Source organism: Shinella zoogloeoides, from assembly GCF_020883495.1.
Lineage (GTDB): Bacteria > Pseudomonadota > Alphaproteobacteria > Rhizobiales > Rhizobiaceae > Shinella > Shinella zoogloeoides.
In genome coordinates this window covers 285,102-340,407 of sequence record NZ_CP086612.1, presented here as the reverse complement: position 1 = coordinate 340,407, position 55,306 = coordinate 285,102, and the positions used below count along the sequence as shown (strand labels likewise).

The following is a 55,306-nucleotide window of genomic DNA, read 5'->3' as shown; positions in this document are numbered from 1 at the left end:
GGTGGAATCTCTTGTCACGGTTAATCGGCATGTAATGCCATTTTTCCGTGACGATTACTGAATGCGTGTTTGGTTGCAAGGCGTTTTTGGTTAACGAAAGGTTAACGCGCTTTTGCCCCATTTAAGCCGAAAGCGGATTCATCAATCATTATCTTGTAGTTAGCCTGCCTCCCATTGTTCGCAGGGGGGGGTAGGAAATGCAGATCTGCACCTCTTATCAACATTTTAGAACCCGGCTTTCGGCCGGCTTTCGACAGCTATAGCGCCGATTCGGTAGAATCACCGGGTGCAAATCTGCACATAGCCACACGCATCGCGAGATGATTTCCCTCCGCCTGACCAGTTCATGCGGAGATCACTATGCAGATTCTGAGCGTCTCGGCCGACCACTACGCGAGTAACCACCACTATCTGAACCAGATGCACCAGTTAAGGGCCGCGGTGTTTGGCGACCGCCTGGAATGGGAGATCACCGTCACCGAACAGGGAGAGCGGGATCAGTACGATGATCTCCGCCCAACCTACATCCTTGCGATCTCGGCCGAGCAGAAGGTGGTCGGCTGTGCACGCCTGCTGCCCGCATTCGGCCCGACGATGCTGGAGCAGACATTCCCGCAACTGCTGGAGCGCGGCGCGCTCGATGCCCGTACAGCGAAGGTCGAGAGCTCACGCTTTTGCGTCGACACGTCGCTGGCTGCGGGGAGGGGAGGGACCCTCCATCAGGTCACGCTCACCATGTTCGCCGGTATCATCGAATGGTCGATGGCCAACGGATACAAGGAGATCGTCACCGCGACCGATCTTCGTTTTGAACGTATCCTGAAGCGTGCAGGCTGGCCAATGCACCGCCTCGGCAATCCGGTTGCGATTGGGAACACCGTCGCCGTCGCGGGCAGCCTGCCAGCCGATCGCGCCAGCTTCGAACAGGTGTGTCCGCCAAGTTACCGCTCGATCATCGAGCGCGATGGCGCTGGTCCTTTGAGGAGCGCGGCGTGACCCAGCTCCGTTCCCATCCCCGTCTCGTCCGCAAACTCCAGGACGCGCTCGGCGACCAGCTCTGCGTCGCACTCGACGACGCGACAGTCGTCGAGATCATGCTCAATCCCGACGGAAGGTTGTTCATCGAACGGCTGGGGCATGGCGTTGCCCCGGCCGGCGCGATGAGTCCTGCCACCGCCGAAGTCGTCATCGGCAGCGTCGCCCATGCGCTGCAGTCGGAAGCTGACGACGAGCAACCGATCATTTCCGGCGAACTGCCGATCGGCGGGCATCGGTTCGAAGGCTTGCTGCCGCCGGTGGTATCGGCGCCTGCCTTCACAATCCGTCGTCGCGCGTCACGCCTCATCCCGCTCAATGACTACGTCAAGTCGAAAGTCATGACGGAGGCACAGGCCTCTGTGCTGCGAAGCGCGATCGCGTCGCGCATGAACATCGTCATTTCCGGCGGAACCGGATCCGGCAAGCCGACTCTATCCTCCTAATAGAGCGACCGCCGAATCTTGCGTAGCTTGAATACCGCAGTTTTGATGCGCCACCCTCGACAACTGACTGCCGGTCGGCATCGACGAAATCCTCGTTGTCGCCAAGAGGCTCATTCCGTTACCTGATTTTGCCGTTTCGGTAGATCAGGTCAGTTTCGAAAGGGGTTTCGCGGGCAAGGATATCATCGATGACGGGACGACCGGGCGCATGGCGGCAAACCGGATCGGCCGCCGTGGCATCGGCGGCAAGGGCCAGGGCCTGACAGCGGCACCCGCCATGATCCTTGTCACGGCGGGCGCAACTGCGGCAAGGTTCCTTCATCCAGGCGTGGCCGCGAAACGCGTTGAAGGCGGATCCGTCATACCAGATGGCCGAAAGCGGTTTCTCCGTCACCCGGTCGAAGGCGAGGCCGGGGATCGTCGCGGCGGCATGACAGGGCAGAACCGTTCCGTCCGGGGCGATATTGATGCCGGTCGTGCCCCAGCCGCCCATGCATGCCTTGGGATAGTCCGCATAATAGTCGGGCGGTACGAAGTCGATCGTCATCCGGCCGGCATAGGCACGCCGCGCCGCGAGCACTGCTTCCTTCGCGCGGAGAACCTGGTCGCGGGAGGGCAGCAGCCCCGACCGGTTTGCCAGCGCCCAGCCGTAGAACTGCACGCAGGCGACCTCGATGCGCCGGGCACCGAGGCTTGCGGCGAATTCAATCGCCGCGTCGATATCGTCGATCGTGTGCCGATGCATGACCGCATTGATGGTGAGCGGAAGACCGCGCCGGTGAACCTCATCGGCAAAGGCGAGTTTGCGGGCGAAGCCACCCTTGTAGCCACCGATCCAGTCGGCCTTTTCGGCACGCGTCGCCTGCAGCGAAAGTTGCACATGGTCTAGACCTGCCGCTTCCAGGGCATCGAGACGAGAGGGGGATAGCCCAATGCCCGACGTGATGAGATTGACGTAAAGACCCGCATCGCGCGCTATCGCCACAAGCGTCTCGAGGTCCCGTCGCGACGCCGGTTCTCCGCCGGAAAGGTGCAATTGCAGGACGCCAAGGTCCGCCGCCTGCTGGAAGACATCCACCCAGATTTCGGTCGGCAATTCCTTCTCGCGTGCGGTCAGCTCAAGCGGGTTGGAGCAGTACGAGCAGGACAGCGGACAACGGTGCGTCAGTTCCGCAAGCAGGGCAATGGGTGGGGCAGGTCGCTCCGTCATCGATAATCCACCAGTCTTTGCGCCACGAGGCCGCCCAGGAAATCGCGGACGTCCGACATAACCGCCGCCTCGGGTGCGCCGTAGCGTTCGGCGAGCCGGGCGGCAATCGTGTTCACCGTGGACCGACCATCGACCTCGCGAAGGATAGCGTTGCCGGTCTCGTCGAGCAGCAGTGCCCGTTCCGGAACGAGAAGCACCATCGTGTCGCGGACGCGGTCATGATGCAGGCGCGTTCCTCGCGGAAGGCAGGGGACGGAATCGTCGATCATGGCCGTGCCGCCAGTTGTGCCTCGCCGGGCTTCCAGGCGCCAGGCGGCACGTTTCCGTCGACATAGGCGCTCCACAGCGCATCGAGCTGTGCCCAAAGCACATCCGTCTTGAATGTCAGCGCTGCGATCGCCGCTTCCTGGTCGGGACGGGTGACGGCGTGGTTGAGAACCCAGTCGAGCGTGAACCGCACATCCTTCGGCGCCTCTGTCAGCCTATGGCGGAAATAGGCGATCGTCTCACGATCCGCGAAATCATAATGCTCCAGAAGACCATCGATCCGGCGGGTGTGAATGGCGGGGGCAAACATTTCCGTCAGGGAACTCGCCATGGCGGCGACGGGCGGCTCGTCGCGCACGAAGCGGATATAGGCGTCCACGATGAAGCGAGTCGCCGGCATGACGCCGCGGCCCGAGGCGACATAGGCCGGGTCGAGGCCGACACCTTCGGCGAGCCGTAACCATCGCCGGATGCCGCCGCCGTCTTCGACGCCGCCGTCGTGGTCTTCGATACGCGAGCGCCAGACGCGCCGCAGATCCGGGTCATGGCAGCGCGACAGGAAAGCGGCGTCCTTCATCGGGATGGAGCACTGATACTGCCATCGATTGATGACCCAGGCCTGCACCTCATCCATCGTGCAGCCGCCGCTGTGCAGCCGATCATGGAAGCGATGTTTGTCGTGATAGCGTTCGACTCCGACCTGGCGTAGCCGCGCCTCGAATTCAGCGCGGCTCAACGGCAGTTCGTTGTGGTTCACGATCGAATTCATAGCGCGATCTCCATGCCGTCCCGAGCAATCTCCCACCCCGCCGCGGTGACGGCCGCGCGGGCGGCGCTATCCGGCATCAAGGCCGAATTCGTATTGTTGACATGGGTGTAGATGCGACGCCCACGCAGCGACCGCAGTCTCGCGAGCGAGCCGTCGGGACCGCCCATGGCCAGATGCCCCATGCGGGCTCCTGTCTTCGTGCCGGTGCCGGAACGCGGCATTTCGTCATCGCGCCAGATCGTCCCGTCAAACAGCACTGCATCGGCCGGTTCCAGGAGGCTCACAAGCCAGTCGGGGAGGGCTGCGCAACCGGGCACATAATGCACCTCGCGATCGCCGGACCACAGCCGCAGTCCGATTGTCTGCTCACCCATCATCGTCACGTCGGGCGCCTCGCCTTCGAGATAGAGTGGTATTTTGCCCGGAACGGCATAAGCGGCGACGGTCAGGCCCGGAAGCGGACAGAAATCAGTGTCCAGAGCGATCGTTTCGCGTCGCACGAAAGTGGGGTCCAGGACACTGAAGACCGTGTTCTGCGACAGGATCTGGTGGGTCGCTTCCGTCGCGAAAAGGGTAAAACCCGTCTTCTCGCGCAAGGTCAGGAGCCCCGCGATATGGTCGACATCGCCGTTGGTCAGCACAACCGCCTTGACCGGACTGTCGCGAAGACCGGTCGGATGGAGGGCGGGCGATGCGGCAAGCTGGTGGCGTAAATCAGGCGATGCATTGAGCAAGGCCCAGTTTCGACCGTCCACGCTGACCGCGAGCGTACTTTGCGTCATGGGCGCGATCACGCCCGTGCGTGCGGCCGCGCACTGGACACAGCCGCAATTCCACTGGGGCAGGCCACCACCGGCGCCTGCCCCGAGCACGATGATACGCACAGTTGCCTCAGAACGGGTGGTCCGGACGCGGGTCATCTTCCGACGGGCCGTACATGTTGATTTCCATGCCGCAGGCGATGTCCTTGATGACGGGTTTCTTCCAAGCCATGAAATTCTCCTCCAGGTTTGTGGAACAGCCACCGCAGCAGGTTGCGCTTCCTCACGCCCGCTCCACAATGCGACCAAGGTCTCTATATGGGGCGGACCTATTGCGCGGCGGCGAGTGTTTCGAAGGCCGCCTTCATGCGTTCGCCGGCCTTTGCCGGCAGCTTGACGGCCTTTGCCGCCTCCAGGTTGGCCGGGCTGTCGCCGACCTTGATGAGCGCGACCATGCCCATGCTGAAATGCGGCGAGCACTTCACGCCATAGAGGCCGGGGGAAGACACGGTCAGGACATATTCCTCGTTGACCTTGCTCTTGAAGGGTTTGACGCCTTCAGGAAGCATGCCCTTGATGCTCTCGACATTGTGGCTCTTGTCGGTCGGCGTGAAACGGATCGTGTCGCCCGGCGCGGCGACGACCGCGGCCGGTTCGAAAACCATGTTTCCGCTCTCGCCCTTGTTCATCATCTTGACCACATGCTCGGCGGCCTCTGCCATGCTGCTTGCGAGGGCCATCAGGGTTGCTGCTGCGATAAGTGTCTTCATGGGCATCTCCTCCAGATCGGTTGAAGGGATGTCCCATGGGGTGGGCGGCGTCGCAATGCGACCTTGGTGCCAGCCTCGCGCTTAGAGCATTTCCTGTGAAATCCGGTTCATCGGAACGCTCTATCCTTTTGCTTTCACTGTATTACGACAAAGCGATCCCGCTTCGGCTGGAAATGCTTCTAGCCGGCATGCAACACGAAGGCCTCCAGCGCGTCGGCGGCAATGGGCTTGTACATGATCTCGATGCCCGCCGCTTCGGCCGCCATCCGCGTCTGCGGTTTGCGATCGGCGGTCAGAATGCGGGTGGGACGTTCGCCATGTTGCGCATGCAGGGCCTCGACGGTCTCGATGCCGGTCATGGCGCCGTCAAGCTGCTGATCGACCAGATAGAGATCCGGTACGATGCCGATTTCCTCCAGCAGCGAGAGCGCCTCCTCGCCGCTCGCGGCTTCGAGCACGCTGACGCCGCGTCGTTCCAGCAAGAGGGCGATCGCGCGGCGAAGGTCCATATCGTTTTCGACGAGAAGGGCGATCCGGTCGCTGTTGTCGCCGGGTTCATCCGGTATGACCGGCGTCGCCTCGCGGTAGCTGGGACTGGCACGCGGCGCCACGGGTGTGAGTTCCACGGAAAAGCAGGTGCCGCGCCCTATTTGCGAATGCAGGGCCAGCCGGTGGCCGAGAAGCGCACAGGCGCGTTCGACGATGGCCAGGCCGAGCCCCATGCCCTCCGACGCCGAGGCGGAGCCCTGCACACGATGGAATTCGCGGAAGATCGCCTGCTGCTGGTCGGCTGCAATACCTGGCCCGGTATCGTGGATTTCAATGCGCACCTGCCCGCCGGAACGGCGCGGGCCGACGAGCACGCGGCCGCTTGCGGTATAGCGGATGGCATTGCTGATCAGGTTCTGCAGGATACGGCGCAGATAGGTCGGGTCGCTGGAGACGGTGAGCGCACAGGGGAGGATGTTGAGTCGCAGGCCCTTGCGTGCGGCTATGGGGGCGAATTCGTCGGTGAGTTGCCTGAGCAGCAGGGAGAGCGACACGGGGCCGATATCCATCGCCGCACCGCCCGCCTCCAGCCGCGAAATGTCGAGCAGCGCACCCAGAATGCCCTCGACGCTGACCAGCGCATTGTGTGCCTTTTCCAGCGTTCCGCGTATAGATATATCGCCCGCATCGTCGCGGGCTGCGTCCACGAAGAGTTTGGCGGCCGATAACGGCTGCAGAAGGTCATGGCTGGCAGCCGCGACGAAGCGTACGCGGGCGGAATTGGCGCGCTCGGCCTCGGCAAGCGCGGCCGCAAGGTCTCCAGTGCGCGACGCAACGCGCGCTTCGAGCGAGCTGTTGGCACGAATCATCGCATGGATGGCGAGCCGTTCGCGCGTTACGTCGGCAAAGGACATGACGAAGCCGCGGCCGGGCATTTCCTGCGCGAAGACGTCGAGGATGATGCCCGATATGTGCTGGAGTTCGAAGGACAGCGGCTTGCGCGGCAACCCGCCGTCGATCCACTCGCGCACCATGCCGGCGGAAAGGCCGTCGCCAACGGTGACGGCCTGCATGACGTGGTTTGCCAGCAATTGGAAAGGAATACCGCGCCGTAAGAGGCGGGGAGGAATATCGAGTAATTGGGCGATACGGCTGTTCCAGCCGACGAGCCGCCGATTGGCATCGAAGATGCCGACGCCCTGGTTGATGTGCTCCAGCGTGGCACGAATCATGCGGGCCTGATCGTCCAGCAGCTTGCCCCGCTCTGATCGCTCCATGCGAATGATATCCGTAATATCGGTCTGGAGGATGACGGTACCGCCGTCGGCAGTGCGCTGCTCGCTGACCTGGAGCCAGCGGTCGCCCCTAAGGCCGACATTGAATACCTGACGTGTATGGCGCAGCCGAATACGCTCAGCCGCCCAGGCTTTCGCTGTCATACCCTTCGGAAGAGCAAGAATGGCCGAGCGGCTGGCGGCCTCTACATAATCGGTGAAGGTGATGCCGGGAAGGAGCTTCTCCCGCACATCCGTAAGATCTCGGCAAAAGCGCGAATTGCACATGACAAGGACTTCCGCCGGATCGAAGAGTGCGAACCCTTCCTCGATAGCCTCTATAGCCTGCGACAGGTCACGGCGCGCGCGCTCGGCGGCGCTGTTCGCCTCGTTTAGGAGCTTCAGCGTTGCTTCCAGATCGTGCGTGCGTTGCCGTACGCGCTTCTCCAGCACCGCGGCGCGGCGGAACTGCTCGAAGGCGGCGCCTCGTTCGCCTGTGCTTTGCTCGACCTGCCGCATGAGGGCGTCAGCAATCACGAGCATCTTTTCGAGATTGCGTGCCTCGCCGTCCCCTCTGTCGAGCAGATCTTCGGAGATCCGTTTGCTCATGAGGCGCTTTCCGGGACGACGGTCCCCGGTGGATAGAAAGCCAGACCAGTCATCGTGTGGTTGATGTGCATCGGGCCGAACTGCTCACCATAGGTGGAAAAGCCGATCACACCATGCTGGCGAAGGAGTTCGGAGACCCGGCTGGTCATCTGCCGTTCCTGAGCCTCAATTCGCCGGAGAATGCAATCGAAAGCGAGCACGGCGATCGGGTCCGCCGGCTCCTTGAGCGCCTGCAATTCGGCAGAGAGATGTCCGACCAGATCGTGCGGCTCGGCTATGGTCAGGACCATGCCTTCGTCGATTGCGGAGAAGAACAGAAGCTCTCCGGAGGGCAGGACCCGCTGGATCGCACGTACGTGGTGGCGCTCGCCCATGCGAACGGTCAACGGATGGATGGCGAAGGTCAGTGTGTTGACACTTTCCGGCTCCATGCCGATGAGGCGGGCATATTCGCGTACGGCCGGCTCGGCATTGATGCACCGCACGATGCGGGCGGCGGGGTCGGCCTCCGTCACGACCATGCGCCGCTCCGTCGGTTTGATGTGGTCCATCTTGAACGGGCGCAACGGACAGGCGCCGCGGATGACGGAAATCACGGCGGCATTGGCGAGAAGCCGTTCTCCGTCGAAGACCAGCGTTTCGCGAAAATGCGTGCCGTCACCCGCCGAGCCGCCGATCAGCGGCATCGCACCGGTGGCGGCGGCCAGTGCCGAGGCGAGTTCGTCCTCGCGGGCCGAGAGGCCATCGACGAAAAGCAGGGCAAACTCTTCCGGCAGGTGGCCATGGTCACGGGCGAGCGCCTGGCGGATATGCAGCAGGGTATCGGCAAGCTCGCCGGCGACGAGTTTCGAAAGGTCCGGAACAAGCAGCGTTTCGGCGGCGAAGTGGCGTGCATGAAAGCCGATGGCGACGATGCTTTCCTCATCGTAGCCATCCCCGGAAATCTCGCCCGCGGTGGTGCAGCCGGCGATCTTTGCGCCCGGCCAGGCATTCTCGGCCTCGGCAACGACGGCGGAGATGTCCGCCTCGGGCGAAACGAAAAGCAGCACGAGTGAAAACGGCCCGGGACCCAGGCGCTCGGCCAAGCGTTCGATCGGACAGGTCTCGTGCGCGGAAACCAGCGCGCGATTTATGTAACGTTCATCCACGGGTGATGGCCTCCTCCGCCTTTCCCCCGTCCTCCACTTTAAAGCATCCGGCGCGGCGTAGCGCCAGAGTCGAATGGGTTTTAGCCGACGGTCTTATGCGTCCGTTACCATCGTGGCAAAGCTGGCTTCCTGCGCGAAGAGCACCGCCTGCATGCGTGTCTGCACGCCGAGCTTGCGCATGATCGCCGTCACATGCGCCTTCACCGTCGTCTCGGCGATGGAAAGCTCATAGGCGATCTGCTTGTTCATGCGCCCGGCACAGACGAGTTGCAGGATGCGCGCCTGCTGGCGCGTCAGCAGCGCGAGCCGCTTGACGGCTTCCTCGGACGGGCTCGGTGCGGAGGCTTCAAGGGCAAGACGGCTTGCGTGAATCTCACCGCGCGCGATGACCGAAAACGCCTCGCGAAACTCTTCGCGCGAGGCGTGTTTCGGCACGAAGGCGTTGACGCCCGCCTTCAGCGCCGCGCGCACGATGCGGACCTCGTCGAGCGACGAGACGACGACGATCGGTGTTTCCGGTGCTGTCTGTCGCAGGCGCACCACGCCGTCGAGGCCGTTCACGTCCGGCAGGTTGAGGTCGAGGACCACGACGTCGGGCAGGGGGCCGGTCGTGAGCCGCGTCAGCGCCGCTTCCAGCGTGCCGACAGCGTCCACTTCCGCAATGCCGACCGGGCCCGTCAGGGTCATCGCCAGCGCATCGCAGAACAGCGGATGATCATCCACGATCAGCGCCGACTTCAGCACGCGCACAGGTTTTTCCGGCATCAGAACTGGTAACATGCGAAATTCCCGATAGGGCTGGCGATAGCTTAGCATCGAATTCGTCCGTCTTCATCGGCCTATTGCTCAGGGCGAAAGCAGAAAAGCCGGGCGTTTCCGCCCGGCTCCAGATCTCAGTTCAGCGAGGCCAGTTGCTTTGGCAGACGGAATGTCCACACCATGCCGCCCTGGTTGAGATAGTTCACTTTCTTGGCGACTTCCCCGCCCCAGAGGGGAACGGCGCCGCCCCAGCCGGAGATGATCGAGACATATTGCTCGCCGTCCTGTTCCCAGGTCACCGGCTGGCCGACGATGCCCGAGCCGGTCTGGAACTTCCAGAGTTCCTCGCCCGTCTCGTTGTTGAGCGCAACGAAGTCGCCTTCCGGGGTGCCGAAGAACACGAGGCCGCCGGCGGTGGTCATCGCGCCTCCCCACAGGGGGGCGCCGTTCTTGTATTCCCACTTGATCTCGCCGGTGTTCGGATCGATGGCCTTCAGGCTGCCGATGTGGTCTTCGAAGAGCGGCTTGATGGTGAAGCCGGCACCAAGATAGGCGGCGCCCTTCTTGTAGGTGATCGGCTCGTTCCAGATGTCCATGCCCCATTCGTTGGACGGCACATAGAACAGGCCGGTCTTCGGGCTGTAGGCCATCGGCATCCAGTTCTTGCCGCCGAGGAACGACGGCACGGCGAAGACCTGCTGGCCCTTGGCGCCGTCAGCCGCTTCCGCGGCGTCGCCCGGACGATTGTCTTCATTGTAGATCGGACGACCCGTCTCATCGATCCCCTTGGCCCAGGTAATGTCCTTCACGAACGGATGGGCGGAGACGAATTTGCCGTCTTCGCGGTTGAGCACGTAGAAGAAGCCGTTGCGGTCCGCGGTGGCGAAGCGCTTGTTGCCATCCTTGTCGACGAAGGGAACGACCTCGTTCACGCCGTCGAAATCCCAGCCCTCGCGGGGCGTCGTCTGGAAATGCCACTTGATCTCGCCGTTCTCGGGGTTGATGCCGAGGCGCGAGGCGGCATAAAGGTTGTCGCCCTTGTTGCCCTCGACGGGCTTGCCGGCATTGCGCAGGTGGCTATTCCACGGCGAGGGGTTTCCGGCGCCGAAAACCAGCGTCTTGGTTTCTTCGTCATAGGAACCGCCGAGCCAGGTTGCGCCGCCGCCGGTCTTCCACATGTCGCCGGGCCAGGTCGCGTTGAGCGTCCCGGTCATCGTGCTTTCCTTGCCCTTGAAGGTGCCCATGTGGCCTTCGATGACGGGGCGGGTCCAGACGAGCTCGCCGGTCTCGGCGTTGCGGGCCTGCACTTCGCCGACGATACCGAATTCGCCACCCGAATTGCCGGTCACGACGAGACCGTTCACGATCAGCGGTGCTGCGGTATAGCTGTAGCCTTCCTTGTAGTCCGCGAGCTTCTTGTTCCAGACGACGTCGCCGGTCTTGCGGTTCAGCGCGACGAGGCGCGCGTCGAGCGTGCCGAAGTAGATGTTGTCGCCGAAGATCGCCGCGCCGCGGTTGACGACGTCGCAGCAGGGCAGGATGCCTTCCGGCAGGCGGGCGTCGTACTGCCAGACTTCCTTGCCGGTCTTGACGTCGATGGCGTAGATGCGGCTGTAGGAACCTGTGATGTACATGATCCCGTCATAGATGATCGGCTGGCTTTCCTGGCCGCGCTGCTTCTCGCCGCCGAGCGAGAAAGCCCAGGCAGGAACGAGGTTCTTGACGTTCTTGGTGTTCAACGTCTCCATCGGCGAAAAGCGCTGCAGGTTGCGGCCCATGCCATTGGTCAGGACATCGCCGACGGTTTCTGCATCCTTCGCAAGATCGGCCTCCGTCACGCCGGCATACGCGGCGCTAGAACAGGCGATGGCCGCAATTGCGGCCAGAATGAATTTCCTCATGGCATCCTCCCACTCCATGCCCGCAGCAGGACGCGGGCTTCGCAGTCGGATCATCGGCGCAGTTCGCCGACGCATGAATTCGACCTTGGTCGTAAAATAGCTGTTACCAGCCATTCGGGACCCCACCAATAGGTCGTATTTCCGTTTGTCTTAGCGCTCGGTAGGCTGCCGGGGTTGCGGGAGGAGAAACAATGCCTTTTATGAGATCGCTCACGAGCGCGCTCGTCGCCACGCTCCTTTCCTTTGCGCCTGCTTTTGCCGAAAGACCGGTCGTCCGCACCGCGCTCCAGCTCTCGGGTACGGTAAACTGGGAAGCCGATACGATCCGCCACTACCGCCTCGACGAGGCGAACGGCTTTTCGATGGAGGTCACGGACATTGCCGGTGCGCCGGCGGCGCAGATCGCGCTGATTGCCGGCGACGTGGACATGATCGTTTCCGACTGGCTCTGGGTGGCGCGGGAACGTGCGGCTGGTCGCGACCTGGTCTTCATTCCCTATTCCCGCGCCGTCGGCGGATTGATGGTGGCGCCCGGCAGTTCCGCCAAGGTTCTTGCGGATCTCAAGGGGCGGAAGATCGGTGTCGCCGGCAGCCCCATCGACAAGAGCTGGCTGATTGTGCGCGCCTATGCCCAGAAGGTGGAGGGGTTTGATCTCGCCGTTGAAAGCGAGCAGGTCTTCGGTGCGCCCCCGCTGATCTACAAGGCGGCGCTCGACGGCCAGGTCGATGGCGCGCTCAACTTCTGGAATTTCGGTGCGCGCATGCAGGCGGCGGGCATGCGCACGCTGCTGAGCGTCGGCGACGCCGCGAAAGCCCTGGGGCTTGATCCAGAAATGCCGCTCGTCGGATATGTGGTGCGTGGCGAAGTTCTGAATGCCAATCCCGGCCTTGGCGAAGCGATCGCGACCGCGTCGCGCGCCGCCAAGGAAAAGCTCGCCTCCGATCCCGCAGCCTGGGAGCGCATTCGCCCTATGATGAAGGCGTCGAACGAGGCGGAATTCGAGGCGTTGAAGGCGGGTTTCCTTGCCGGCACGCCGCGGAAGGGTTTGGTCGATGAGAAGGCGGCAGGGCGCATGCTGGCGCTCATGACCGAACTCGGCGGCGGCGATCTCGTCGGGAATTTGAAGGAACTGCCTGATGGTGTCTTCCATCATCCCGGCAGCTGAGCCGGCTCTCAAGTTGGATATCAAAAGCGGTGGGCCGGGCGGTGTGCTCGGCCCGATGGCGCTTTCGCTGCTATCCGGCGAAACGGTGGCGCTGACCGGTCCCTCGGGTGTCGGCAAGACGTCTCTGCTGCGCATCGTCGCCGGCCTCGACCGCGCCTTTGTAGGACGCTGCGAGGCAGCCAAGCGGATCGCGATGGTCTTTCAGGAACCGGTCCTCCTGCCGTGGCGCACCGCTCTCCAGAACCTCGCCATCGTCGCGCGCATCTCCGAGGACGAAGCGCAAGGTTGGCTGGAGGATGTGGGATTGGCCGGGCTGGGAGATCGCTTTCCCGGCATGCTCTCGCTCGGACAGCAGCGACGGCTTTCGCTCGCCCGCGCCTTCGCCTCCGGGCCGGACCTGCTCCTGATGGACGAACCCTTCGTCAGCCTCGATCCGGCACTGGCGTCTGACATGATGGACCTCTTCGAGCGGCTGATCGCCGCGCGGCCCTGCGCGACCTTGCTCGTTACGCATGTCCGGTCGGAGACCGAGCGGCTCGCCGGGCGCACCCTGCGTCTGGAAGGGCGTCCGGCGCGGCTTGTCGAGGACGATCAGAAGGCCGGGGCGTATTTCCAGTTGTCGGCGTTGGGCGTCACGACATCAAGGTCGTAGCCGGCTCCCTTCAGGCGCCGCGCCGTGGGAAGGCCGCTTTCCGCAGCCTCGTCGACGAACTGGCGACCGAGCGGGCGGTTTTCCACGACGCCGCGGCCGCGCATCAGGTCCAGGCCGTAGTTGAGCTTGCCGACCGGGTCGCCGGCTTCGGCGGCGCGGCGATCCCATTCGGCGGCGGCATCCGGGTTTTCCAAGCCGCCGAGGCCGTTGTCGTCAAGTTGCGACATCCAGGTCATGGCCCCGGTCCAGCCGGCGGCGGCACAGCGCTCGAAGAGTTCGCGCGCCATTTCGTGCCGGCCGGATTTGGTGATGTAGTAGCCGGTCGCGCAGATCGTCATACTGGTGTGCCCTTCGGCAACGTCCTTCATGACCCGGTTCAACGTCAGTTCCTCCGGATTGAGCGTGCCGCCGGCGCCGGCATCCGTCTGGGACATTGCGTCAGAGGCGAAGAGCAGCAGACTGACGGTAATGATGGCAAGGCGCATGGCGGTTCTCCTGTTCAGGCCTTTCGGGCGGTGAGCCCGCGGGCGGGGTCGTAGCCCCAGACGGCGACGAGGCCGAAGACCACGAAGGCGCCGAGCGTGACGGCGAGCGCCGTCAGGTTGCCTTTGCCGTAGAGGGCGAACCTGATCAGCTCGACGGCATGGGTGAAGGGATTGAGCGCGCAGAGATCGCGCAGACGCGGCGAAGCCTCGGCCATCTTCCAGAGAGGATAGAGTGCGGAGGACAGGAAGAACATCGGGAAGATCACGAAGTTCATGACGCCGGCAAAGTTTTCGAGCTGGCGGATGAAGGAGGAGAGCAGCAGGCCGAGTGCGCCAAGCATCATGGCGGCGGCTGCCATGGCCGGGGCGGCGGCGAGATAGCCGAACCATGGGAAACGGATGCCGTAGAGTGCTGCGATGGCGAGGAAGACGTAGGCCTGCAGAATGGCGATCATGCTGCCCGCCAGCAGCCGGCAGAACAGAAGCCACCAGCGCGGCAGCGGTGCCGTCAGAAGCAGCCGCATCGAGCCCATTTCACGATCGTAGACAAGGCTGAGAGAGGATTGCATGCCGCTGAAGAGCAGGATCATGCCGACCAGTCCCGGCACGATATAGATCTCGTAGGTGATATAGGTCTGGTAGGGCGGCGTGATCGACAGGCCCAGTGCCGCGCGAAAACCGGTTGCGAAGACGAACAGCCAGACGAGCGGACGCACCAGCGCCGCGATGAGCCGGCCGCGCTGACCAAGAAAACGCAACGCCTCCCGGTAAAGGATGGCTCTCAGCGCAACGAAAGGACGGGCGCGCGGTACGTCGCTTAGCTTCTCTTCGATTGCCGGAAATGGTTCCGCAGTCATCTACGCTCTGCCGTCAATGCGAGGAAGCGGGCTGTGAGATCGTCGCCACCGATCTCGCCGGCCTCGCCATTGGCGAGCACACGGCCCTGATGAAGAATGACGAGGCGGTCCTTTTCCCGGACCTCGTCCACCAAGTGGGTCGCCCAGAGCACGGTCAAACCGCCAGCGGCAAGATCATGCACATGCGTGGTGATCGCTGCGCGCGAGGCCGCGTCGAGCCCGACCGTCGGCTCGTCCAGCAGCAGCACCTGCGGTCTGTGCAGGAGGGCGCGCGCGATCTCCATGCGCCGGCGGTGGCCACCGTTCAGTTTTGCCGCCTTCTCGCCGGCCCGCTCGGCCATGCCGAGCTGTTCGAGCACCACCATCGCGCGCTTCTCCGCCTCCGACCCCGGCAGACCATGCAGGGCCGCGAAATAGAGGAGGTTGCGTTTGACGGTAAGGTCCGGATCGAGCGTCGATGCCTGGAAGACGACGCCCATACGGGCAAGTGCAGCGCGAGGCTCGCGGGCCATATCGTGCCCGGCAACGGTGATGCGTCCCGCCCGCGGCATGAAAAGCCGCGTGAGCATGCCGAACAGGGTCGATTTTCCGGCGCCGTTCGGACCGAGCAGGGCACAGAAGCGGCCAGACTGAACGGTAAACGACACGCCATCGAGCGCACGTCGCGCGCCCCAGTCATGGTTGATGCCCTCGACCGTCAAGCCGCTCATGGTGCTCACTCTATGGTGATGGCGACTTGCTGGGTGTCGCCAGTGCTGCCGGGAATTTTCAGGTGGTAGCTACCCGGCTTGATCGCGACGAAGCTGATTTCGGCTTCACCCGCTTCGTCGAACTCGATGGAATCGACGCCGAGCGGACGGATCTCGATGCCCTCGATGACGATCTCGTTGACCCAGATGGCGCGAAAGAACCCGGCGCCCTCCAGTGCGAGTTCCTGGCTGCCGTCCGCCTCGATCTTAAGCGTGTAGTATTTGCCGGATTTCAGCGTCAGCGGGCCCTTGGCAATCGGTTGTCCGGTCGAGAGTGTCAGCGCCGGCAAAGCCTCGCGGTTGGATTTCGAGAGAACGCCGGCAAGGCCCATGCCGGCCTCGGGCCCGGCGTCGTCATCGTCGTCTGCCAGCGCTGCGAATGGCATGGCGGCGAGCACGACGGCGGCGAAAAGCGCTTTCTTCATTCTATCCTCCCTTTCAAAAAGTCATGGCCGGGTCGCCGCGCCCCAGGGGAAGCGCCCGACCTTGATGGATTTCACGGGTTCCAGCGAGGCGACGTCGATGACGGTCACGTCGCCGGAGACGCCGTTGGTGGTGAAAAGCTGCGTGTGGTCCGGCGAGAAGGCGAGGTGCCAGACCCGACGGCCGACGAGGACGTAGGACTTGACCGCGAACGTATCGGCATCGATCACCGCGACATGGTTGGCTGGGCCAAGGGCGACGAAGGCGGTCTTGCCGTCTGGCGTGAACTCGAAGCCGACCGGCTGGACGAGGTCGGCGTTGACGCCGGTGATCTCGAAGCGGATCTTGGCCTTTTCCGCCTGCGTCGCCACATCGAAGACGGTGATCGTGCCGCCGATTTCGGACGAGACCCAGAGTTCCGTTCCGCCCTTGGCGAACTCCGCATGGCGCGGACGGGAATCGACGAGCGTGTTGGCGAAGATCTTTTTGGTGCCGGTGTCGATCCAGTGCGCCATGTTCGTCGTTTCCGACGTGGTGATGACGATCTTGCCATCCGGCGAGACCGCCATGCCTTCCGGCTCGATGCCGACATTGACCTGCGCCACGACCTGCCGTGTCTCGACATCGACGACCGTCGTCACGGCGTCGTCCTCGTTGGCGATCCATAAATGCTTGTCGTCCGGAGCGAGCACGAACTGCTCGGGATCCTCGCCGGAGGGCAGGTCGTGCAAAATCTCGCCGGTCGCGGGGTCCATGACCTGGACCGTGTCGCTGTCGGAGGCGCAGATATAGACGCGGCTGTGATCGGAATTGAAGGTAATGCCGCGCGGCCGCTCGCCGGTCTTGATGGTGCGCACCATTTCCAGCGTCTGCGTGTCGATCACGGAGATCGTGTCGTCCTTCTCGTTCGTCACCCATATTTCGCCGGCAAGAGCCTGAAAGGGCGCGGCCGCCAGCAGGGGGGAGATCAACAAAGGAAGGAATCTCATCTCATTCTCCAAAGGCAGTGCAGGCGCTTTCGGGCCGGTCGAGGCCCAGCGTGTCCATTTCATTGGTCTGGTGCAGGTAGCCGTCGAGAGGTGTCAGCTCGACCAGAGCGCGGGCATTGACGACGGCCATCGGCTGCCGAAGCTGGCCGTTCCAGGCGCGATAGCTGAGGCTTCGGCCCTTGAACCCGTCGAGTGCGAATTTGTCGGAGAGGATGAAGGCGCGCAGAACCGCCGGATCGGCGGAGTTGGTCCGCGTCACCGCTTCCCCAATGGTACGCAGTGCCGTCCAGGCGGCGTAGTCGCGTGAGCCCATCTCACGGCCTGCCGCTTTCTCGAAGCGGTTCTGCAACTGCACGGCGGCCCATTGCTCGAGCACGGGCGCCCAACCTTCACCGCGAAGACCATCCGCGCCGGCGACGGGACGCGGCAGCCAGGTGTTGTCCTGGACATAGCGCGCAAAGTCGTCCGCCTCGTCCGCGATCAGCAGGACGTCATGGTCGGGGAAATCCTGGGTGAAGAGCGGGATTTCCTGGCCGGCCGCGCGGCGCAGGTCCGTGTCGAAGGTCCAGTCCTTGGAGGCGAGGATATCGACGCCGAATTTCTGGGCTGAGATACGCAACGTCTCGGCATAAGCCTTGTCTTCCGGCTTCGGACCGACGATCAGGACGGTCCGCGTCCAGCGCCGGGCTTTCAGCACCTGCATTAGCGCGTCGGTACGCATCGCATCTTCGGCTATGGTGTGCAGCAGGTTCGCGCGGCAGTCCGCGTCGCGTAGCCGCCGTGCGCCCGAGGCCACGTTGAAGAGCAGGGCGCCCTTCGCTTCCGGCAGATCCGCGACGGCGAGCATGCCCTCTGGTGTCGCGTCGATAAGCAGAATTTTTGAGGCCGCTAGCACCTTGCGCGCGGTATTGAGGAAGTCACCGCCTGGTTCGACCGAGACGACGGCGAGGCTGTAGGCATGGCCCATGAAGCTGCCGGTCGTCTTCGTGTCCGTTAGGGCGACCTCCGCTCCCGCGAGGCCGCGATCACTGGGGACGGGATCGAGATTGGAGAGCACCGGCGGTGCCGCGACTTCCTGCCGGAGATAGGTCATTGGTATGGCGATTTCCGCCGCAGCTGGCGACGCCAGACAGACGATCGCTGCCGCGAGACATAGACTTCGACGGCGCGCTGCGAGACTTGCCAGCATATCATTTCCTCCCATTGCCAGAATGTCGTCTGGCTGGCGCAACGGAAATACGACCTTGGTGCCATGAGCTTTAGCGACCTAGGTCGCATATCGCAGCGCGTGGGGCCTGCCGTAGAAAGTGGCAGTTTTAAATGCGAGGGAGGACCGCATGTCGGCCAACATCATTCGCGGCGGGATAGCCGCAGCCATCCTTCTGGCAACGACGAGCCTGGTGATTGCCCATGGCGATGTGGCGCCGCAGCCGGTCAATACGGATGCGTTGCCAGAGGTGGGCGAGGAGTGGCTGACAGAAAACCCCTATCGTGAGGCGAAGGCCGGCCATGACGTCTGGTTGAAGGCCGTGGAAATCGGCTCCTCCGGTTTCAACCAGAACTGCGCGCGCTGTCACGGTCTCGGAGCCGTATCCGGCGGCCTTGCGCCGGACCTGCGCTTCCTCGAAGCGGAAGAGGCGGGTGACGAGTGGTTCATCGAGCGCTTCCGTCACGGCTATACACAGGACGGCACCACCAAGATGCCGGCCTTTGGCGATATCCTCGGCCAAAAGGCGGCCTGGGCGATCCGTACCTATGTGGAAACGCGGCCGGAGGACGGTGCGCTCGACGAGCACGCTAAGCGCCTGCACGAAATTCGCGATGAACTGGGCAGTGGCAAGGTCGCCGATACCGGCGCGCTGAAGAAGGAACTGGAGACGATCGCCGCCGAAGTGAAGACGGCCTCTGGCGCACCCATCGCCGACAGCGTGACCTATGAGGCGGCACGCATCCTCACCGACGCGCCTGAGACCTGGAAGAAGGCGGCGGAAGTGCTGACTGTCGGCCTTTCCGCCACGCAGTAAACTGCCATGCTGCGTAGAACCCTTCTGGCCTTCATCATCGGCGCTGCCCTTCCGGGCGGCGCCTTTGCGCGTTGCGAGGGCTACAAACCACAACCGAAGCCTCAGAACACCTTCGCGCAGGATGTCGGGCGAAGCTTCGACCGGATTGTTGAGGAGGGGTGGATCGAGTTTGCGGTCTATGACGACTACGCGCCCTGGTCCTATGAGGAAAAGGGCAAGGCGGCTGGCGTCGATATCGAAATCGGCCGGTTGATCGCCAAGACCCTCGGCGTCGAGGCCAAGTTCCGGCTCGTGGCATCCGGCGAAAATCTCGAGGCCGATCTGCTCAACTATGTTTGGAAGGGGGCTGCCGTCGGCGGCCGCGTCAGCGATGTCATGCTGCATGTGCCCTATGACAGCGCGCTCGTCTGTCGAGTCGAGCAGGTCGTCTTCACCGGGCAATATGCGGCGGAAAATATCGCGATTGCCTATCGCACCACCGACTACGAGGAGAAGGGCCCCACACCGCCCTTCTTCCGGTTTGACCCCGTTGCTGTCGAGAATGACTCGATTGCCGACTTCTATCTCACCTCGCTGATCGGGCCCGTCGACAAGATCCACCGCTTCCGTTCCACAGCCGCCGCCGTGGATGGGTTGGCCAAAGGCGACACAAAGGCGGCAATGGGCCCGCGCGCTGAACTGGAAGCGGGGTTGATACGCCATCCTAAAGATGGACTGGCGGTGCATTCTCCACCGTTGGTCGGCTTTGCGCGGGGAAACTGGACCATCGGCGTCGGCATCAATTTCCAGCACAGGGATCTCGCCTATGCGGTTGACGAGGCGATCGAGAATGCGCTTGCCGAAGGTGAAATCGCCCGTATTTTTCAACGATACGGCCTGACATACACGCCGCCGCAACGCTGAGCCAAGGTGCTCAAGCGTTCAGAAGGTGGAGACGTCGCCGGCGAAATCCACTGCCGTCACCCGCATCACATCGCGGGCCTTTCCCATTGCCTTGCGGATATCGTCGGCTGACATCAGGCAGAAGGCTGTAGAGAAGCCGTCTGCCAGTGCCGCGCTTTCCGCTTCCACCGAAATCGTTGACCAGCATGGGACCTCACGCTTCGGTCCGAGGATATGGAAGCTGCCGCCAATGCGCATGGCGGCCGGACTGGAGGTCGCAATGGCATTTCCCGTCAGCCGCCGGACCGCAACGGTACCGATGGCCGGATCCTCCACTGCGACGGTGAATGGTCCGCCGATCGTCGCGTATTCGCCCATTTCGACAAGAGCCTGATTATAGCCTGCCTTGCGAAGCAGGGCGCGTACCCGATCAGCCGCATACCCCTGGGCAAGCCCGTTGAAGGTCAGCGCCTGGCCGTCGTCGAGCCGGACGGGCGTTCCGATCCGCACCCGGTTCCATCCGATCGCGGCTCTTGCATCCGCGGTATCGCGGCCTTCGGCAAGAGCGCGCCATAGCGGTTGAACCGTCGGATCGAAGCGCCCGTCGGTACGACGGTAGAGATCATCGGCCAGGCTGCACAGATCGAGCAAGATGGCGGGCGGCTCGTCAAGACGGCCGGTGGCATTGAGACGGCGCAACGCCGAGGCGGGTTTGAACAGACTGGCTGCGGCCTCGACCTCGGCTATGGTGGCGCCGACGTTGCGCACGACATCAGCGGAAAGCGCGCGCGGGCCGCGCAGGTCGATACGCACCGTACCGCCGAACATATCGGCCTGCCATGTCGTGATCTCGGCCCGCGCAGGGCCGCCAAATGCCGCCGCCGCGGCGATGAAGAGAAAGCGCCGCCGCTTCATGGCTGGGCTCCCGCCGGCTGCGATGCGTGCTTTCGCGCGGCAAGCACCAGCGGCACGCATTGCGCCGTGTCGTCATGGATCGACACGCAATCGAGACACTGGAAGCATTGGGAATAGGCGATATGGCCTGTCTTCTTGATGGCGCCATAGGGGCAGCGCACGCGGCACAGTTGACAGGGCGAGCCGCATTCCACGCGCCGCGGGATCCATCTGCGTGTGCGGAGCAGGCCGCCCAACGCCATCAGGGCGCCAAGCGGGCAGAGGTAGCGGCAGAAGCCCTTGAAGGTGATCGCACCGAGGGCCAGCCAGAAGAGGGCATAGGCGACATAGTACCATTCGCGCTGGAAGCCGGTGGTGACGGCCGTCTTGAAGGGTTCGATCTCGGCTGCCGTTTCCGCCCTTTCCGGTGCGAACACGGCAATGGCGACGAGGGCCGCGAGCGACAGCCATGTCCCGGCCTTGAGCCGGGCGTCCCACGCCGGGGACGGGTTCCATTGCGGCAGTCGCAGCAGGCGGCCGGCGTGGTGGGCAAATTCCTGCATGGCGCCAAAGGGGCAGAGCCAGCCGCAGAACAGGCCGCGCCCCCAGAGCAGGAAGCCGATGATGGTCGCGCTCCAGATCATGAGCGAGAACGGGTCGTACAGCAGCACGGCGAGGTTGCCGCCATCCATTGCCGTCCGAAGCGCGGCAAGCGGTGTGACGATCGATAGCTGGCCCTGGCCCCACCATCCGACGAACCCGATGACGAGGGCGAGAAAGCCGAGCCGCGCAGGGCGCAGTACCGCAGGCCTTGCAAGTCTGTGCATGCCCGGACCGACGGCGGCGAGCAGGCCGGCAAGCAAAAGAAAGAGAAGGGCGAGATCCCATTTGCGGGATACCATCGCCGCCTGCCATGCGGGCAGGGCAACGGAGATCTGCGGGCGAGCGTAGAACTGCCCGTCGGCCTTGAGGGTGAGCGGGAAATGGGCGGATCCGCTTTCCGGCTTCAGCATCCCATGCGCGCGCACGGCCTGCGCCGCCAGCGTCCACTCCCGCGTCGGGTCGAAGCCGAGACGGCGGTCGATACGCAGGACCATGCGCGTGCCGTGGGGCACGCCGTCCTGCGTCTCCACCAGCATGTCGGCATCACGCAGCGCGAGGGGCAGGCCGTCCTGTTCCGCCGAGAGCCGGTCCGGTGCCGTATTGCGCACGAAATCCTGCGAGACGAGGCCGTGGCGGCCCGCGTCGATGACGAGAACGGGTTCGTCGTCAGGCGAAACCCGAAGAAGGCGTTGAAGATCGGCAAGGCTGTCATTGCTCAGCACAGCCTTGGCGATGGCCGGAGGCCCGATGTCGACGGCCCACAGATCGAGATACAGGCCCTCGGGGTCCGCCGCGGCGTCGGGATCGTCATGCGCCCAGATGGTCTTTCGGAAGGCTGCGTCGAGTTCGGCGTTGGTGACCTTGAGGTTGCGGGCATAGCCGCGCTCGACGAGCGTCGCCCAGTCGAGCGCCACATCGATCGCCGGGTCGGGGTAAGCGGGTGGGCCGCTTGCAACGCCTTGCATCTTCTCGCGTGCGACGGCGAGCGTTGCGGCCAGGATCGATTCGTGGGCAATGCGCACCGAGGCCGTCGCCTTGGTCACGCCGTCGAGATAGACGAGGTCCGAGCCATTGCCGGCATCACCATAGGGCGTGCCGACGACCAGCGGCTCACGGATCGAATGGCCGCGGTACTGCTTCAGAAATGCATGAAGGGGCGCTTCGCCGAGGCCGGATACGAAAATCGGTTCATTGTGCGAGACGAGCCTGACATCGAGAAACCGGCCATCGAGGTCGATGGTCACGAGCATATCGATGGGCGCGCCGGAAAAGCCGGGAAGAGGGGCGAGGGGACCGGTCTCGAAGACATAGCCGGCCTCCGCTCCGCCGGAATTGAGAAGCGTCCATACGCCCTGGTCGTTCACGGGTTCGCCAAGGGCATAGGGCGGCACGATCATCGCCTGGAGCGCCTCGCGATCGAGTGGTGCGGCAAGAGTGCTCTGAAGTCCGGCAATCAGGCTTCCGCCGGTCAGGACCAGGATGATAAAAACGCGCCGCAGCGCAGCATATAGCCCAAAGCCTCTCCCCATCGCGCGTTCCTCCCACTCCGATTTCTATGCAGCGGGCGAGCGGCCGCCATACGACCAAGGTCGCGGATCGGTGAACGGTCTGCGCCGCTATAATGTGCTCGGGAGATGACCCATGTTGCAGAAGAGTGTTGAAGACCGCCCCCCCGGGAACGTGTTCATCCTGTCCCTTGTCCTGTTCGTTTTGTTCTGGGCGGGGCTCGCGGCACTGAAGGCCGACCGGACGGTCCTGCCGGATCCGCTCGAGGTCGCGCGCGTGCTCCAGACAGAGCTCGCGTCCGGCCGGCTTATCCGCGACCTTCTGGCGACACTTTCCCGTGTCGCCGCGGCCTTCGCCTTCGCCATGGCGCTCGGCATCCCACTCGGCGTTCTTCTCGGCAGGTACCAACGCTTCAATCATTGGGCCGATCCCTGGGTGACGATCTTCATGAACCTGCCGGCGCTGGTGCTGATCGTCCTGTGCTATCTTTGGATCGGTCTCAACGAAGTGGCAGCGGTCGCCGCCGTGACGCTCAACAAGACCGCTATGGTCCTGGTCACCGTGCGGCAGGGCGTGCGCACCTTCGATCCCGCCCTCGCGGACCTCGCCTTCGTTGCCCGGCTGACTCGGGGCGAGCGTTTCCGGCATCTGGTTTTTCCGCAGCTTGCACCCTGGCTGGCGGTCGCGGCGCGAAACGGTATCGCGGTCATCTGGAAGATTGTGCTGGTGGTCGAATTCCTCGGTCGCTCAAACGGTATTGGCTTCCGGATCCATCTGTATTTCCAGCAATTCGAGGTGACCCATATCCTCGTCTATTCCCTCGCCTTCGTGGCCGTTATGCTTCTTGTAGAGCATGGCCTCATCCAGCCCTGGGAGAGACGCGCGACCCATTGGAGACGAAAGTCGCTTGCCAGCGAGGTCGGGGGGTAGGTGATGCATACATCCAGTCACATTTGACCGGCCGAGATGGCCGCCGGAAGCAGGGTCGCTATAGCCCTGCGGCTTTTCCGGTCGGTCGCCGGGCCGGAATCATTCGGGAGGAAAGCGAATGTCCATGTCTTTTGACCACGCAGATCATGTCTACACCATTGCAGGTCATGCCTCGGCGGCGGCCAGTTCTCCCATCGCGGCCTCATGGCGCCGCTGCCTTACGCTCTACGGTCTTTCCCCGGAAGAGGATCGGACGCCTTGGCGGCTGACCGAGGCGGAGTTCCGGCAGGTCCGGGCGCGATCGAGTGTCCTGATCGAGGAGGCAGGCGCCGAAATCGACCGGCTCTTCGCAATTGTGGGCAAGGGCGGCTGCTGCCTTTTGCTCACCGACGAGAACGGCATCGCGCTCGAGCGGCGCGGGGCGGCAGGCGACGACCGGGAGTTTCGCGGTGTCGGTCTCTGGTCGGGTACGGCGTGGAGCGAGGCGAGCGTCGGCACCAATGGTATCGGCACGGCGCTTGCCGACGAGCGGCCCGTGCTGATCCTCCGCGATCAGCATTTCCTGTCGCAGAATACCCGGCTCTCATGCACCACGGCGCCGATCCGCGACCATACCGGCCGCATCGCCGCCGCCCTGGACATCTCCACCTGCCGCGACGATGCCAACGAGATGACCATGTCGATCCTCTCGCAGGCGGTGCGCGATGCCGCCGCACGCATCGAGGCGGGCCTCTTTCGCCGCGCGTTCTCCGCCGCGCGCATTCTGCTTGTGCCTGTCGACGGGCGCATGGCGCCGGCGCTACTGGCCGTCGACCGCGACGACCTCGTGCTCGGCGCCACCCGCGCCGCCCGGCAGGTGCTTGGCCTAGACGACCGGCGCATCGCCACGGGGATCGCGGCGTCCGATCTCCTGCACGAGGACCGGTCGGAGGAGGGGCGGGACCTCGACGACGCGGAGCGCGCAGCGCTGCGCCGCGTGCTGACGCGCGCCGGCGGCAATGTCAGTCAGGCGGCGGACCTCCTCGGCATCAGCCGCGCGACGCTGTACCGCAAGATGAAGAAGCTCTCGATCAACTGATGCTGCAGCGCAGCATCGTGCGTCCGCCGGGCCTGTCTCAAATCTGAAACAGTCGCGCCCGCCATCGCCGGCCGGCCCCTACCGCACCGGGCCAAAGCGCAGCACCATCCTTCCGACGGCCCATCCGGGCCTTTCAAGGGAGGAATGACAATGCTGCATCAGAAGATCGTCGAGAATCCGTACAAGGCGAAGTACGGCAATTTCATCGGTGGTGAGTGGAAGGAGCCCGTCGCGGGCCGCTACTTCGACAACATCACGCCGATCACCGGCGGCAAGCTCTGCGAAGTCGCCCGCTCCGACGCTGCCGATATCGAGCTGGCGCTCGATGCCGCCCACGCCGTCAAGGACAAGTGGGGCCGCACCTCTTCGACGGAGCGCGCCAATATCCTGACGAAGATCGCGCAGCGCATGGAGGACAACCTCGATCTGCTTGCCCGCGCCGAGACCTGGGACAACGGCAAGCCGCTGCGTGAAACCATGGCCGCCGACATTCCGCTCGCCATCGATCACTTCCGCTATTTTGCCTCGTGTGTACGCGCGCAGGAAGGCACGATCGGCGAAGTCGACCACGACACGATCGCCTATCACTTCCACGAGCCGCTCGGCGTCGTCGGCCAGATCATTCCCTGGAACTTCCCGATCCTGATGGCCGCCTGGAAGCTCGCGCCGGCGCTTGCCGCGGGCAATTGCGTGGTGCTGAAGCCCGCCGAGCAGACGCCATCGTCGATCCTCGTCTGGGCCGAGCTGATCGGCGATCTCCTGCCGGCCGGCGTGCTCAACATCGTCAACGGCTTCGGCCTTGAGGCCGGCAAGCCGCTCGCCTCCAACCCGCGCATCGCCAAGATCGCCTTCACCGGCGAGACGACGACCGGCCGCCTGATCATGCAATATGCCAGCCAGAACCTCATTCCGGTCACGCTGGAACTGGGCGGCAAGTCGCCGAACATCTTCTTCGCCGACGTGATGAACGAGGACGACGACTATCTCGACAAGGCGCTGGAAGGCTTTGCGATGTTCGCGCTCAACCAGGGCGAGGTCTGCACCTGCCCGAGCCGCGCGCTGGTGCATGAGAAGATCTACGACCGCTTCATGGAAAAGGCCGTCCGGCGCGTCGAGAAGATCGTGCAGGGCAACCCGCTCGACACGGCGACGATGATCGGTGCGCAGGCGTCGTCCGAGCAGCTGGAGAAGATCCTGTCCTATATCGACATCGGCCGGCAGGAAGGCGCGGAAGTGCTGACCGGCGGCGGCCGCAACGATCTCGGCGGCGATCTGGCCGGCGGCTACTACGTGAAGCCGACCGTCTTTCGCGGCAACAACAAGATGCGCATCTTCCAGGAGGAAATCTTCGGGCCGGTCGTATCGGTGACGACCTTTAAGGACGATGCGGACGCGCTCGCCATCGCCAACGACACGCTCTACGGCCTCGGCGCCGGCGTGTGGAGCCGCGATGCCAACCGTTGCTACCACTTCGGCCGCGACATCCAGGCCGGCCGCGTGTGGACCAACTGCTACCACGCCTATCCGGCGCATGCCGCGTTCGGCGGCTACAAGCAGTCGGGCATCGGCCGCGAGACGCACAAGATGATGCTCGACCACTACCAGCAGACCAAGAACATGCTGGTCAGCTATTCTCCCAAGGCGCTCGGCTTCTTCTGAGCCGCCGCCGGCCTTCTCCTACCCACGCGGGGAAGGCAACCGCAGGGCAGGGCGCTTTCTCCGTGACCTGCCTTCTCCCTCTCTCCGGGTTTCCGGAGGGAGGGAAACCTGTTTCGGGAGGCCACGATGACAGACATGCCAGAAGCGATCACGCAGCCGCGGGTCGTCACGACCGACGCGGCGCTTGCGCTCATCCGGGAAATCCAGGCGGATTATCCCGATATCCTCTTCCACCAGTCCGGCGGCTGCTGCGACGGCTCGTCCCCCATGTGCTATCCGGCAGACGATTACATCGTCGGCGACCGCGACGTGAAGCTGGGAGAGATCGGCGGCGTGCCCGTCTATATCAGCGAGAGCCAGTTCGACGTGTGGAAGCACACGCAACTCATCATCGATGTCGTACCCGGGCGCGGCGGCATGTTCTCGCTCGATAACGGACGGGAGAAGCGCTTCCTCACCCGCTCGCGCCTGTTCGGTGGCGGCGAGGCCTGCCCGCTGCCGCCGCGCTGAGCGGCAAAATCAAGCACGCCTTGCGTTGGCGCAATTAGCTCCACCCGCTAAAAATTTGCAATTCGATGCCAGGGGAACAAGTCGATAGAATCCGGGTTTGAGGACGTGAATGCGTCGGATCCGCAACAGCCGCTTGCGCAATTGTCGCCAATCTGTCTCTCGGCGGTACATATGGGGACCGCGGCAGTCTACCGCTCTTGATTCACTTACCCAACCTAGACGGTTCCGTTTCGCTTGAAGCGGCATCGGAACCCGATGCCGACTGCCACTACGATTGTGGGCGGATCGTATCGCGCTTCCGAATGATAGCCATACGGCGCGGCTTGAGAATGGCGGAAATAGCCGCCCGTTGGGTCCCGCGGACTGCGAGCTTGACCTTCCGCCCGCTTTTCCCCGGTAGCCATTCCCGCTGGCAATCCAACCCACCGAGCTTCAGTTCTTGATCGCGATGCGCTTTACCTGCGCCTGTGCTTTTTCCGATTTCGGCAAGGTCACGGTCAGGACACCGTTCTTGAACCGGGCCTCGACGTGGTCTTGGTCGATCAACGAGGCCTTGGTGCTGCAGCTCCATCGCTGCGAGTTCCTCGACGCCGCCAACAATATCGTCCTGGTCGGCGGTCCCGGCACGGGCAAGACGCACATTGCCACCGCGATCGGCGTCCAGGCCATCGAGCATCACCACAAGCGGGTTCGGTTCTTCTAAACCGTCGAACTGGTCAACGCGCTGGAGCAGGAGAAGGCCCAAGGTCGCCCGGGTCAGATCGCCAATCGCCTGGCGCATTCCGATCTCGTCATCCTGGATGAACTGGGCTATCTGCCGTTCAGTGCCTCAGGCGGTGCACTGCTCTTCCATCTACTGAGCAAGCTCTACGAGCACACCAGCGTCATCATCACCACCAACCTCAGCTTCAGTGAATGGGCCAGCGTGTTCGGCGATGCAAAGATGACGACCGCCTTGCTCGACCGGCTCACCCATCATTGCCACATCCTCGAAACCGGGAACGACAGCTTCCGGTTCAAGAACAGCTCGGCACATGAGCCCAAAACGACAAAGGAGAAACGCAGGAACTTGACCACCACGGCCGACACGAACGATATCTAAAGGCGGGTCAACTCTCGGCACAAATCCCGGGTCATGTGTGTGGATGCCCCCGGTTTGGCAAGAAGAATTTTCTAACGACTGTCTGCGGACGAGGAATTCTATCGGTCGTGTGTCAGGCCTCATTGTCCGACATCAGCGCCCATGAGACAGAATTGGTTTAATTGAGAAGAGAGGATTTTCGGCTCATCGTAGCTCTATCAAAGGAAGCGAAGATGAGAAAGAAAACCGGGCCGCAGACATCGGCGGCCGAAAAGACAATCAAGGACATCCGGCGCGCGACGCGCAAGCATCACTCGGCGGAGGACAAAATCCGCATCGTGTTGGAGGGGCTGCGCGGCGAAGACAGCATTGCCGCGATCTGCCGACGTGAAGGGATCGCCGAGAGCCTGTATTATAGCTGGTCGAAGGAGTTTCTCGAAGCGGGCAAGAAGCGGCTAGCCGGTGACACCGCGCGTTCGGCCACCAGCGACGAAGTGAAAGCGCTGCGTCGTGAAAGCCGCGACCTGAAGGAGGCGCTGGCCGACCTCACCTTGGAAAACCGCCTGCTTAAAAAAAGCATGATCGCGGATGGGGGCGACGAAGAATGAGATATCCCGCCACCGAAAAGCTCGAGATCATCCGGCTTGTCGAGGGGTCTCATCTGCCAGCCAGGCAGACGCTCGACAAGCTCGGCATTCCTCGGCCAACCTTCTATCGCTGGTATGATCGTTTTCAGACCCACGGTGTCGAGGGGCTGGAAGACAGGCACTCGGCTCCGTCACGGGTGTGGAACCGTATCCCCGACGCTGTCCGCGACCGGATCATCACCATGGCGCTCGTGTCAACGGCGGAGTAAAAACCGGCCACGGGGCGGAGCAAAAGTCGGCCACTGCGGCGCCGGTCTGAGACCGCCGGGAGGGCTTAAGCCCGAGCGGGGGTCTCAGGCCGGCGTGGTGATTTTTCGGGAGGTTTTCAGCCTGCCTTTCGGGCTCGGCTTTGTGCGAGACGATAGCTTTCGCCGTTCATCTCGAGGATGTTGACATGGTGGGTGATGCGATCGAGCAGGGCGCCAGTTAGACGCTCGGACCCCAGGGTTTCCGTCCATTCATCGAAAGGCAGATTGCTGGTGATCAGAGTAGCGCCGCGCTCGTAGCGTTGCGAGATCAGCTCGAACAGCAACTCCGCACCGGTCTTCGACAGCGGCACAAAGCCCAGCTCGTCGATGATGAGCAGCTTATAGGCTGCCATCTGCTTCTGGAACCGAAGCAGACGCCGCTCATCACGCGCCTCCATCATCTCGCTGACCAGGGCGGCCGCTGTCGTGAACCCGACGGACAGGCCTTTCTGGCACGCGGCCAGGCCGAGACCGAGCGCGACATGCGTCTTACCCGTGCCGCTCGGGCCCAGCGCAATGACGTTCTCCCGGCGCTCGATCCATTCACAGCGGGCCAGTTCCAGCACCTGCATCTTGTTCAGCTTGGGGATGGCTGTGAAGTCGAAGCTGTCGAGGCTTTTGACGATCGGGAATTTAGCCGCCTTGATCCGACGTTCGACCTTGCGGCGGTCCCGTTCGATCATCTCCCGTTCGGCAAGCCGGAACAGGTATCCGACATGATCGACGCCTTCGGTGGCGCATAACCGGGCCAGCTTCTGGTGCTCGCGCTGGAAGGTCGGCAGCTTCAGGGTCTTGAGATAGTGGGCGAGCAGGATGTCGGGTGCTTCGGTGCTCATGCCGCCTCTCCCGCATCAGACGACAGGAGGCGCATATACGCTTTCGCTGAGGTCTTCTCGACCGTCGCCCGCGGCAGGTAGGGATAGATCGACAGATCCAACCGCGGTGGCCGGCGCTCGACCCGGCACAGGATCAGATGCTTGACCGCATCGAAGCCGATCGCACCGAGCTGTATCGCCTGCTTCACGGCCGCATGCAGGTCCGCAAGGTCGAAGCTCTCCAGCAGGCGCAGAACCTGCACGTATTCCCGTCGGCCATGCTTTGCCATGCGGCCTTCCATCAGGCGGCGCAGCGTCGCGAACTCGTCCGGCAGGTTCCAGCCCTGGAGTGGAGCCGCCTGATCCAGCGCATTGATCTTCTGCTCGATCAGCGGCAGATAATGAACGGGATCGAAGACGACGTCTTCCCGTTCCCAGCATCGCGGATGACGGGCAATGATCTCGCCGCGGCAGCCGATCACCACCTCATTGACATAGCCCCGGACCCAGACGTCCTGATGGCCATAGGCGACCGGTACGGAATAGTCGTTGGTCTTGTAGCGCACCAGCGACTGGGCTGTCACCCTGGCGCTGGCCTGGTCGCAGGCATCGAAGGGAGACGCCGGTAACGGACGCATGGCCGCCAGATCACGCTGTAGCCGCTCCCCGATTGTCTCACTCTCACCGCGCAGCTTGTCGCGCTGGCGTTTGCGGCACTGCTCTTCCAGAAAGGCGTTGAACGCATCCCATGTCGCAAACTGCGGGATCGGCACCATAAAATTACGTCGGGCATAACCGACGAGTCCCTCGACATTCCCTTTATCGTTGCCCTTTCCCGGACGGCCATAGCGATCCCGGATCAGGTAGTGGGACAGGAAGCCGCTGAACAACGCCGCCCGCTTGCGTGTGCCGTCGGGCAGGATCTTGGCCACCAGGCAACGGTCATTGTCATAGACGATCGACTGCGGCACGGCCCCGAAGAAGGCGAATGCATGGATGTGGCCGTCGACCCAGGCCTCGGCCACCGCCGCAGGATAGGCCCGCACGTAGCAGCCGTCGCTATGCGGCAGATCCAGCACGAAGAAACGCGCCTTTTGCTCGACGCCGCCGATCACCACCGTCGCCTCGCCAAAGTCGGCCTGCGCATGGCCGGGCGGATGCGACAACGGCACGAACACCTCCTGCCGACGCTGATCCCGCTCGCGTATGTAGTCCTTGATGATCGTGTAGCCGCCGGTGAAACCGCACTCATCACGCAGGCGGTCGAACACACGCTTGGCAGTATGGCGTTGCTTTAGCGGCATCTTCAGATCTTCGTCGAGCCAATGCTCGATCGTCGAAACAAACGCATCCAGCTTCGGACGCCGGATCGGTGATCGACGCTGATAGCCGGGTGGTGTCGAATAGGCCAACATCTTGGCCACGGTCTCTCGCGAGATGTTGAAATGCTTCGCGGCCTGACGCTGCTTCATCCCTTCCGAAACAGCCAGGCGAACCCTCAAATAAAGTTCCACGGTGTAGATCCCCTGTCCCTCCTGCGATCATTGCAGAAAGGAAATAGGTGGCCGGATTTTACTCCGCCCGCGGCTGGATTATTCCGCCGCTACCGTGGCCGACTTTTGCACCGCCGCTCTCACCCGGATTGTGCGCAACGCCTTCGACAAAAGCGCGCCATTGCCGTTGCTTTTGCTCGTCCTTAGCAAAAGCATCCGTCAAAGCATCCGGTAGGTCTTCAGGGATCGGCGTTTCGCGGCGCTCGAAGGTGGCGGCGATTGCGCGCGCCAGCCTGTCATCATCGAAATCAAAAGACCTGCTGAGAATCCAGATGTCATAGAAGTCCTTCATCCGGCTGTTCACACGCCCGAGCATGACCATCGCCTGGAACTTCTCGGCGATGACCGTCTCCCGCGCATAGGCCCGGAGTCGTGGCGCTGGGAAATTCAGCATTGAAGGATAGTCCAACATCTCCGCCCCAGGCTCTAGCGCATCGCCAAAGCCGATGTCGATCGTCAGGTTGATCCGGGCGCCGCTGATCGAAGCGACCGCCCGTAGCCGGAGCCCACCATATTCCAGCTCCTCACGGATGCGATCCACCCGCAGGGTGTCGGCATCGAACATGACGCCATCGTCAACCTCTTGCGCCAGGATTTCCCGAAATGTCTCCAGCATCGGGTCCGGTTCGGGATTACCAAAGCCCAGAAGGTCGAGGTCGCGCGTGCCGCGGTGCGGATCCTCGAACCAGCTCATCATCAGCATGGCGCCCTTCAGCACGAAACGACCGGCATGGGGTGACCGGCTGAGCCGGAACAGTAACCGCTCAAGGGCAAACCGCGTCAGGACCAGATCGAAGCTTTGTCCGCTTGTCTTGGCGAGTTGCAACAGGCGGGCGCGCACCGAGGCGCCAACATTTCTGACTTCCTTAGCCATTGGCGGTCAGTGCCTCGATATAGGGGCGGATCACGGTGCCAACACCACCACGTTCGGCCTGATTGGCAATTTCGCTGGGCGTGGTCTTGCGCTGCCGCAGCGCTTCCTGCAGCCCCTCAATCGCCACAGAAAGGCCGATCTTGCTGCGATAGCGGAAGCAATCGGCAATTGTTTTGGCGATCTCAAAGACCTTCACAGGAACGCCTTCAATGACATGGGTTTCGACGCTTTCGTTGAGCAGGCTTTCCGTGAAACGCACGATGCGAATTGGTGTGCCATCTGGTTTTGGCGCCCAATCTTTGCGGCCTATGGCAAGCCACACGTGTCTCGGCAGCTGATCGGTCAGACCGTGGAATGCGAGAGCTGAAACAAGGCAGACAACGGCTTTCGGAACACGCTTGGCGATCTCTGCCAGGCTATGGTTGGCATCGAGCTCGGCATCGGTGACCTGCCACTGAGAATTTCCTCCAGAATGGATTAGAGTTCGGCCCATTGAGGACGGACTTATGAAGAAGCAGAGATTTACGGAAGAGCAGATTATTGGGGTGCTGAAGGAGCAGGAGGCGGGCGTTAAGGCCGCTGATCTTTGCCGCAAGCACGGGATTTCCGAGGCTACCTTTTACAACTGGAAGGCCAAATACGGCGGCATGGAGGTGTCGGAGGCCAAACGTTTGAAGGCGCTTGAGGACGAGAATGCCAAGCTCAAGAAACTGCTGGCCGAGCAGATGTTGGATGTTGCCGCTCTTCGTGAGCTTCTCGGAAAAAAATGGTAGGGCCTGCCGCCAAGCGTGAAGCCGTCGCGCATCTGAAGGTCACAATGGGGCTTTCGGAACGGCGGGCCTGCCAGATCATATCTGCCGACCGAAAGACGATCCGCTATCGATCCACACGACCGCCGGAGATCGAGCTGCGAGCGAAGTTGCGCGATCTGGCCAAGGAGCGTCGCCGGTTCGGCTATCGTCGATTGTTCATCTTGCTTCGACGAGACGGAGAGCCGTCCGGTGTCAATCGCATCTACCGGCTCTACCGCGAGGAAGGTCTTTCCGTGCGCAAGCGGAAAGCCAGGCGTCGTGCTGTTGGCACGCGTGCGCCGATCCTCGTCGTAGCAAAGGCCAATGCCCGCTGGTCTCTGGATTTCGTCCACGATCAATTCGCTTGCGGCAGGCGCTTCCGCATCCTCAATGTGGTTGACGACGTCACGCGCGAATGCCTGGCAGCGATCCCGGATACATCGATCTCCGGTCGCCGCGTCGCGCGAGAACTGACGACGCTTATCGAGCGACGAGGCAAGCCGGGCATGATTGTCTCAGACAACGGGACAGAACTGACCTCGAATGCCATCCTCGCCTGGTCGAAGGATCACAAGGTCGAGTGGCACTACATCGCACCGGGAAAGCCAATGCAAAACGGCTATGTCGAGAGCTTCAACGGCCGCATGCGCGATGAGTTGCTCAACGAGAGCCTGTTCTTCGGTCTTGATCATGCCCGTAGCGCCATTGCGGAATGGGCCGACGACTACAACAATTTCCGGCCGCACTCATCGCTCGGCTACCAGACCCCAGCGGACTATGCAGGGATCATCGCCACAACCGGCTCCAACGCTACGCAATATGGAAGCTTCGCATTTCCGCCGGTTGCTACCACCGCGCCATGTGGCGTATCAAAAACCGCCGAGGCTCTAATCGCAGCCGGATGAAACTTCAGTGGCAGGTCAGACAGAACGACGGACACGCGGCTGAAACACAACCACTTTCGTTTTCAGGTTGGAGCCTAAGCCATCGAGCATTACGAGCAATGCTTCCCTATTTTCTTGGCTTTGTCCATTGTACCAAACTGCATTCTGGAGCACCCCTTCGGCGTTCGCTGCCAGCTTTTCTCTTAGCAACCCACGATCGATGTGGCGCAGATTCTTGATGGCCTGCCCGACGACGACCTCATAGTCAGAAACGGAAAGCACCCGATTGGCATTGTTGGAACCGCTGCCCTTCACGTGGATCAGGGTGAGCTCAGGCGGGTCGCTTACGTCGTTGACGTGGATGAAATCCGCAGATTCCATCGCGCCATCGTCGCAAACGAGCCACCCGGTTTGCTGGCCTGAACCGCCCCGGCTTTACCGGAGACCGTTTGGCTTAAGTTATGCGGCCATGGCTGGTGCGTCCAGCATGGCGTAGTATCGTTCTTCGGCCTCGGCTGGCGGTATGTTGCCGATGGGCTCCAGAAGGCGGCGGTTGTTGAACCAATCGACCCATTCGAGCGTGGCGAACTCCACGGCTTCGAAGTTGCGCCATGGTCCTCGCCGATGGATGACCTCGGCCTTGTAAAGACCGTTGATCGTTTCGGCGAGAGCATTGTCGTAACTATCACCAACGCTTCCGACAGACGGCTCGATGCCTGCCTCCGCCAGCCGTTCGGAATAGCGAATGGATACGTATTGCGAGCCGCGGTCGGAATGATGAACCAGCCCACTGCGTTTGACGGGCCGCCGATCATGAAGCGCCTGGTCGAGGGCATCAAGCAAAAAGCCCGCATGGGCCGCCCGGCTTGCCCGCCAACCCACGATACGGCGAGCGAAGGCATCAATGACGAAGGCCACGTAAACGAAGCCCTGCCAAGTCGCGACATAGGTGAAATCGGATAACCACAGCATGTTCGGCGCGGGAGCGAAGAACTGTCGGTTCACCCGGTCTAGCGGGCATGGAGCGGACTTGTCCGACACGGTGGTTTTGACTGGCTTGCCGCGAATGACGCCTTGAAGCCCCATCATTCTCATAAGCCGAGCGACGGTGCAGCGGGCAACGTCGTAACCTTCTCGCTGCAACTGCCGCCAGACTTTGCGCACGCCATAGACCTGGAAGTTCTCGTTGAACACCCGGCGTATCTCGATCTTCAGGGCCATGTCGCGTCGGGTGCGGGCCGATAGGCGGTCCACGTCCGTGCGTTTGGCAACGACCTCATAGTAGGTGGACGGGGCAATCGGCAGCAGCCTGCAGATCGGCTCGACCCCGAGCACCGAGCGGTGTGCATCGATGAAGGAAATCATCGCTTCAGTGGGCGGTCGAGCTCCGCCTGGGCAAAATACGCAGAGGCCTTGCGTAAAATCTCATTCGCCTGACGAAGCTCCCGGTTCTCCCGCTCCAAAGCCTTTATCTTCTCCGCCACGTCACTCGGCAAACCTGCACGCTTGCCGCTGTCGACCTCGGCCTTCTTCACCCATTCATTGAGCGTATGCGCCGAGCAACCGATCTTGGCCGCTATGGAAGATACAGCCGCCCACCGGGAAGGATGTTCGGCTTCATGATCGGCCACCATTCGAACGGCGCGGGCGCGGACTTCAGAAGAAAATTTGTTCGTCGTCTTGCTTGTCATAGACCCTACTTCTCACGAGTTGGGGTCTCCGGCAAAGCCGGGGCGGTTCAGGAACTTGATCGGTACCGTCTGGCCGCCGACAATTCTTCGGAAGTGCCAAGCTACCGAAAGATCCTCCCCATCCATGGCGGCGCGCTTGTAAGCGGCGAACGCATAGCCGACGTAGTTCAATTGGTCTGGGCGCAATAGACCGAGGAGGTGAATAAAACCACCAAGGACACGGACGCTGTAAGCCCCGCGGCTGAAGCCGAAAAGAAATACCTGGTCGCCTTCGCTGTAATGTTCAGCCAAGAAGCGATAGGCGCCCAACACGTCGTCGTCCAGGCCATAGCCGGTGGTTAGCCCCAGAACGCCTTTTGCGTTCTGGCTAATTCTCCCCCAGGTCTTTCGTTGACCCAAGGTTCCAACGCCGGGGTCATAATACACAATTTGACCGTCGTCCTTCTCAAGCATCCTATACAGCTTGAGAACATTGGACATGTTCACGCCGATTTCGTTGCCAGTTCCGTCACAGCAGACGACGATGTTCTTGGCCATCGCTACTCACCTCGCCCCGTCAGAACCTACCACAGATAGCAACCTCTTCAACTAGTTCGCGCACGCTAGTTGAGGCTTGTTTTGATAGGCTCAGCGGCCTGTCACTGGATCCGCAGAGCCGATGCGAAACCACCGACACGCCGATTCTGGTCAAAAACGATCATTGGCAGATCCGCCTTTGGCATCCACACGCGCCCCAGTTCCACCGCCGCAGAGACCGGCAAGGCGGGAAAAACGTTTATCGTTGCCCCTTCTCCGTGCACTGACTTTATTCTGTCAAAAAGCCGTCTCAGTTCCTGGCGAAAGGGTAGCGTCCGCGCACGTGGTGTAATTTCGGAGGCGCATTGAGGTGGAAACGGCGGTGGAGAATGAGCTGCCGAATTCGTTGAGCGCAAGGTGGGCACCGGGCCTGTCGGAGAAGGTGGAGTTGCAAAGCTTCAACCAGCCGAAAGGAACCCCGATGACCGACGACAGATTAGCTCTTTCCGAGCTTGCCGCGAAGAGTGGCGATAGCGATTTTCTGCGCACGATTGCCGAAAGCGTGCTGCAACTGATCATGGAAGCCGATGTTGATGGCCTGATCGGCGCTGGGCGCTATGAACGTGGCGACAGCCGCCAGACATGGCGCAACGGCTACCGCGACCGCTCGCTCGACACCCGGCTCGGCACGCTGAACCTGAAGATACCGAAGATGCGACAGGGAGCCTACTTTCCCGGCTTTCTGGAGCCGAGGAAGATGGTGGAGAAGGCGCTGGTGGCCGTGATCCAGGAGGCGTGGATCAACGGCGTCTCGACGCGCAAGGTCGATGAGCTGGTGCAGGCCATGGGCATGACCGGCATCTCCAAATCCTCCGTCTCCAAGCTGTGCAAGGATATCGACGAGCGGGTGAACGCCTTCCTCAAGCGCCCCCTTTCCGGTGACTGGCCATACCTCTGGCTCGACGCCACCTATCTGAAGGTGCGTGAGGGCGGTCGCATCGTGTCGGTGGCGGCGATAATCGCGGTGGCGGTCAACACGGACGGGAAGAGGGAGATTGTCGGCCTGCACATCGGCCCCTCCGAAGCCGAGCCGTTCTGGACGAGCTTCCTGCGTGATCTGGTCCGCCGAGGCCTCACCGGCGTCAAGCTGGTCATCTCCGATGCCCATGAAGGGCTGAAAGCGGCCATTACCCGTATCCTCAGCGCGACATGGCAGCGCTGCCGTGTTCATGCGACACGCAATGCGCTGGCCTACGTTCCCAAGGGCCAGCACACCATGGTCGCCGCCGCGATCCGTCAGGCTTTCATCCAGCCCGACCATGACAATGCCGTGCAGACCTGGCGGCATGTCGCCGACCAGCTCCGCGCCAGATGGCCCAAGCTCGGTACCTTCATGGACAATGCCGAAGCCGACGTGCTGGCCTACATGGCCTTCCCCGCCCAGCACCGCACGAAATTACATTCAACGAATCCACTCGAACGCCTCAACAAGGAGGTCAAGCGCCGTGCCGATGTCGTCGGCATCTTCCCCAACGAGGACAGCATCGTTCGCCTCATCGGCGCGGTTCTGCTCGAAGCCAACGACGAATGGCAGCTCCTGAGCCGATACATGCAGGTCGAGGCAATGGCCGAGCTAAACCCACCAACAATCGAAGAGGAAACTACACTTCAGATTACACCCAGAGCCGCCTGATCATGACGGCCCGGTCCTACACCCGAAATTACACCAACTTGACGGACGCTATCTCTGTACGCAATCCCAAAGGGGTACCACTGGCGATACTGGAACTCAGGGAGAATGTTGTCCGGCAGTTTCGTGGGCGGGCGAACAGCGATCCGCCGATCGCCGTCGTCGACCTCCTCTCCAGGCATGCGGCGGAGAGTGGCTGGCAGGGATATGAAGAGGCTGTGGCCGGACGCTATATCCGGCCCGCCGGGCACGTCGTGCTCGCGGATATGCTTGCGGGCGCTGCGCTGGAAATGGCTGGGGTACCTTGAGGGCACGACGGCATCGGCAAGGAGGGGCCGCCTCTGCCTCGCCAGCCATAGCCGCGCTGACACCACCGTGGGAGACTTCATTCGTGAGTGGAGGAAGGAAGTGTCCGATGCATGATGTGGAAACAGATGGGAATCCCTGCCTCCAACGGGATTGAATGGTATTTTTCCAAACAAGCGTAATAACAATTTTCAAAATGAAATTTATTATTTTCAGAAATATTGCTTTGCTCAAGAAAAAATACTGACCTGCCATTGACGTCGGCGAAATCAAATATTACCTTTGAATTATCGGAGATGGTTAGAAACAAAAGCGGAAAGCAAGCCGCTTCTCTGTTTTTAAAACCCACCCATCTCTGGTTATGTTGCCCCATGAGGGCTTGGAAATAGACTGGCCGAAAGGTCTGGCGTTTCTGTTATGTTTCCCCTTGAGGGATTACTCCCTGCAAACGCAGGGGCTCCTTCCTTCACGGGAAGGGGTACTGCTCCGTCCTGCTGGATTTCCGGCAGGGCAGGGGGTGACAACTTTACCGCCCTGTAGGCGGCTCTGAAGAAAAAGCCCTCGTTTCCGTGGGTCAAAAGAGGGGCGGCAGAGATGCCACCCTTCTTGCTGATGAGCATACACGTCGACCACAACGCCGGACCCCGTCGTTTCAGTCGATCAGCGCGACGTTCGTCTCCTCTGCTGAAACGCTCTCGTTTCAAGCAGTTACATCCGTCATTGCCGCTTCTTCCGTCCAAGGCGAAGCTTCAGGGCAACAATGATAACAGCATCATTGCATATTAACATCGTTACTGTTATCGTGCGAAACAATGTTAGAAACGGACACCGGCGATTTCTCCGCGCAGTTCCCCCGAAAGCTTGAGCGCTATCTGGGAGAGTTGCTGCATGGGCAGGTGGATATCCGCCCCGCCAAGGCCGTGACCAACATACCAGCTTTCATCGACCGGACCTACCTCCTCCTTGAGGCGCAGATCCTTGGTCGGCGCTGCATCATCATGGCCAGGCTCGACGGCGAGGGTACACCGGCCGACATCGCCAAACACGTCGGTATTGTCCGCAACGCCACCGGCTCGATCGTGGCTTTCGCCACCGACACCCTCAGCGCCTACAATCGCGCACGCCTGATCGGCCAGGGTGTTCCGTTCATCGTTCCAGGCAACCAGCTCTACCTGCCGGATCTTGCTATCGATTTGCGTGAACATTTCCGCGCGCCTCGGCAGCACAGGACTGACGGCCTTTCGCCCGCGGCCCAGGCGGTGCTTTTCCATCACACCCTGCACCCGGATCAGGCGATGCCCACGCCCTCACTCCTGGCCGAGCGTCTGCACTACTCGGCGATGTCGATCGGCCGTGCATTCGACGACCTGGTCGCCGCCGGTCTCGCCGATACGGTCAGAGAGGGGAGGGAACGCCATATCCGGTTCAAGGCGAGCGGGCGCGAGCTGCTGACCGAGGCAACGCCGTACCTGCGCACGCCGGTGCGGGCCGTTAAATTCGTGCGCTGCAAAGCGCCGATGACTTCCTTCAAACTCGCCGGAGAATCCGCGTTATCACGGCTGACCGAACTCGGGCATCCCCGGATCGACACATTCGCCGTACCGGCAGCCGACTGGAAAGCGATCTCGCAATCGCTCGGTCTCGTCGAGACCGGACGGGACGAAGCCGTCTACCGCATCGAAACATGGTCCTATGATCCGGCGGCGCTGTCAGATGCCGATACCGTGGACCCCCTCTCCTTATATGCACAATTCCACAACCATCGCGACGAGCGCATCGCCATGGCGGCGGAACAACTGTTGGAGACCCTGCCTTGCTGACCGGCATCGACAAGTTTCGGGAATATTTCGCAGACTATGAGGATCGCTACGCCATTATCGGCGGAGCGGCGTGCGACCTGTTGTTCGGCGAGGCAGGTCTGGATTTCAGGGCAACCAAAGACATCGACATGGTGCTCTGCGTCGAGGTGGTCGATATCGCCTTCGGCAAAGCCTTTCGGGCCTTTCTGGATGCCGGCGGCTATCAGGCCCGCGAACGCAGCACCGGCGACAAGGAATTCTATCGGTTCCATAAGCCCTCGACCGCGGACTTCCCGTTCATGATCGAGCTGTTCGCCCGCAAACCCGGCACACTCGAACTTCCCGAGGATGCCGAGCTCACGCCGATACCGGTCGAAGAGGACGTCGTCAGCCTTTCCGCCATTCTGCTCGATGACAGTTACTACGACGCGCTGCAGTCGGCGAAACGAAAGATTGGTTCGGTCACCATCGTCGACGAGACGCTCCTCATCCCCTTCAAGGCGCGCGCCTTTCTTGACCTTGGCGCGCGGGCTGCATCAGGCGAAAAGATCGACAGCAAGAACATCAGAAAGCACCGCAACGACGTGTTCAGGCTGGCGCAACTCCTACCCCGCAGCGCCTCGATCGCTTTCCCGGATCAAATTCAGGCGGACATGCAGCGCTTCCTCGATCTCGCTCAGGCAGATGAAACGCTTGACCCGAAAGCCTTCGACGTTTCGCTTAGCCGGGACGAAGCCATCGCCCTTCTGCGGACGGCTTACAGGCTGACCGGAGTATGATCTCCGCCTGTTGATTGCCACTGAGAACTGACCCGGCGTTTCCACCGAGAATTGACCCGCTTATTAGGTATGTTTCGGCTCTGCGGTCGTGGTCAAGTTCCTCGTTTTCTCCTTTGTCGTTTTGGTGTCGTGCGCGGAGCTGTTCTTGAAGCGGAAGCTGTCGTTGCCGGTCTCGAGGATGTGGCAATGATGGGTGAGCCGGTCGAGCAGCGCGGTTGTCATCTTGGCATCGCCGAAGACACTGGCCCATTCGCTGAAGCTCAGGTTGGTGGTGATGATGACGCTCGTGTGCTCATAGAGCTTGCTCAGCAGATGGAACAGCATCGCACCGCCTGAAGCACTGAACGGCAGATAACCGAGCTCGTCGAGGATGACGAGATCGGAGTGTGCCAGGCGGTTGGCGATCTGGCCTGAGCGACCTTGGGACTTCTCCTGCTCGAGCGCGTTGACCAGTTCCACGGTCGAGAAGAACCGAACCCGCTTGTGATGATGTTCGATGGCCTGGACACCGATGGCCGTGGCGATATGCGTCTTGCCCGTGCCGGGACCGCCGACCAGGACAATGTTGTTGGCGTCGTCCAGGAAGTCGCAGCGATGAAGCTGACGGGCCAGCGCCTCGTTGATCTCACTGCTGGTGAAGTCGAAGCCGTTCAGGTCACGATAGGCTGGAAAGCGTGCCGTCTTGAGCTGGTAGGCCGTCGATCGAACTTCACGTTCCGCGGTCTCCGCCTTGAGGAGCTGCGACAGGATCGGGATTGCCGCCTCGAATGCCGGCGATCCCTGCTCGGTGAGTTCGCCGACGGCCTGGGCCATGCCGTGCATCTTCAGTTGCCGCAGCATGATGACGACAGCGCCGCTTGCTGGATTATGACGCATGGCGGGCCTCCGTCTTTCTCAGCGCATCGTATCGTTCGACATTGGCCTTGGGCTCGTTGACGAGCGTCAGGGCCTGAGGTGCATCGATGGTGGGCGGTGTGAAGGATTTGCCGTCGACGAGGCGATGCAGCAGGTTCAGCACGTGGGTCTTCGTGGGGACGCCGGACTTCAGCGCCATGTCGACCGCCGATAGCACGGCCTGTTCGTCGTGCTGGAGAACAAGGGCCAGGATATCGACCATCTCGCGGTCGCCACCCGGCTTCTTCAGGAGGTATTGCTGCAAGGTCCGGAACGCGTCCGGTAGCTCGGCAAAGGGTGCACCGTTGCGAAGCGCGCCTGGCTTGCGTTGCACGACCGCCAGATAGTGCCGCCAGTCGTAGATCGTCTGTCCCGGTCGGTCGTGAGAGCGATCGATGACGCGACGATGCTCGCAGACGATCTGGCCTTCCGCAGCAACCACGACACGATCCGGATAGACCCGCAGGCTCACCGGTCGATTGGCGAAGGATGCCGGCACGCTGTAGCGATTGCGCTCCAGATGGACGAGGCAGGTTGGCGTGACCCGCTTCGTATACTCCACGAAGCCGTCGAACGGACGGGTAACAGGCATCAATGCCAAAGCTTCCTCAGCCCAGATGTCGGCAATGGTGCCGCGCATCTGTCCGTGTGGGGTCTTTGCCCAGAATTCCTTGCACCGAAGCTCCAGCCAGTCGTTCAGGGCATCCAATGATGGAAAGCGCGGAACAGGTTGGAAGAAGCGATGACGCGCATCCTGAACATTCTTCTCGACCTGCCCTTTCTCCCAACCAGACGCGGGATTGCAGAACTCCGGCTCGAATACGTAGTGACTGGCCATCGCCAGGAAACGGACATTGACGTCGCGCTCTTTCCCGCGGCCGACCTTGTCGATCGCCGTGCGCATGTTGTCGTAGATTCCGCGGCCGGGGATGCCGCCGAAGACCCGGAATGCATGATTATGGGCATCGAACAGCATCTCATGCGTCTGCAGGAGATAGGCCCGAACGATGAAGGCGCGGCTGTAGCTCAGCTTCGTGTGCGCCACCTGCAGTTTGGTGCGCTCATTGCCGATGATGGCCCAATCTTCCGACCAATCGAACTGGAAGGCTTCGCCGGGGTCAAACGCCAGGGGCACATATGTCCCGCGGCCCGTCGTCTGCAATTCTCTCTGCCGATCATCACGCCATTCCCGAGCAAATGCCGCAACCCGATTGTAGGAGCCCTCGTAGCCAAGGCTCATCAGATCGGCATGCAACTGCTTCATCGTCCGCTTCTGCTTGCGGTTCTTCTTGGATTCGCTCTTCAGCCAGGCAGACAACCGATCAGCAAAAGGATCAAGCTTGCTTGGCCGCTCCGGGACTTTGAACTTCGGCTCCACGCCGTCCAGGCGCAGGTATTTGCGGATGGTATTCCGGGACAGGCCAGTCCTGCGGCAAATCTCCCGGATCGATAGTTCTTCTCGAAAATGCCAGCGTCGGATCACGCTCAATAACGCCATGTCGATCACTCCATAGCCCCCGCTGAAAACATGCGAGGGAAGGTTGGAACATGGGTCAATTCTCAATGGAAATATCAGGCCACGCCGGGTCAGTTCTCAGTGGCAATCAACAATCCGGCGAGCAGGAAGCCTTGGCGGAAGAAGGCTTCATGAGCTGGTCTAATGTCCGCAAAGGAAAGCCGCGCGCACCGGAGTACCACCTCTACTATTCCTCAAACGCCGTCACCGAACTGATGCAGCCTGGCGACATGCTGTTTCTGGCCTTGCAGCAAGATGGCTCGATCCTCGTCGTTGTAACGCCCTCTGCTACAATCCAGAACCAGCTCGTCTGGTTATTCGCCTTGGAGGAGCAGCCCGAATTCGCCTTCACATTCCAGGAGATCGATGGCGCACATAACGCCGAACTCGATTTTGCAGCGCGCTATATTCTTGATGAGCTGGGGATCGAGCCGGAGGAGCCTGAAGCCGATCGGCTCGATAGCCTTATCGAACGCTTTGGTCTCGACTTCCCGAAAACACGTGTGTTTTCGGAGCTTGCGCGGACATCGATGCCCGAGGTTTCGGCTGCAGATAGTCCGGACCTTGCGCTGATCTCATGGATGGATCGCGAGGAGCAGCTTTTCAAAAGGCTGGAACGGCGCATCGTCGCCGCACGTATTGGCAGCGGCTTTGGTGCGCTTGGCGACGCAGACGTTGAAGGATTTCTGGCGTTTTCGTTGAGCGTACAGAACCGACGAAAGGCGCGGGCGGGACAGGCTCTCGAAAATCATCTTGAGGCAGTTTTTGCTGCGCAGCAGATTCGATACGTTCGGGGCGCGGAGACAGAGAACCGGAACAAGCCCGATTTTCTGTTCCCGGGGCAGAATGAGTATCGTGATCCGCTGTATCCGGAAGCAAGGCTGACGATGCTCGGTGCCAAGTCGACGCTGAAAGATCGCTGGCGCCAGGTTCTGTCGGAGGCTCTCCGGATCCCGGAAAAACATCTCCTTACCCTTGAGCCCGGGATATCAGAAAACCAGACTGACGAGATGCAGGCCAAGAAGCTGCAGCTCGTCGTGCCGAAGCGGTTGCACAATACCTACCGGCTGACACAGCAGGCTTGGCTGATGGATGTTGCCGACTTTATCTCTGTAGTGCGATCTCGTCAGGAGACCTGATCCACTCGCTTGGAAGTCAACAAGTGCGTGCGGTCGCACACTCACACAGCCCGGTATACGGAACGTGCCATGCGGGGTCAGTCGGTCCCGCTCCTCTTGCGACCGCTATGCTGAAGCTCCTGCGGCTGACCTGTTACCGAATGGCCCGTGTCGAGAACTCCCGAAATCCCGCCTGCCGCGGCGCTTCTCTAATCGGCGGGCTGAGGTCAAGCTCTGTCCCGTCTACCCACCATCGAGGAGCTGCGCGAGGCACGGCGGACAGCGCGGTCACGCGAGAGACGAATGGTTGCGCAGCCGTCCGCCTAATCCGCATCCGGCGGGTCGATCTCGATCATGACGGGGGCGTGATCGCTGGTGTGCTCCCAGCTTCGCGGTGCCCGCCGGACGCTGGCCGATCTCAACCACGGTGCGGCGCTCGGGCTGAGCAGGAAATGGTCGATCCGCAGGCCCGCATCGCGCTCGAGGGAATTCCGCCAGTATTTCCAGAAGGTGTAGAGCCGCTCATCGGGGTGAAGATGGCGGATGGCATCGGTCCATCCTTGCGCGACGAGGTCGGCATAGGCCTTGCGAACCTCCGGGCGAAACAGCGCATCGTCGCGCCAGCGCTCCGGCGCATAGACATCGAGATCGGTCGGCATGACATTGTAGTCGCCGATCAGCAGGGCCGGAATGTCGAGGTCGATCAGCTCGGTGGCATAGGCATGCAGGCGCTTAAACCAGCGCAGCTTGTAGTCGAATTTCGGGCCGGGCGCAGGATTGCCGTTCGGGAGGTAGAGGCAACCGATCAGGATCCCATTGATGGCGGCTTCGATGTAGCGGCTGTGCGTGTCGTCGGGATCGCCTGGCAATCCGCGGCGTGTCACGAGAGGCACCAAACCTTTGGCGAGGATCGCTACGCCGTTCCAGCTTCTCTGGCCGTGCCATACGGCTCCATAACCGGCACGCTCCAGTTCGGCGCGAGGAAACCGGTCGTTTGGCGATTTCAGTTCCTGAAGACAGACGATGTCGGGCGCATCCTCCTTCAGCCATCGCAGCAGGACGGGAAGTCGGCCGTTGATACCATTGACGTTATAGGTGGCGATCCTCACGAGGTTCCTCTCAAAGCAGCAATCTTGCCGAGACGAAACCATTGCGGAATTTCAAATGTTCCGGCGCTACAGAAGCTCCAGGGTACGCTGATCCAGCTCACCCTCATAATAGCGCTCCAGGGCAATCCGAAATCGCGCGGTTCTATGGTCCGAAGCCGCGTCGAACAGCGTCATCGACGAGCGAAACTTCAGATCGTCGGGCGAGCCGAAGATATCATGGGGCGATCGATCGTGATGGGCGAGAACGGCATCAGTCGAATGGGCCAGCCGACGGGCCAGAAGCGGGTGCTTGAGATAGGCCCGGGCTTCATCCTGCGAGGCTATTCCATAGAACTGCGCCGTCGGTGAACGGCCGAGGGCGCGCAATTGCGGAAAGATGAACCACATCCAATGGCTCTCCTTGCGCCCGCCGCGCAGCTCTGCAAGAGCCGCGGGAAAGACAAGCTCCTGCGCATCGACAAACCGCTTGAGCTGAAAAGGATCGTCCATCGTCATCGACCGCTACACCTGCGTGGATAGTGCGTGCAGATAGCGCGATGCGAGCGTGCGGCAAGAAGGTTTCGCTGGTGCCGGAACCGACCATTGCAAAGATTTCGGGCGCTCCTATCTCTTGCCCAGGATCGTTGGAGACGCCCGCGATGACAGAAATTCCGATAGACATTCTCTTTGACGACGCAGCAGAAATCCTGCTGCCGCGCCAGTGCGGCAAGGGTGCCCGGCGGGCCGCGGCCTGCGTCTGTTGCGGTCTCGCCGGCCAGGCGATGGACGATGACGGCTGCGGCATCTGCGATGCGTGCCTCGATGCGCCGCTTCAGGCGACCGGCAATCCCGACGGTCTTGATTTCCCGGATGCCTTCCCCCATCTTTCGCTCACTGCCCGTCATCGATGACCTGCCGGCAGCGACGATATCCGTCGCACGTTCGCAGCCGTCCGGGTTAGTAGGGCGCTCCCCGAAAGGGTCGAGTGCCCTTCGTCATTTCGGGAAGGGGTCGCCGCAGTGTACGGTCACACGGATCGCCGCGTGCGCCAGGATCCAGCATTGTCCCTGACCAGGCGCCAGCGGCGCGCATCGACATCCGTACCGCGAGCAGTGCGGTAGGCCGGGATGGAGAGACGAACGTGGTCTCCGTCCGGATGCCATTCTCCGATCATAGCGATCCCGTCGCCGAACTCGACCACGCACATTCCTTCGGCCGCTTCGGCATCTTCGACGCGGACCTCGCCGCCGGGAAAAGCGTGGCTATGCGGGAAGGCGAAGCGCATCAGCCGACCTGCTCCACGGAAAGCGAACCAGCCGGAAGCGGCCTGATCAGCGATTTTGCCGAAACGGTCGGATCGAGCCAGTCCGTCCAGGCATCACGCTCGAGTATGACGATCTGGCGGTCGTGGTAGGGTGCGATATCGGGACCGGGTTCCATCGTGAGCATGGTGAAGGCCTCACCGACCTTATCGGTCGCGCGCCAGATGCCAGCAATGGCAAAGAGCGGCTCCCCGACCTTCCGAAATAGCCACTTGTCCTTGCGCTTTTTCCCTTTCTCAATCGGATCCGTGAACTCGAAGAACCCGTCGCACAAAATCAAAGCCCTGTTCGAGCTGAACTCGCGGCCCTCCGACCGGAAATTGTAGACCGGCTTCTTGCTCGGACCCGGCCAGCTCCATCGCCGCTGGACAAGCTCGCCAACCCCGCGCTCGCCTTCGACCGTGCGAACGATGGGCGCCGTGTCGGTGATCCTGATATCCTCGCGCGCCTCGATGTTCGGCCTTCCCTCGGGGAAGCGGATCTTGATTCTGAGGTGCTCGAATACCTCAATGACCGAGGCCAGTTCGACCATCAGCCTGTAATCGTTGCACATAGTCCCTCCTGCGGCTCCGCGAATTCTGGCTCGGCAATAATCTAGCGCGGCGGCTGGGGATTTCGATGCGGCGATCAAGAACAGGGTGAGCCTAAATCTCCAACAGAAGTTGATCGGCAGGTCCGCTCGCAGTTTCGTCGCCAAACGAGGACAGGGTCACGCCGAGAAGGCGGATGCCTTTCGCCGTTGGAAACAAGGGGGCGAGGAGCGTCTGCACCGTCGCCACGATCTCGCCCGGCGAGCTGAAGGCGGTGGCTTCGGTCCTGCTCCGCGTGATGATCTGGAAGTCGGCGTATTTGATCTTCAGGGTCACGGAGCGGCCATGCAGGTTCTTGGTCTCGCAGTGCCGCCAGACCTTGTCGACGAGCGGAGAGATTTCCGCACGCGCTGCATCTAAATCGAGGAGGTCGGTCATGAAGGTGTCTTCGGCGCCGACGGATTTGCGCTCCCGGTCCGCGCGGACCGGTCGATCGTCGATGCCACGCGAGATGCTGTAGTACCAGGCGCCCGACTTCCCGAAATGCTGCTGGAGGAAGGTGAGCGACTTCGCCCTGAGATCGGCGCCGGTCAGAATGCCAAGGTGTTCCATCTTGGCGGCAGTCGCGGGCCCGACGCCGTGGAATTTCTTGACGGCGAGCCCCTCGACGAAAGCCGGCCCGTTTTTGGGCGTGATGACCGCCTGGCCGTTGGGCTTGTTGAGGTCGGAGGCCATCTTGGCCAGAAACTTGCAATACGAGATACCGGCCGAGGCATTCAGCCCGGTGACATCCTTGATGCGGGCGCGGATCCTCGTGGCGATCTCCGTCGCGATGGCAATGCCCTGCTTGTTGTCGGTGACATCGAGATAGGCTTCGTCGAGCGACAGGGGCTCGATCAGATCAGTGTATTCGGCGAAGATTGCATGGATCTGCGATGAAACGGTTCGATAGACATCGAAGCGCGGCGGAACGAAGATCAGACCCGGGCAGCGCCGCTTGGCGGTGATCGATGGCAGAGCGGATCGCACGCCGAACACACGGGCCTCATAGCTTGCTGCCGCCACGACACCGCGGGCGGCCGCGCCGCCGACAGCAACGGGTTTGCCCCGCAGCTCGGGATTATCGCGTTGTTCGACGGAGGCATAAAACGCATCCATGTCCACATGAATGATGCGCCGGACCCGATCTTCGCGATCCGGTTTATGCTCCTCTATCTCGGCCAAAATAATGGGCTGCATCGCTCATTTCCACATCGAGCGCATTCGCGCACCGATATCGACGCGAACCTGGCGACTGCTCTGCTCGTTGGCGGCCGCCGATATCTTTGGCCAGCTTGCCGTTTCGAAGAACTGCAAGAGCGTGGCCGGTATGAAGCGGGTTCGCGACGCATAGACATGGCGGTCGCCCTGGGCATTCTGGCCGTGTGTGAAGAAGCGCTGCGGCGTGATCAGCGTGAGGTTGTCGCGCGCCCGCGTCATGCCGACATAGAGCAGCCGGCGTTCTTCCTCGAGTTCAGGGGTAGAGCCGGTACCAAGGTCAGACGGTATGCAACCGTCGACGACATTGAGCATGAAGACCGCGCGCCACTCTTGGCCCTTGGCCGAATGGATCGTCGAGAGGATCAGATAATCCTCGTCGAGCAGCGGCACACCAGCCTGGTCGCTGGTCGCGTCGGGCGGGTCAAGGGTCAACTCAGTGAGGAAGCGTTCGCGGCTCACATAGCCGCCGGCGATCTGCTCGAGCTGAAGCAGGTCGTCCTTGCGCGTGTCGGCATCCTCATGGATGCGGTCGAGATGCGGCTCGTACCACATCCGCACCGTGCCGATCTCCGCCGGCCAGCCTGCGTCGGCTTTCCGCAGGGCGGTGACCAGTGTCACGAAAGCCGGCCAGTCGTCGCCCGTCTTCGCCGGCGGCGGGATTTCGGCGAGCGACTGCAACGGCTCCGGATCGGCGGCAATCGTGTCAAGGATCTTGCCGGCCGTCTGCGGCCCGATACCGGGCAATAGCTTCAGCACCCTGAAGCCGGCAACCCGGTCGCGCGGGTTCTGGCTAAACCGCATGACCGCCAGCATGTCCTTGACGTGCGCCGCGTCGAGAAATTTCAGGCCACCGAATTTGACGAAGGGGATGTTTCTCCGGGTGAGTTCGATCTCAAGCGCGCTGCTATGGCTTGACGTTCGAAACAGCACGGCCTGCTGCTTCAGCGTGACGCCTACCTCTCTGTTCGCGAGCACCTGCTCCACGATATAGGCGGCTTGGTCGATCTCATCCTTGACCGTGGCAAGCACCGGCCGCTGCTCAGACGCACGGTCCGTCCAGAGATTTTTCGTATAGCGCTCCCTTGCCAACTCGATCACGCCATTGGCCGCTGCCAGGATCGGCTGGGTCGAACGATAATTGCGGTCGAGCGTGATAACGTCCGCCGGTCTGGGTGAGAATTCTTTCGGGAAATCTAGGATGTTGCGGATGGTCGCCGCGCGAAAGGAATAGATCGATTGCGCATCGTCACCGACGACGGTCAGGCCGCGGCCGCCGGGCGCCAGCGACATCAGGATCGACGCCTGTAGGCGATTGGTGTCCTGATATTCGTCGACGAGAATGTGATCGAAGCGGTTGCCGACGTCCTCGGCCAGCTCGGGTTCGGAAACCATTTGCGCCCAGTAGAGCAGCAGGTCGTCGTAATCCAGGACGTTCTGTGTCTGTTTGGCCTCAACATAGGCGGCGAAGAGCTGCTTCAACTCTCCCTCCCATTCGAGTACCCAGGGATAGGAGGATTTCAGGATTTCCTTGATCGAAGCCTCGGAATTGACCACGCGGGAATAGATCGCGATGCAAGTCCCCTTGGTGGGAAACCGGCTCTGCTTGGCGGAGAAGCCAAGGTCATGCCGGACAAGATTCATCAGGTCGGCGCTGTCTTCGCGGTCGTGGATCGTAAAATCGACGCTGAGGCCGATCTGCTCGGCATACATCCGCAAGAGCCGCGCGCCGATGCCATGGAACGTTCCCGCCCAGGCGAGTGCATCGGTCAGGATTGCGGCGTTGTCGCCCAGCACTTGGCGGCAGATGCGCTGCACCCGGCGCGCCATCTCCGACGCCGCGCGCCGGGAAAACGTCATCAACAGGATACGGCGGGGGTCGGCGCCGTTGACGATCAGATGCGCGACGCGGTGTGCCAGCGTGTTGGTCTTGCCGCTCCCAGCGCCGGCGATGATCAGCAGCGGGCCGCCGATCTTTCCGTCCGGCAGGCCGATACCGTGCTCGACGGCTTCGCGTTGCCGGTCGTTGAGTTTTTCGAGATGCGCCGCCGCCATTTGTCCCCAGCATGCCTAAGAAAAATTTCCTACCTCTCCGATCACTGGATATCTCCTTGATGCAGCTAAGGGATTCGTTTCAACGACTTAGCCGAGGGGCGATTTCCGGAGCGAAGGCCCGATTGACTCAGTTGGGCAATCGGAACAAATAATGAACATATCAGCTTAGAGAACCGCTGAAAACCCTGAAGGAGCAACAATTCTGCCGTGGCCAACCATGCCCTCAACCCCGTGCTGGCAGAGCTTCGCGAGCGCATTGAGCAGCTTGAAGGCGGCTCGCGTCGCGCAAGTCAGTTCCTGCCTTTCGGCGTCGCCGAGGTTGATCGGGCACTGCCGGGGGGAGGGCTCGCTTTCGGCGCGCTGCATGAGGTCGCCGGCGGCGGGGGAGGGACGGTTGATGGGGCCGCGGCGGCGTTGTTCGTTGCCGGCATCGCGGCGCGATCGCGCGGCAAGGTTCTCTGGTGCATGACGCGCCCTGATCTGTTTTTCCCCGCGGTCGCCCAGGCAGGCCTCCATCCGGATCGCGTCGTGTTTTGCGAAAGCGACCGCGAAGAAGAGGCGCTGTCCGCCATGGAGGAGGGGCTTTCCTTCGGCGGGCTTGCTGCCGTGGTTGGCGAGCTTGTTCGTCTCCCGATGACCGCATCGCGTCGCCTGCAACTCGCCGCCGAGAAGACCGGAGCCATGGGCATCGTGCTGCGGCGATGGCGACGTCAGAATGAGGCTTCGGACTATGGGCAGCCGACGGCCTCGACGACACGGTGGCGCATCAGCACCTTGCCGTCGGAAAAACTACCTGTTGCCGGCGTCGGGAGGGCGCGCTGGCTCGCAGAACTGATGCGCGTGAAAGCCGGCGAATGTGCCGAATTTGAAATTGGAGCCCCCGATGCCCAGGGTCGTATCTGTCTACTTCCCACAGCTCTCGACGGAGCGGATCAGACGGCACGCTGGCGAAGCCTTGCCGGCTGACAAGCCACTGGTCGTCATTGCCCGCCGCGGATCGAAGCGATGGATCTCCGCCGCCGATCCCGTCGCATTGAAGCTTGGCCTGCGCATCGGAATGGCTGCCAGCAAGGCGCAGGCCATGGTCGCCGATCTCCTCATGGTCGACGCAGCCCCGGCCGAGGATGCAGCAGCACTCGAACGGTTGGCGCTCTGGGCGCTCCGGCAATATAGCCCCGTCGTCGCTGTCGATGGCGCCGACGGCCTTGTCATCGATACGGAAGGGGCGGATCACCTGCGCGGTGGCGAAGCACTTCTCGTCTCCGGCCTCGTCAATATGCTCCGCGGCCGCGGGCTGACGGCGCGGGCCGCTGTCGCCGACACCTGGGGCGCCGCGCATGCGCTCGCGCGGCTGCTTTCGGCCGAAACAACCGTCGTGCCGACGGGCGATGTGCCAAAGGCGGTCATCGATCTGCCGATTGTCGCTCTACGGCTGCCGGCAGAGACAATCCAGGGCCTGCGTGTTCTTGGCATCGATACGGTTGGTCAGCTATCGGCCATGCCGCGCGCGCCGCTAACCTTGCGGTTCGGGCCAGAGCCTGCGCGCCGATTGGACCAGATGTTCGGCCGCGTCGCCGAACCGATCGAACCGATCCGCACGCCGGAGCTTGTCGAAGTTGCCAAGAATTTCGCCGAGCCAATCGGTGCGCCGGAGACCATCGCCAAATATGTGCGACGTCTTGTCGCCCAGCTGTCGGCTCGCCTGGCGGAAGACGGCCTCGGCGCGCGCCGCTGCGACCTCTTTATCCATCGCGTCGACAACACCAGGCAGCATCTCCGCGCCGGTCTTGCCAAGCCTGTCCGCGATCCGGCGCGCCTTTCGAAGCTGCTCTGCGACCGCATCGAGACGATCGATCCCGGCTTTGGCATCGAGAAGCTCGTGCTTGTAGCTGTCTTCGCCGAGCCGCTGGAGGAGCGGCAGGTTGCCTCGTCGCTGATTGAAGAGGAGGTCGCGGACATTACACCGCTGGTCGACATTCTCGGCAATCGCGGCCACCGGCTGTTTCGCGTCGCGCCCGTCGCCTCCGACGTGCCGGAGCGCTCGGTCCGGCGCATCGCTCCGACCGCTCCTGATATCGGCGAGGCCTGGGCGGTGAAATGGCCGCGGCCGACGCGGCTTTTCGCAAACCCCGAACGCATCGAGGTCATCGCACTTCTGCCGGACCAGCCGCCGGCGGTCTTCACTTGGCGGGGCAAGCGGCGGAAGGTCGTACGCGCCGACGGGCCGGAGCGGATTTTTGGTGAGTGGTGGCGCAGACCACGCGAGTTCCAGGCGGTGAGGGACTATTTCGTGGTCGAGGATGAGCTTGGTGAGCGCTACTGGGTTTATCGTGCCGGCGACGGCATCGATGCGGAAACCGGCTCCCACTTTTGGTTTGTGCATGGGGTGTTCGGATGACGCGCTATGCCGAACTGCAAGTAACGACGCATTTCTCGTTTCTGCGCGGGGCATCCAGCGCTGACGAGCTGTTCGCGACGGCCGCTGCGCTTGGCATCGACGCGCTCGGCGTCGTCGACCGCAACAGCCTCGCCGGCATTGTGCGCGCCTGGGAGGCTGCCAAGACCACCGGCGTCCGACTGGTCGTCGGTTGCCGCCTGGACCTCACCGACGGCATGTCGCTCCTCGTCTATCCCATGGACCGGACAGCCTATTCCCGGCTGACCCGGTTGCTGTCCCTCGGCAAGAGCCGCGGCGGCAAAGGCAATTGCTTGATTGATTTCGCAGATGTCGCCGACCATGCCGCCGGCATGATCGGCGTGCTCGTGCCGGACGAAGCCGACGATACCTGCGGCGTGCAGCTTCGCAAGATGGCCGACCTGTTCGGCGATCGCGCTTATGTGAGCCTCTGCCTGCGTCGCCGGCCGAACGACAAGCTGCGCTTGCATGGCATCGCTACGATGGCGGCACGCCAAAGGGTCAGAACCGTCGTCACCAACGATGTCTTGTTCCACGAACCTGGCCGTCGGCAGTTGCAGGATGTCGTAACTTGCATCCGCACCCGCACGACCATCGACGATGTGGGGTTTGACCGTGAACGTCATGCCGATCGCTTTCTGAAAGCGCCAGAGGAGATGCACCGGCTTTTTGCCGAATACCCGGAAGCACTGGCGCGCGGACGCGAGATTGTCGATCGCTGCAAGTTCGACTTGAAGGAGCTGCAATACCAATACCCGGAAGAGGCGATCGTCCCCGGCCTCGATCCGCAACAGTCGCTTGTCAAGTTCACCTGGGAGGGAGCCGCCAATCGCTATCCCGAGGGTGTGCCCGACAAGGTCCGGAAATCCTTGCGCGACGAGCTGGAACTCATCCGGGTCATGAACTATGCGCCCTATTTCCTGACCGTGTTCTCCATCGTCCGTTTCGCCCGTTCGAAGGGTATTCTTTGCCAGGGCAGGGGCTCGGCCGCCAACTCCGCCGTCTGCTATTGCCTGGGCGTCACCTCGATTGACCCCGAAACCAACGATCTCCTCTTCGAACGCTTCATCAGCCAGGAGCGAGATGAGCCACCGGACATCGACGTGGATTTTGAACACGAGAGGAGGGAGGAGGTCATCCAGTGGATCTACAACACCTACGGCCGCAGCAAGGCGGCGCTCTGTTCCACGGTGACGCGGTATAGGGCGAAGGGCGCTTTGCGCGACGTCGGCAAGGCCCTCGGTCTGCCCGAAGACATGATCGGCCAGCTGTCGTCCGGCGTCTGGGGCTGGTCGGAAGGGGTATCCGAACGCCAGATCCGGGAAAACAACCTCAACGCTGCCGACTACCGCTTGAAGCTGACGCTCGCACTGGCGCAGCAGCTGATGGGCGCACCGCGCCATCTCGGCCAGCATCCAGGTGGCTTCGTCCTGACCCATGACCGACTCGACGATCTCGTGCCGATCGAGCCTGCCCGAATGGATGATCGCCAGGTCATCGAATGGGACAAGGACGATATAGAGGCGCTGAAATTCATGAAGGTGGACGTGTTGGCCTTGGGCATGCTGACCTGCATGGCCAAGGCCTTCGCCCTGATGACCGAGCACAAGGGTGACGCCCGCGACTTCGCCTCCATCCCGGCCGAGGATCCGCGCACCTATGCCATGATCCGCAAGGCCGATACGCTTGGCACTTTCCAGATTGAAAGCCGGGCGCAGATGTCCATGTTACCGCGCCTGAAACCCCGCACATTTTACGACCTGGTCGTGCAGGTGGCTATTGTCAGGCCCGGACCGATCCAGGGCGACATGGTGCATCCCTATCTCCGCCGGCGCGAAGGCAAGGAGCCGGTCGTCTATCCGACACCCGAACTGGAGGCGGTGCTCTCGAAAACCCTCGGTGTCCCTTTGTTCCAAGAGTCGGCCATGAAAGTCGCCATGGTCTGCGCCGGGTTTACCGGCGGGGAGGCGGACCAGTTGCGGAAATCCATGGCGACGTTCAAGTTCTCCGGCGGCGTCTCGAAGTTCAAGGACAAGCTGATCGCCGGCATGGTCAAGAACGGATATTCGGCCGAGTTCGCCGAGCAGACGTTTTCGCAATTGGAAGGGTTCGGCAGCTACGGCTTTCCCGAAAGCCACGCCGCCAGCTTTGCCCTCATTGCCTATGCGTCGAGCTGGGTCAAATGCCATCACCCGGACGCCTTTTGCGCGGCCTTGCTAAACTCGCAGCCGATGGGATTTTACGCGCCGGCCCAGATCGTGAGGGATGCCGCCCAGCACGGTGTCGAGATCAGGCCGGTTTGCGTCAACGCCTCGCGCTGGGACTGCACGCTCGAGCAAGTCGATGGGAGCCGTCATTGCGCGGTCCGCCTCGGCTTGCGCATGGTGAAGGGGCTCTCGACGGTGGATGCCGCCCGCATCGTCGCGGCGCGCGCCGAAGACCCCTTCGCCTCCGCCGACGATCTCTGGCGGCGGTCCGGCGTGCCGACGGCCGCGCTGGTGAAACTGGCCGAGGCCGATGCGTTCCTACCGTCACTGCAGCTCCAACGCCGTGATGCGCTATGGGCGATCAAGGCGCTGCGCGACGAGCCG

The 55,306-nt window shown here is 62.1% G+C and carries 52 protein-coding genes, 5 pseudogenes and 1 other annotated feature (1 of these 58 running past the window's edge); of the genes and pseudogenes, 22 read left to right on the top strand and 35 right to left on the bottom strand.

Annotated elements, in window-relative coordinates; translation table 11 throughout:
• The first annotated feature begins 360 nt into the window (after positions 1-360).
• Positions 361-996, top strand: a complete 636-nt coding sequence (gene traI, locus K8M09_RS22830; protein WP_160787906.1) for an acyl-homoserine-lactone synthase — start codon at positions 361-363, stop codon at positions 994-996.
• Positions 993-1,478 (top strand): annotated as a pseudogene (locus K8M09_RS22825) (P-type conjugative transfer ATPase TrbB); the annotation flags it as partial. The gene traI and the pseudogene K8M09_RS22825, both read left to right, overlap by 4 nt.
• A gap of 121 nt (positions 1,479-1,599) precedes the next feature.
• Here the strand turns inward: K8M09_RS22825 and pqqE are convergent.
• The 10 genes from pqqE to K8M09_RS22775 form a co-directional block, all read right to left on the bottom strand.
• Complete coding sequence (gene pqqE, locus K8M09_RS22820; protein WP_160787907.1) at positions 1,600-2,691, bottom strand: pyrroloquinoline quinone biosynthesis protein PqqE; 1,092 nt, start codon at positions 2,689-2,691, stop codon at positions 1,600-1,602.
• The gene (gene pqqD / locus K8M09_RS22815) at positions 2,688-2,960 is read right to left on the bottom strand and encodes a pyrroloquinoline quinone biosynthesis peptide chaperone PqqD (protein WP_160787908.1); all 273 of its coding nucleotides are present in this window, start codon (positions 2,958-2,960) and stop codon (positions 2,688-2,690) included. The genes pqqE and pqqD overlap by 4 nt, the downstream gene beginning before the upstream one ends.
• On the bottom strand, positions 2,957-3,727 hold the full coding sequence (gene pqqC / locus K8M09_RS22810; protein WP_160787909.1) for a pyrroloquinoline-quinone synthase PqqC: 771 nt from the start codon (positions 3,725-3,727) through the stop codon (positions 2,957-2,959). Before pqqC ends, pqqD begins: the two co-directional genes overlap by 4 nt.
• The gene (gene pqqB, locus K8M09_RS22805; RefSeq protein ID WP_229342528.1) at positions 3,724-4,611 is read right to left on the bottom strand and encodes a pyrroloquinoline quinone biosynthesis protein PqqB; all 888 of its coding nucleotides are present in this window, start codon (positions 4,609-4,611) and stop codon (positions 3,724-3,726) included. Before pqqB ends, pqqC begins: the two co-directional genes overlap by 4 nt.
• 7 nt (positions 4,612-4,618) lie before the next feature.
• On the bottom strand, positions 4,619-4,720 hold the full coding sequence (pqqA, locus tag K8M09_RS22800; protein ID WP_069063320.1) for a pyrroloquinoline quinone precursor peptide PqqA: 102 nt from the start codon (positions 4,718-4,720) through the stop codon (positions 4,619-4,621).
• A 97-nt stretch (positions 4,721-4,817) separates the two neighbouring features.
• Positions 4,818-5,264 (bottom strand): pseudoazurin, encoded by a 447-nt coding sequence (locus K8M09_RS22795; protein ID WP_160787911.1) that lies wholly within the window; start codon positions 5,262-5,264, stop codon positions 4,818-4,820.
• A gap of 173 nt (positions 5,265-5,437) precedes the next feature.
• The gene (locus K8M09_RS22790; RefSeq protein WP_160787912.1) at positions 5,438-7,630 is read right to left on the bottom strand and encodes a hybrid sensor histidine kinase/response regulator; all 2,193 of its coding nucleotides are present in this window, start codon (positions 7,628-7,630) and stop codon (positions 5,438-5,440) included.
• A complete protein-coding gene (locus K8M09_RS22785) occupies positions 7,627-8,778 on the bottom strand; it encodes an FIST N-terminal domain-containing protein (RefSeq protein ID WP_160787913.1) in 1,152 nt (383 codons plus the stop codon). Before K8M09_RS22785 ends, K8M09_RS22790 begins: the two co-directional genes overlap by 4 nt.
• A gap of 93 nt (positions 8,779-8,871) precedes the next feature.
• The gene (locus K8M09_RS22780; protein WP_160787914.1) at positions 8,872-9,558 is read right to left on the bottom strand and encodes a response regulator; all 687 of its coding nucleotides are present in this window, start codon (positions 9,556-9,558) and stop codon (positions 8,872-8,874) included.
• A gap of 113 nt (positions 9,559-9,671) precedes the next feature.
• Positions 9,672-11,438, bottom strand: coding sequence for a PQQ-dependent methanol/ethanol family dehydrogenase (locus K8M09_RS22775; RefSeq protein ID WP_160787915.1), 1,767 nt, complete (start codon positions 11,436-11,438; stop codon positions 9,672-9,674).
• A gap of 191 nt (positions 11,439-11,629) precedes the next feature.
• Here K8M09_RS22775 and K8M09_RS22770 point away from each other — a divergent pair, with 191 nt between their 5' ends.
• Positions 11,630-12,604 carry an ABC transporter substrate-binding protein gene (locus tag K8M09_RS22770; protein ID WP_229342526.1) on the top strand — a complete coding sequence of 325 codons (975 nt, stop codon included), beginning with the start codon at positions 11,630-11,632 and terminating at the stop codon, positions 12,602-12,604.
• Positions 12,576-13,256: an ABC transporter ATP-binding protein gene (locus K8M09_RS22765; RefSeq protein WP_160787917.1), complete on the top strand. Its 681-nt coding sequence runs from the start codon at positions 12,576-12,578 to the stop codon at positions 13,254-13,256. The genes K8M09_RS22770 and K8M09_RS22765 overlap by 29 nt, the downstream gene beginning before the upstream one ends.
• Here the strand turns inward: K8M09_RS22765 and K8M09_RS22760 are convergent.
• Genes K8M09_RS22760 through K8M09_RS22735 form a run of 6 tightly spaced genes read right to left on the bottom strand, consistent with a single transcriptional unit; the run spans position 13,196 to position 17,948 of the window.
• Positions 13,196-13,741 carry a tetratricopeptide repeat protein gene (locus K8M09_RS22760; RefSeq protein ID WP_160787918.1) on the bottom strand — a complete coding sequence of 182 codons (546 nt, stop codon included), beginning with the start codon at positions 13,739-13,741 and terminating at the stop codon, positions 13,196-13,198. The genes K8M09_RS22765 and K8M09_RS22760 overlap by 61 nt on opposite strands.
• 14 nt (positions 13,742-13,755) lie before the next feature.
• Positions 13,756-14,598: an ABC transporter permease gene (locus K8M09_RS22755; RefSeq protein ID WP_160787919.1), complete on the bottom strand. Its 843-nt coding sequence runs from the start codon at positions 14,596-14,598 to the stop codon at positions 13,756-13,758.
• Positions 14,595-15,308, bottom strand: coding sequence for an ABC transporter ATP-binding protein (locus tag K8M09_RS22750; protein WP_160787920.1), 714 nt, complete (start codon positions 15,306-15,308; stop codon positions 14,595-14,597). Before K8M09_RS22750 ends, K8M09_RS22755 begins: the two co-directional genes overlap by 4 nt.
• Positions 15,309-15,313: 5 nt before the next feature.
• A complete protein-coding gene (locus tag K8M09_RS22745) occupies positions 15,314-15,772 on the bottom strand; it encodes a cupredoxin domain-containing protein (RefSeq protein ID WP_160787921.1) in 459 nt (152 codons plus the stop codon).
• A 21-nt stretch (positions 15,773-15,793) separates the two neighbouring features.
• Positions 15,794-16,759 (bottom strand): YVTN family beta-propeller repeat protein, encoded by a 966-nt coding sequence (locus K8M09_RS22740; RefSeq protein WP_160787922.1) that lies wholly within the window; start codon positions 16,757-16,759, stop codon positions 15,794-15,796.
• Between the two features lies 1 nt (position 16,760).
• A complete protein-coding gene (locus K8M09_RS22735; RefSeq protein ID WP_160787923.1) occupies positions 16,761-17,948 on the bottom strand; it encodes an ABC transporter substrate-binding protein in 1,188 nt (395 codons plus the stop codon).
• 148 nt (positions 17,949-18,096) lie between these two features.
• On the opposite strand from K8M09_RS22735, the gene pedF reads away from it, so the two are divergent.
• Positions 18,097-18,783: a cytochrome c-550 PedF gene (pedF, locus tag K8M09_RS22730; RefSeq protein WP_119259182.1), complete on the top strand. Its 687-nt coding sequence runs from the start codon at positions 18,097-18,099 to the stop codon at positions 18,781-18,783.
• A gap of 6 nt (positions 18,784-18,789) precedes the next feature.
• Entirely contained in the window at positions 18,790-19,686 is an 897-nt protein-coding gene (locus K8M09_RS22725; RefSeq protein ID WP_206366711.1) for a transporter substrate-binding domain-containing protein, read from the top strand.
• Positions 19,687-19,704: 18 nt separating this feature from the next.
• On the opposite strand, the gene K8M09_RS22720 is transcribed toward K8M09_RS22725, so the two are convergent.
• Entirely contained in the window at positions 19,705-20,580 is an 876-nt protein-coding gene (locus tag K8M09_RS22720; RefSeq protein WP_160787924.1) for an FAD:protein FMN transferase, read from the bottom strand.
• A complete protein-coding gene (locus K8M09_RS22715; RefSeq protein ID WP_160787925.1) occupies positions 20,577-22,691 on the bottom strand; it encodes a 4Fe-4S binding protein in 2,115 nt (704 codons plus the stop codon). Before K8M09_RS22715 ends, K8M09_RS22720 begins: the two co-directional genes overlap by 4 nt.
• Positions 22,692-22,803: 112 nt before the next feature.
• Here K8M09_RS22715 and K8M09_RS22710 point away from each other — a divergent pair, with 112 nt between their 5' ends.
• The 4 genes from K8M09_RS22710 (at position 22,804) to K8M09_RS22695 (ending at position 26,845) form a co-directional block, all read left to right on the top strand.
• Positions 22,804-23,598: an ABC transporter permease gene (locus K8M09_RS22710; RefSeq protein ID WP_160787926.1), complete on the top strand. Its 795-nt coding sequence runs from the start codon at positions 22,804-22,806 to the stop codon at positions 23,596-23,598.
• Positions 23,599-23,716: 118 nt separating this feature from the next.
• Positions 23,717-24,676: a helix-turn-helix domain-containing protein gene (locus K8M09_RS22705; protein WP_160787927.1), complete on the top strand. Its 960-nt coding sequence runs from the start codon at positions 23,717-23,719 to the stop codon at positions 24,674-24,676.
• Positions 24,677-24,826: 150 nt separating this feature from the next.
• On the top strand, positions 24,827-26,335 hold the full coding sequence (gene adh / locus K8M09_RS22700; RefSeq protein WP_160787928.1) for an aldehyde dehydrogenase: 1,509 nt from the start codon (positions 24,827-24,829) through the stop codon (positions 26,333-26,335).
• Positions 26,336-26,470: 135 nt separating this feature from the next.
• A complete protein-coding gene (locus K8M09_RS22695; protein WP_160787931.1) occupies positions 26,471-26,845 on the top strand; it encodes a DUF779 domain-containing protein in 375 nt (124 codons plus the stop codon).
• Between the two features lie 432 nt (positions 26,846-27,277).
• Here the strand turns inward: K8M09_RS22695 and K8M09_RS22690 are convergent.
• Positions 27,278-27,379, bottom strand: a pseudogene (locus K8M09_RS22690) (Hsp20 family protein); the annotation flags it as partial.
• Positions 27,380-27,386: 7 nt separating this feature from the next.
• On the opposite strand from K8M09_RS22690, the pseudogene istB (K8M09_RS22685) reads away from it, so the two are divergent.
• Both istB (K8M09_RS22685) and K8M09_RS22680 read left to right on the top strand, forming a co-directional pair.
• Positions 27,387-27,947, top strand: a pseudogene (gene istB / locus K8M09_RS22685) (IS21-like element helper ATPase IstB); the annotation flags it as partial.
• A gap of 212 nt (positions 27,948-28,159) precedes the next feature.
• Positions 28,160-28,764 (top strand): annotated as a pseudogene (locus K8M09_RS22680) (helix-turn-helix domain-containing protein); the annotation flags it as partial.
• 134 nt (positions 28,765-28,898) lie between these two features.
• Here the strand turns inward: K8M09_RS22680 and istB (K8M09_RS22675) are convergent.
• Genes istB (K8M09_RS22675) through K8M09_RS22660 form a run of 4 tightly spaced genes read right to left on the bottom strand, consistent with a single transcriptional unit; the run spans position 28,899 to position 32,556 of the window.
• Complete coding sequence (gene istB, locus K8M09_RS22675) at positions 28,899-29,657, bottom strand: IS21-like element helper ATPase IstB (RefSeq protein ID WP_229341825.1); 759 nt, start codon at positions 29,655-29,657, stop codon at positions 28,899-28,901.
• Entirely contained in the window at positions 29,654-31,150 is a 1,497-nt protein-coding gene (gene istA, locus K8M09_RS22670; protein WP_382379779.1) for an IS21 family transposase, read from the bottom strand. The genes istB (K8M09_RS22675) and istA (K8M09_RS22670) overlap by 4 nt, the downstream gene beginning before the upstream one ends.
• 58 nt (positions 31,151-31,208) lie before the next feature.
• Positions 31,209-32,063 (bottom strand): nucleotidyl transferase AbiEii/AbiGii toxin family protein, encoded by an 855-nt coding sequence (locus K8M09_RS22665; protein WP_229342524.1) that lies wholly within the window; start codon positions 32,061-32,063, stop codon positions 31,209-31,211.
• On the bottom strand, positions 32,056-32,556 hold the full coding sequence (locus tag K8M09_RS22660) for a type IV toxin-antitoxin system AbiEi family antitoxin domain-containing protein (RefSeq protein ID WP_229342523.1): 501 nt from the start codon (positions 32,554-32,556) through the stop codon (positions 32,056-32,058). Before K8M09_RS22660 ends, K8M09_RS22665 begins: the two co-directional genes overlap by 8 nt.
• A gap of 13 nt (positions 32,557-32,569) precedes the next feature.
• On the opposite strand from K8M09_RS22660, the gene K8M09_RS22655 reads away from it, so the two are divergent.
• Positions 32,570-33,759, top strand: a protein-coding gene (locus tag K8M09_RS22655; protein WP_160788271.1) for an IS3 family transposase whose coding sequence is annotated in 2 segments (ribosomal slippage) — positions 32,570-32,822 and positions 32,822-33,759 — 1,191 coding nt in all. Because the reading frame shifts where the segments join, the coding sequence is not laid out codon by codon here.
• A 15-nt stretch (positions 33,760-33,774) separates the two neighbouring features.
• Here the strand turns inward: K8M09_RS22655 and K8M09_RS22650 are convergent.
• From K8M09_RS22650 to K8M09_RS22635, 4 genes and pseudogenes are all read right to left on the bottom strand, one after another.
• Entirely contained in the window at positions 33,775-34,119 is a 345-nt protein-coding gene (locus tag K8M09_RS22650; protein WP_229342521.1) for a hypothetical protein, read from the bottom strand.
• 78 nt (positions 34,120-34,197) lie between these two features.
• Positions 34,198-35,429 (bottom strand): IS3 family transposase gene (locus K8M09_RS22645; protein ID WP_160788269.1). Its coding sequence is split into 2 segments (ribosomal slippage): positions 34,198-35,138 and positions 35,138-35,429, totalling 1,233 coding nucleotides; the frame shifts between segments, so codons are not numbered across the junction.
• Positions 35,029-35,145 (bottom strand) — a sequence feature (AL1L pseudoknot). It overlaps the preceding gene by 117 nt.
• A gap of 12 nt (positions 35,430-35,441) precedes the next feature.
• Positions 35,442-35,966: a phospholipase effector Tle1 domain-containing protein gene (locus tag K8M09_RS22640; protein WP_229342519.1), complete on the bottom strand. Its 525-nt coding sequence runs from the start codon at positions 35,964-35,966 to the stop codon at positions 35,442-35,444.
• Between the two features lie 101 nt (positions 35,967-36,067).
• Positions 36,068-36,271 (bottom strand): annotated as a pseudogene (locus tag K8M09_RS22635) (SAVED domain-containing protein); the annotation flags it as partial.
• A gap of 155 nt (positions 36,272-36,426) precedes the next feature.
• Here K8M09_RS22635 and K8M09_RS22630 point away from each other — a divergent pair.
• From K8M09_RS22630 to K8M09_RS22615, 4 genes are all read left to right on the top strand, one after another.
• Entirely contained in the window at positions 36,427-37,638 is a 1,212-nt protein-coding gene (locus tag K8M09_RS22630) for an IS256 family transposase (protein WP_160788268.1), read from the top strand.
• Positions 37,639-37,640: 2 nt separating this feature from the next.
• Positions 37,641-37,943: a hypothetical protein gene (locus K8M09_RS22625; RefSeq protein ID WP_229342517.1), complete on the top strand. Its 303-nt coding sequence runs from the start codon at positions 37,641-37,643 to the stop codon at positions 37,941-37,943.
• An 810-nt stretch (positions 37,944-38,753) separates the two neighbouring features.
• On the top strand, positions 38,754-39,761 hold the full coding sequence (locus K8M09_RS22620) for a MarR family transcriptional regulator (RefSeq protein ID WP_160788239.1): 1,008 nt from the start codon (positions 38,754-38,756) through the stop codon (positions 39,759-39,761).
• Complete coding sequence (locus K8M09_RS22615; RefSeq protein ID WP_160788238.1) at positions 39,755-40,519, top strand: hypothetical protein; 765 nt, start codon at positions 39,755-39,757, stop codon at positions 40,517-40,519. The genes K8M09_RS22620 and K8M09_RS22615 overlap by 7 nt, the downstream gene beginning before the upstream one ends.
• 63 nt (positions 40,520-40,582) lie before the next feature.
• Here K8M09_RS22615 and istB (K8M09_RS22610) read toward each other — a convergent pair whose 3' ends face one another.
• Both istB (K8M09_RS22610) and istA (K8M09_RS22605) read right to left on the bottom strand, forming a co-directional pair.
• Positions 40,583-41,395, bottom strand: coding sequence for an IS21-like element helper ATPase IstB (gene istB / locus K8M09_RS22610; RefSeq protein WP_160788246.1), 813 nt, complete (start codon positions 41,393-41,395; stop codon positions 40,583-40,585).
• A complete protein-coding gene (gene istA / locus K8M09_RS22605) occupies positions 41,385-42,911 on the bottom strand; it encodes an IS21 family transposase (RefSeq protein ID WP_160788247.1) in 1,527 nt (508 codons plus the stop codon). The genes istB (K8M09_RS22610) and istA (K8M09_RS22605) overlap by 11 nt, the downstream gene beginning before the upstream one ends.
• Before the next feature lie 50 nt (positions 42,912-42,961).
• On the opposite strand from istA (K8M09_RS22605), the gene K8M09_RS22600 reads away from it, so the two are divergent.
• The gene (locus K8M09_RS22600) at positions 42,962-44,068 is read left to right on the top strand and encodes a type II restriction endonuclease (RefSeq protein WP_229342515.1); all 1,107 of its coding nucleotides are present in this window, start codon (positions 42,962-42,964) and stop codon (positions 44,066-44,068) included.
• A 302-nt stretch (positions 44,069-44,370) separates the two neighbouring features.
• Here K8M09_RS22600 and xth read toward each other — a convergent pair whose 3' ends face one another.
• Both xth and K8M09_RS22590 read right to left on the bottom strand, forming a co-directional pair.
• On the bottom strand, positions 44,371-45,156 hold the full coding sequence (gene xth, locus K8M09_RS22595; RefSeq protein WP_160788145.1) for an exodeoxyribonuclease III: 786 nt from the start codon (positions 45,154-45,156) through the stop codon (positions 44,371-44,373).
• 66 nt (positions 45,157-45,222) lie between these two features.
• Complete coding sequence (locus tag K8M09_RS22590; RefSeq protein ID WP_160788146.1) at positions 45,223-45,651, bottom strand: DUF1810 domain-containing protein; 429 nt, start codon at positions 45,649-45,651, stop codon at positions 45,223-45,225.
• A 71-nt stretch (positions 45,652-45,722) separates the two neighbouring features.
• Here K8M09_RS22590 and K8M09_RS22585 point away from each other — a divergent pair, with 71 nt between their 5' ends.
• Positions 45,723-46,046, top strand: coding sequence for a hypothetical protein (locus K8M09_RS22585; protein ID WP_229342513.1), 324 nt, complete (start codon positions 45,723-45,725; stop codon positions 46,044-46,046).
• A 116-nt stretch (positions 46,047-46,162) separates the two neighbouring features.
• Here K8M09_RS22585 and K8M09_RS22580 read toward each other — a convergent pair whose 3' ends face one another.
• The 4 genes from K8M09_RS22580 to K8M09_RS22565 all read right to left on the bottom strand — a co-directional run bounded on the left by K8M09_RS22580 (position 46,163) and on the right by K8M09_RS22565 (position 50,299).
• Positions 46,163-46,420 (bottom strand): hypothetical protein, encoded by a 258-nt coding sequence (locus K8M09_RS22580; RefSeq protein ID WP_160788147.1) that lies wholly within the window; start codon positions 46,418-46,420, stop codon positions 46,163-46,165.
• Positions 46,420-47,010: an SOS response-associated peptidase gene (locus K8M09_RS22575; RefSeq protein ID WP_160788148.1), complete on the bottom strand. Its 591-nt coding sequence runs from the start codon at positions 47,008-47,010 to the stop codon at positions 46,420-46,422. The genes K8M09_RS22580 and K8M09_RS22575 overlap by 1 nt, the downstream gene beginning before the upstream one ends.
• Before the next feature lie 91 nt (positions 47,011-47,101).
• Positions 47,102-48,226, bottom strand: a complete 1,125-nt coding sequence (dinB, locus tag K8M09_RS22570; protein ID WP_160788149.1) for a DNA polymerase IV — start codon at positions 48,224-48,226, stop codon at positions 47,102-47,104.
• Between the two features lie 3 nt (positions 48,227-48,229).
• On the bottom strand, positions 48,230-50,299 hold the full coding sequence (locus tag K8M09_RS22565) for an ATP-dependent helicase (RefSeq protein WP_160788150.1): 2,070 nt from the start codon (positions 50,297-50,299) through the stop codon (positions 48,230-48,232).
• 207 nt (positions 50,300-50,506) lie between these two features.
• Between K8M09_RS22565 and K8M09_RS22560 the strand changes: the two genes are divergently transcribed.
• The 3 genes in view from K8M09_RS22560 to K8M09_RS22550 are tightly spaced (each overlapping or abutting the next) and all read left to right on the top strand, a layout consistent with a single transcriptional unit that may run on beyond the window.
• The gene (locus K8M09_RS22560; protein WP_160788151.1) at positions 50,507-51,265 is read left to right on the top strand and encodes an ImuA family protein; all 759 of its coding nucleotides are present in this window, start codon (positions 50,507-50,509) and stop codon (positions 51,263-51,265) included.
• Positions 51,183-52,697: a Y-family DNA polymerase gene (locus K8M09_RS22555; protein ID WP_206366725.1), complete on the top strand. Its 1,515-nt coding sequence runs from the start codon at positions 51,183-51,185 to the stop codon at positions 52,695-52,697. The genes K8M09_RS22560 and K8M09_RS22555 overlap by 83 nt, the downstream gene beginning before the upstream one ends.
• Positions 52,694-55,306 carry the 5' portion of an error-prone DNA polymerase gene (locus K8M09_RS22550; protein ID WP_160788153.1) on the top strand. Its footprint extends 651 nt past the window's final position, so the window shows 2,613 of its 3,264 coding nt (coding positions 1-2,613); its start codon is at positions 52,694-52,696; its stop codon lies beyond the right edge, outside the window. The genes K8M09_RS22555 and K8M09_RS22550 overlap by 4 nt, the downstream gene beginning before the upstream one ends.

What these genes read in the sequence shown, in the direction of transcription:
- traI (WP_160787906.1), top strand. Translation starts at nt 361, where the DNA reads ATGCAGATTCTGAGCGTCTCGGCCGACCACTACGCGAGTAACCACCAC.
- pqqE (WP_160787907.1), bottom strand. Translation starts at nt 2,691, where the DNA reads ATGACGGAGCGACCTGCCCCACCCATTGCCCTGCTTGCGGAACTGACG.
- pqqD (WP_160787908.1), bottom strand. Translation starts at nt 2,960, where the DNA reads ATGATCGACGATTCCGTCCCCTGCCTTCCGCGAGGAACGCGCCTGCAT.
- pqqC (WP_160787909.1), bottom strand. Translation starts at nt 3,727, where the DNA reads ATGAATTCGATCGTGAACCACAACGAACTGCCGTTGAGCCGCGCTGAA.
- pqqA (WP_069063320.1), bottom strand. Translation starts at nt 4,720, where the DNA reads ATGGCTTGGAAGAAACCCGTCATCAAGGACATCGCCTGCGGCATGGAA.
- K8M09_RS22795 (WP_160787911.1), bottom strand. Translation starts at nt 5,264, where the DNA reads ATGCCCATGAAGACACTTATCGCAGCAGCAACCCTGATGGCCCTCGCA.
- K8M09_RS22790 (WP_160787912.1), bottom strand. Translation starts at nt 7,630, where the DNA reads ATGAGCAAACGGATCTCCGAAGATCTGCTCGACAGAGGGGACGGCGAG.
- K8M09_RS22780 (WP_160787914.1), bottom strand. Translation starts at nt 9,558, where the DNA reads ATGTTACCAGTTCTGATGCCGGAAAAACCTGTGCGCGTGCTGAAGTCG.
- K8M09_RS22775 (WP_160787915.1), bottom strand. Translation starts at nt 11,438, where the DNA reads ATGAGGAAATTCATTCTGGCCGCAATTGCGGCCATCGCCTGTTCTAGC.
- K8M09_RS22770 (WP_229342526.1), top strand. Translation starts at nt 11,630, where the DNA reads ATGCCTTTTATGAGATCGCTCACGAGCGCGCTCGTCGCCACGCTCCTT.
- K8M09_RS22765 (WP_160787917.1), top strand. Translation starts at nt 12,576, where the DNA reads ATGGTGTCTTCCATCATCCCGGCAGCTGAGCCGGCTCTCAAGTTGGAT.
- K8M09_RS22760 (WP_160787918.1), bottom strand. Translation starts at nt 13,741, where the DNA reads ATGCGCCTTGCCATCATTACCGTCAGTCTGCTGCTCTTCGCCTCTGAC.
- K8M09_RS22755 (WP_160787919.1), bottom strand. Translation starts at nt 14,598, where the DNA reads ATGACTGCGGAACCATTTCCGGCAATCGAAGAGAAGCTAAGCGACGTA.
- K8M09_RS22750 (WP_160787920.1), bottom strand. Translation starts at nt 15,308, where the DNA reads ATGAGCGGCTTGACGGTCGAGGGCATCAACCATGACTGGGGCGCGCGA.
- K8M09_RS22745 (WP_160787921.1), bottom strand. Translation starts at nt 15,772, where the DNA reads ATGAAGAAAGCGCTTTTCGCCGCCGTCGTGCTCGCCGCCATGCCATTC.
- K8M09_RS22740 (WP_160787922.1), bottom strand. Translation starts at nt 16,759, where the DNA reads ATGAGATTCCTTCCTTTGTTGATCTCCCCCCTGCTGGCGGCCGCGCCC.
- K8M09_RS22735 (WP_160787923.1), bottom strand. Translation starts at nt 17,948, where the DNA reads ATGCTGGCAAGTCTCGCAGCGCGCCGTCGAAGTCTATGTCTCGCGGCA.
- pedF (WP_119259182.1), top strand. Translation starts at nt 18,097, where the DNA reads ATGTCGGCCAACATCATTCGCGGCGGGATAGCCGCAGCCATCCTTCTG.
- K8M09_RS22725 (WP_206366711.1), top strand. Translation starts at nt 18,790, where the DNA reads ATGCTGCGTAGAACCCTTCTGGCCTTCATCATCGGCGCTGCCCTTCCG.
- K8M09_RS22720 (WP_160787924.1), bottom strand. Translation starts at nt 20,580, where the DNA reads ATGAAGCGGCGGCGCTTTCTCTTCATCGCCGCGGCGGCGGCATTTGGC.
- K8M09_RS22715 (WP_160787925.1), bottom strand. Translation starts at nt 22,691, where the DNA reads ATGGGGAGAGGCTTTGGGCTATATGCTGCGCTGCGGCGCGTTTTTATC.
- K8M09_RS22710 (WP_160787926.1), top strand. Translation starts at nt 22,804, where the DNA reads ATGTTGCAGAAGAGTGTTGAAGACCGCCCCCCCGGGAACGTGTTCATC.
- K8M09_RS22705 (WP_160787927.1), top strand. Translation starts at nt 23,717, where the DNA reads ATGTCCATGTCTTTTGACCACGCAGATCATGTCTACACCATTGCAGGT.
- adh (WP_160787928.1), top strand. Translation starts at nt 24,827, where the DNA reads ATGCTGCATCAGAAGATCGTCGAGAATCCGTACAAGGCGAAGTACGGC.
- K8M09_RS22695 (WP_160787931.1), top strand. Translation starts at nt 26,471, where the DNA reads ATGCCAGAAGCGATCACGCAGCCGCGGGTCGTCACGACCGACGCGGCG.
- istB (WP_229341825.1), bottom strand. Translation starts at nt 29,657, where the DNA reads ATGAGCACCGAAGCACCCGACATCCTGCTCGCCCACTATCTCAAGACC.
- K8M09_RS22665 (WP_229342524.1), bottom strand. Translation starts at nt 32,063, where the DNA reads ATGGCTAAGGAAGTCAGAAATGTTGGCGCCTCGGTGCGCGCCCGCCTG.
- K8M09_RS22660 (WP_229342523.1), bottom strand. Translation starts at nt 32,556, where the DNA reads ATGGGCCGAACTCTAATCCATTCTGGAGGAAATTCTCAGTGGCAGGTC.
- K8M09_RS22650 (WP_229342521.1), bottom strand. Translation starts at nt 34,119, where the DNA reads ATGGAATCTGCGGATTTCATCCACGTCAACGACGTAAGCGACCCGCCT.
- K8M09_RS22640 (WP_229342519.1), bottom strand. Translation starts at nt 35,966, where the DNA reads ATGGCCAAGAACATCGTCGTCTGCTGTGACGGAACTGGCAACGAAATC.
- K8M09_RS22630 (WP_160788268.1), top strand. Translation starts at nt 36,427, where the DNA reads ATGACCGACGACAGATTAGCTCTTTCCGAGCTTGCCGCGAAGAGTGGC.
- K8M09_RS22625 (WP_229342517.1), top strand. Translation starts at nt 37,641, where the DNA reads ATGACGGCCCGGTCCTACACCCGAAATTACACCAACTTGACGGACGCT.
- K8M09_RS22620 (WP_160788239.1), top strand. Translation starts at nt 38,754, where the DNA reads ATGTTAGAAACGGACACCGGCGATTTCTCCGCGCAGTTCCCCCGAAAG.
- istB (WP_160788246.1), bottom strand. Translation starts at nt 41,395, where the DNA reads ATGCGTCATAATCCAGCAAGCGGCGCTGTCGTCATCATGCTGCGGCAA.
- istA (WP_160788247.1), bottom strand. Translation starts at nt 42,911, where the DNA reads ATGGCGTTATTGAGCGTGATCCGACGCTGGCATTTTCGAGAAGAACTA.
- K8M09_RS22600 (WP_229342515.1), top strand. Translation starts at nt 42,962, where the DNA reads ATGGGTCAATTCTCAATGGAAATATCAGGCCACGCCGGGTCAGTTCTC.
- K8M09_RS22590 (WP_160788146.1), bottom strand. Translation starts at nt 45,651, where the DNA reads ATGACGATGGACGATCCTTTTCAGCTCAAGCGGTTTGTCGATGCGCAG.
- K8M09_RS22580 (WP_160788147.1), bottom strand. Translation starts at nt 46,420, where the DNA reads ATGCGCTTCGCCTTCCCGCATAGCCACGCTTTTCCCGGCGGCGAGGTC.
- K8M09_RS22575 (WP_160788148.1), bottom strand. Translation starts at nt 47,010, where the DNA reads ATGTGCAACGATTACAGGCTGATGGTCGAACTGGCCTCGGTCATTGAG.
- dinB (WP_160788149.1), bottom strand. Translation starts at nt 48,226, where the DNA reads ATGCAGCCCATTATTTTGGCCGAGATAGAGGAGCATAAACCGGATCGC.
- K8M09_RS22565 (WP_160788150.1), bottom strand. Translation starts at nt 50,299, where the DNA reads ATGGCGGCGGCGCATCTCGAAAAACTCAACGACCGGCAACGCGAAGCC.
- K8M09_RS22555 (WP_206366725.1), top strand. Translation starts at nt 51,183, where the DNA reads ATGCCCAGGGTCGTATCTGTCTACTTCCCACAGCTCTCGACGGAGCGG.